Annotated in this window: 51 protein-coding genes and 1 pseudogene (1 of these 52 running past the window's edge); 38 read left to right on the plus strand and 14 right to left on the minus strand. The window is 42.3% G+C overall.

The genetic code is table 11. The features are described from left to right. Positions 1-3,059, minus strand: a 3,059-nt coding sequence (locus AC4IFT_RS18910; protein WP_490752264.1) for an inverse autotransporter beta domain-containing protein, incomplete at its 3' end; no start/stop codon positions are given. A 246-nt stretch (positions 3,060-3,305) separates the two neighbouring features. Between AC4IFT_RS18910 and rnz the strand changes: the two genes are divergently transcribed. Continuing rightward, positions 3,306-4,220: a ribonuclease Z gene (rnz, locus tag AC4IFT_RS18915; RefSeq protein WP_490752266.1), complete on the plus strand. Its 915-nt coding sequence runs from the start codon at positions 3,306-3,308 to the stop codon at positions 4,218-4,220. A gap of 123 nt (positions 4,221-4,343) precedes the next feature. On the opposite strand, the gene deoR is transcribed toward rnz, so the two are convergent. Beyond that, positions 4,344-5,123 (minus strand): DNA-binding transcriptional repressor DeoR, encoded by a 780-nt coding sequence (gene deoR / locus AC4IFT_RS18920; protein WP_219245562.1) that lies wholly within the window; start codon positions 5,121-5,123, stop codon positions 4,344-4,346. A 55-nt stretch (positions 5,124-5,178) separates the two neighbouring features. Next, on the minus strand, positions 5,179-5,847 hold the full coding sequence (deoC, locus tag AC4IFT_RS18925; protein ID WP_490737305.1) for a deoxyribose-phosphate aldolase: 669 nt from the start codon (positions 5,845-5,847) through the stop codon (positions 5,179-5,181). Between the two features lie 168 nt (positions 5,848-6,015). Between deoC and rbsK the strand changes: the two genes are divergently transcribed. The 3 genes and pseudogenes from rbsK (at position 6,016) to AC4IFT_RS18940 (ending at position 9,434) form a co-directional block, all read left to right on the plus strand. After that, entirely contained in the window at positions 6,016-6,945 is a 930-nt protein-coding gene (gene rbsK, locus AC4IFT_RS18930; protein ID WP_219245564.1) for a ribokinase, read from the plus strand. A 107-nt stretch (positions 6,946-7,052) separates the two neighbouring features. Further along, positions 7,053-8,360, plus strand: coding sequence for an L-fucose:H+ symporter permease (gene fucP, locus AC4IFT_RS18935; protein WP_490737308.1), 1,308 nt, complete (start codon positions 7,053-7,055; stop codon positions 8,358-8,360). A gap of 57 nt (positions 8,361-8,417) precedes the next feature. Further along, positions 8,418-9,434: pseudogene (locus tag AC4IFT_RS18940) on the plus strand (aldose 1-epimerase family protein). A gap of 34 nt (positions 9,435-9,468) precedes the next feature. Here AC4IFT_RS18940 and AC4IFT_RS18945 read toward each other — a convergent pair. Beyond that, the gene (locus tag AC4IFT_RS18945; RefSeq protein ID WP_490737312.1) at positions 9,469-9,876 is read right to left on the minus strand and encodes a DUF2750 domain-containing protein; all 408 of its coding nucleotides are present in this window, start codon (positions 9,874-9,876) and stop codon (positions 9,469-9,471) included. A 141-nt stretch (positions 9,877-10,017) separates the two neighbouring features. Between AC4IFT_RS18945 and AC4IFT_RS18950 the strand changes: the two genes are divergently transcribed. From AC4IFT_RS18950 to dusA, 7 genes are all read left to right on the plus strand, one after another. Then, a complete protein-coding gene (locus tag AC4IFT_RS18950) occupies positions 10,018-11,037 on the plus strand; it encodes a mechanosensitive ion channel family protein (RefSeq protein WP_490737314.1) in 1,020 nt (339 codons plus the stop codon). A 272-nt stretch (positions 11,038-11,309) separates the two neighbouring features. Further along, complete coding sequence (locus AC4IFT_RS18955; protein ID WP_490737316.1) at positions 11,310-13,469, plus strand: ornithine decarboxylase; 2,160 nt, start codon at positions 11,310-11,312, stop codon at positions 13,467-13,469. A 97-nt stretch (positions 13,470-13,566) separates the two neighbouring features. After that, positions 13,567-14,502 (plus strand): uridine-preferring nucleoside hydrolase UriH, encoded by a 936-nt coding sequence (gene uriH / locus AC4IFT_RS18960; RefSeq protein ID WP_490752268.1) that lies wholly within the window; start codon positions 13,567-13,569, stop codon positions 14,500-14,502. A gap of 3 nt (positions 14,503-14,505) precedes the next feature. Next, on the plus strand, positions 14,506-14,979 hold the full coding sequence (locus tag AC4IFT_RS18965) for a DUF6882 domain-containing protein (RefSeq protein ID WP_490737320.1): 474 nt from the start codon (positions 14,506-14,508) through the stop codon (positions 14,977-14,979). Between the two features lie 97 nt (positions 14,980-15,076). Further along, positions 15,077-15,871, plus strand: a complete 795-nt coding sequence (locus AC4IFT_RS18970; protein ID WP_490752270.1) for an inositol monophosphatase family protein — start codon at positions 15,077-15,079, stop codon at positions 15,869-15,871. Between the two features lie 226 nt (positions 15,872-16,097). Then, positions 16,098-16,307, plus strand: a complete 210-nt coding sequence (locus tag AC4IFT_RS18975; RefSeq protein ID WP_219245572.1) for a YdgH/BhsA/McbA-like domain containing protein — start codon at positions 16,098-16,100, stop codon at positions 16,305-16,307. Positions 16,308-16,591: 284 nt separating this feature from the next. Continuing rightward, complete coding sequence (gene dusA / locus AC4IFT_RS18980; RefSeq protein ID WP_490737325.1) at positions 16,592-17,593, plus strand: tRNA dihydrouridine(20/20a) synthase DusA; 1,002 nt, start codon at positions 16,592-16,594, stop codon at positions 17,591-17,593. Positions 17,594-17,654: 61 nt separating this feature from the next. Here dusA and AC4IFT_RS18985 read toward each other — a convergent pair whose 3' ends face one another. Next, positions 17,655-18,638 (minus strand): quinone oxidoreductase, encoded by a 984-nt coding sequence (locus tag AC4IFT_RS18985; RefSeq protein ID WP_490752272.1) that lies wholly within the window; start codon positions 18,636-18,638, stop codon positions 17,655-17,657. Between the two features lie 214 nt (positions 18,639-18,852). Between AC4IFT_RS18985 and dnaB the strand changes: the two genes are divergently transcribed. The 5 genes from dnaB to AC4IFT_RS19010 all read left to right on the plus strand — a co-directional run bounded on the left by dnaB (position 18,853) and on the right by AC4IFT_RS19010 (position 23,712). After that, complete coding sequence (gene dnaB, locus AC4IFT_RS18990) at positions 18,853-20,265, plus strand: replicative DNA helicase (protein ID WP_219245576.1); 1,413 nt, start codon at positions 18,853-18,855, stop codon at positions 20,263-20,265. Positions 20,266-20,532: 267 nt separating this feature from the next. Then, positions 20,533-21,615, plus strand: coding sequence for an alanine racemase (gene alr / locus AC4IFT_RS18995; RefSeq protein ID WP_490752273.1), 1,083 nt, complete (start codon positions 20,533-20,535; stop codon positions 21,613-21,615). A 100-nt stretch (positions 21,616-21,715) separates the two neighbouring features. Beyond that, positions 21,716-22,912 carry an amino acid aminotransferase gene (locus AC4IFT_RS19000; protein WP_490736749.1) on the plus strand — a complete coding sequence of 399 codons (1,197 nt, stop codon included), beginning with the start codon at positions 21,716-21,718 and terminating at the stop codon, positions 22,910-22,912. Between the two features lie 271 nt (positions 22,913-23,183). Further along, entirely contained in the window at positions 23,184-23,414 is a 231-nt protein-coding gene (locus tag AC4IFT_RS19005; protein ID WP_225820729.1) for a ParD-like family protein, read from the plus strand. Beyond that, the gene (locus AC4IFT_RS19010; protein WP_490752275.1) at positions 23,389-23,712 is read left to right on the plus strand and encodes a type II toxin-antitoxin system RelE/ParE family toxin; all 324 of its coding nucleotides are present in this window, start codon (positions 23,389-23,391) and stop codon (positions 23,710-23,712) included. The genes AC4IFT_RS19005 and AC4IFT_RS19010 overlap by 26 nt, the downstream gene beginning before the upstream one ends. 39 nt (positions 23,713-23,751) lie before the next feature. Here AC4IFT_RS19010 and uvrA read toward each other — a convergent pair whose 3' ends face one another. Next, positions 23,752-26,586, minus strand: coding sequence for an excinuclease ABC subunit UvrA (gene uvrA / locus AC4IFT_RS19015; protein ID WP_490736753.1), 2,835 nt, complete (start codon positions 26,584-26,586; stop codon positions 23,752-23,754). A 453-nt stretch (positions 26,587-27,039) separates the two neighbouring features. Between uvrA and AC4IFT_RS19020 the strand changes: the two genes are divergently transcribed. After that, positions 27,040-27,558: a single-stranded DNA-binding protein gene (locus AC4IFT_RS19020; protein WP_490736755.1), complete on the plus strand. Its 519-nt coding sequence runs from the start codon at positions 27,040-27,042 to the stop codon at positions 27,556-27,558. A 277-nt stretch (positions 27,559-27,835) separates the two neighbouring features. On the opposite strand, the gene AC4IFT_RS19025 is transcribed toward AC4IFT_RS19020, so the two are convergent. Together AC4IFT_RS19025 and AC4IFT_RS19030 are read right to left on the minus strand one after the other, a co-directional pair. Then, the gene (locus tag AC4IFT_RS19025) at positions 27,836-28,243 is read right to left on the minus strand and encodes a helix-turn-helix domain-containing protein (RefSeq protein ID WP_219245580.1); all 408 of its coding nucleotides are present in this window, start codon (positions 28,241-28,243) and stop codon (positions 27,836-27,838) included. A gap of 253 nt (positions 28,244-28,496) precedes the next feature. Then, positions 28,497-29,666, minus strand: a complete 1,170-nt coding sequence (locus AC4IFT_RS19030; RefSeq protein ID WP_490752277.1) for an MFS transporter — start codon at positions 29,664-29,666, stop codon at positions 28,497-28,499. 338 nt (positions 29,667-30,004) lie between these two features. Here AC4IFT_RS19030 and ivbL point away from each other — a divergent pair, with 338 nt between their 5' ends. From ivbL to AC4IFT_RS19050, 4 genes are all read left to right on the plus strand, one after another. Then, positions 30,005-30,094 (plus strand): ilvB operon leader peptide IvbL, encoded by a 90-nt coding sequence (gene ivbL / locus AC4IFT_RS19035; protein ID WP_219249565.1) that lies wholly within the window; start codon positions 30,005-30,007, stop codon positions 30,092-30,094. Between the two features lie 103 nt (positions 30,095-30,197). Next, entirely contained in the window at positions 30,198-31,895 is a 1,698-nt protein-coding gene (ilvB, locus tag AC4IFT_RS19040) for an acetolactate synthase large subunit (RefSeq protein WP_490752301.1), read from the plus strand. Positions 31,896-31,897: 2 nt separating this feature from the next. Beyond that, a complete protein-coding gene (gene ilvN, locus AC4IFT_RS19045) occupies positions 31,898-32,182 on the plus strand; it encodes an acetolactate synthase small subunit (protein WP_047756595.1) in 285 nt (94 codons plus the stop codon). 166 nt (positions 32,183-32,348) lie between these two features. After that, the gene (locus tag AC4IFT_RS19050; protein ID WP_490752279.1) at positions 32,349-33,011 is read left to right on the plus strand and encodes an alanyl-tRNA editing protein; all 663 of its coding nucleotides are present in this window, start codon (positions 32,349-32,351) and stop codon (positions 33,009-33,011) included. Here AC4IFT_RS19050 and AC4IFT_RS19055 read toward each other — a convergent pair. Continuing rightward, positions 33,008-33,568 carry a helix-turn-helix domain-containing protein gene (locus tag AC4IFT_RS19055; RefSeq protein WP_490736761.1) on the minus strand — a complete coding sequence of 187 codons (561 nt, stop codon included), beginning with the start codon at positions 33,566-33,568 and terminating at the stop codon, positions 33,008-33,010. The two genes, AC4IFT_RS19050 and AC4IFT_RS19055, sit on opposite strands and share 4 nt — an antisense overlap. Positions 33,569-33,779: 211 nt before the next feature. Between AC4IFT_RS19055 and AC4IFT_RS19060 the strand changes: the two genes are divergently transcribed. Together AC4IFT_RS19060 and AC4IFT_RS19065 are read left to right on the plus strand one after the other, a co-directional pair. Continuing rightward, positions 33,780-34,532, plus strand: a complete 753-nt coding sequence (locus AC4IFT_RS19060) for a sulfite exporter TauE/SafE family protein (protein ID WP_490752281.1) — start codon at positions 33,780-33,782, stop codon at positions 34,530-34,532. Between the two features lie 186 nt (positions 34,533-34,718). After that, positions 34,719-35,915, plus strand: coding sequence for an MFS transporter (locus AC4IFT_RS19065; RefSeq protein ID WP_490736765.1), 1,197 nt, complete (start codon positions 34,719-34,721; stop codon positions 35,913-35,915). Positions 35,916-35,947: 32 nt separating this feature from the next. On the opposite strand, the gene AC4IFT_RS19070 is transcribed toward AC4IFT_RS19065, so the two are convergent. Next, on the minus strand, positions 35,948-37,633 hold the full coding sequence (locus AC4IFT_RS19070) for an ArnT family glycosyltransferase (RefSeq protein WP_490752303.1): 1,686 nt from the start codon (positions 37,631-37,633) through the stop codon (positions 35,948-35,950). 638 nt (positions 37,634-38,271) lie between these two features. Between AC4IFT_RS19070 and AC4IFT_RS19075 the strand changes: the two genes are divergently transcribed. From AC4IFT_RS19075 to AC4IFT_RS19085, 3 genes are all read left to right on the plus strand, one after another. Continuing rightward, positions 38,272-39,618: an NCS2 family permease gene (locus AC4IFT_RS19075; protein WP_490736767.1), complete on the plus strand. Its 1,347-nt coding sequence runs from the start codon at positions 38,272-38,274 to the stop codon at positions 39,616-39,618. A gap of 257 nt (positions 39,619-39,875) precedes the next feature. Further along, positions 39,876-41,525 carry a Na+/H+ antiporter gene (locus AC4IFT_RS19080; RefSeq protein ID WP_490736769.1) on the plus strand — a complete coding sequence of 550 codons (1,650 nt, stop codon included), beginning with the start codon at positions 39,876-39,878 and terminating at the stop codon, positions 41,523-41,525. Between the two features lie 57 nt (positions 41,526-41,582). After that, complete coding sequence (locus AC4IFT_RS19085) at positions 41,583-42,482, plus strand: carboxylate/amino acid/amine transporter (RefSeq protein ID WP_490752283.1); 900 nt, start codon at positions 41,583-41,585, stop codon at positions 42,480-42,482. On the opposite strand, the gene metR is transcribed toward AC4IFT_RS19085, so the two are convergent. Then, complete coding sequence (gene metR / locus AC4IFT_RS19090; RefSeq protein WP_353244235.1) at positions 42,367-43,323, minus strand: HTH-type transcriptional regulator MetR; 957 nt, start codon at positions 43,321-43,323, stop codon at positions 42,367-42,369. The genes AC4IFT_RS19085 and metR overlap by 116 nt on opposite strands. A 108-nt stretch (positions 43,324-43,431) precedes the next feature. Between metR and metE the strand changes: the two genes are divergently transcribed. Then, positions 43,432-45,711, plus strand: coding sequence for a 5-methyltetrahydropteroyltriglutamate--homocysteine S-methyltransferase (metE, locus tag AC4IFT_RS19095; protein WP_490736775.1), 2,280 nt, complete (start codon positions 43,432-43,434; stop codon positions 45,709-45,711). A 42-nt stretch (positions 45,712-45,753) separates the two neighbouring features. Here the strand turns inward: metE and AC4IFT_RS19100 are convergent, their stop codons facing one another. After that, on the minus strand, positions 45,754-46,908 hold the full coding sequence (locus AC4IFT_RS19100; RefSeq protein ID WP_490752285.1) for an MFS transporter: 1,155 nt from the start codon (positions 46,906-46,908) through the stop codon (positions 45,754-45,756). A 266-nt stretch (positions 46,909-47,174) separates the two neighbouring features. On the opposite strand from AC4IFT_RS19100, the gene AC4IFT_RS19105 reads away from it, so the two are divergent. Continuing rightward, the gene (locus AC4IFT_RS19105; RefSeq protein WP_490752287.1) at positions 47,175-47,498 is read left to right on the plus strand and encodes an ArsR/SmtB family transcription factor; all 324 of its coding nucleotides are present in this window, start codon (positions 47,175-47,177) and stop codon (positions 47,496-47,498) included. Positions 47,499-47,560: 62 nt separating this feature from the next. Here the strand turns inward: AC4IFT_RS19105 and AC4IFT_RS19110 are convergent, their stop codons facing one another. After that, positions 47,561-47,950 (minus strand): YidB family protein, encoded by a 390-nt coding sequence (locus AC4IFT_RS19110; RefSeq protein ID WP_490736781.1) that lies wholly within the window; start codon positions 47,948-47,950, stop codon positions 47,561-47,563. Positions 47,951-48,398: 448 nt separating this feature from the next. Here AC4IFT_RS19110 and udp point away from each other — a divergent pair, with 448 nt between their 5' ends. From udp to tatC, 10 genes are all read left to right on the plus strand, one after another. Next, the gene (gene udp, locus AC4IFT_RS19115) at positions 48,399-49,157 is read left to right on the plus strand and encodes a uridine phosphorylase (protein ID WP_353244238.1); all 759 of its coding nucleotides are present in this window, start codon (positions 48,399-48,401) and stop codon (positions 49,155-49,157) included. Between the two features lie 275 nt (positions 49,158-49,432). Further along, positions 49,433-50,215 carry a tyrosine-protein phosphatase gene (locus tag AC4IFT_RS19120; protein WP_490736783.1) on the plus strand — a complete coding sequence of 261 codons (783 nt, stop codon included), beginning with the start codon at positions 49,433-49,435 and terminating at the stop codon, positions 50,213-50,215. 137 nt (positions 50,216-50,352) lie between these two features. Further along, the gene (locus tag AC4IFT_RS19125) at positions 50,353-50,883 is read left to right on the plus strand and encodes a DedA family protein (RefSeq protein WP_353244240.1); all 531 of its coding nucleotides are present in this window, start codon (positions 50,353-50,355) and stop codon (positions 50,881-50,883) included. Between the two features lie 107 nt (positions 50,884-50,990). Beyond that, positions 50,991-52,346, plus strand: coding sequence for a DNA recombination protein RmuC (gene rmuC / locus AC4IFT_RS19130; protein ID WP_490736785.1), 1,356 nt, complete (start codon positions 50,991-50,993; stop codon positions 52,344-52,346). A gap of 74 nt (positions 52,347-52,420) precedes the next feature. After that, entirely contained in the window at positions 52,421-53,176 is a 756-nt protein-coding gene (ubiE, locus tag AC4IFT_RS19135; protein WP_490736787.1) for a bifunctional demethylmenaquinone methyltransferase/2-methoxy-6-polyprenyl-1,4-benzoquinol methylase UbiE, read from the plus strand. A gap of 1 nt (position 53,177) precedes the next feature. After that, positions 53,178-53,831 (plus strand): ubiquinone biosynthesis accessory factor UbiJ, encoded by a 654-nt coding sequence (locus AC4IFT_RS19140; protein WP_490736789.1) that lies wholly within the window; start codon positions 53,178-53,180, stop codon positions 53,829-53,831. Continuing rightward, on the plus strand, positions 53,818-55,452 hold the full coding sequence (ubiB, locus tag AC4IFT_RS19145) for a ubiquinone biosynthesis regulatory protein kinase UbiB (RefSeq protein WP_490752289.1): 1,635 nt from the start codon (positions 53,818-53,820) through the stop codon (positions 55,450-55,452). The genes AC4IFT_RS19140 and ubiB overlap by 14 nt, the downstream gene beginning before the upstream one ends. A 113-nt stretch (positions 55,453-55,565) precedes the next feature. Then, entirely contained in the window at positions 55,566-55,847 is a 282-nt protein-coding gene (gene tatA, locus AC4IFT_RS19150; RefSeq protein ID WP_219245599.1) for a twin-arginine translocase TatA/TatE family subunit, read from the plus strand. 3 nt (positions 55,848-55,850) lie between these two features. Beyond that, positions 55,851-56,411, plus strand: coding sequence for a Sec-independent protein translocase protein TatB (gene tatB / locus AC4IFT_RS19155; RefSeq protein ID WP_490736793.1), 561 nt, complete (start codon positions 55,851-55,853; stop codon positions 56,409-56,411). A gap of 3 nt (positions 56,412-56,414) precedes the next feature. Further along, positions 56,415-57,185 carry a Sec-independent protein translocase subunit TatC gene (gene tatC, locus AC4IFT_RS19160; protein ID WP_219245601.1) on the plus strand — a complete coding sequence of 257 codons (771 nt, stop codon included), beginning with the start codon at positions 56,415-56,417 and terminating at the stop codon, positions 57,183-57,185. A gap of 77 nt (positions 57,186-57,262) precedes the next feature. Here tatC and rfaH read toward each other — a convergent pair whose 3' ends face one another. Then, positions 57,263-57,671: the 3' portion of a transcription/translation regulatory transformer protein RfaH gene (gene rfaH, locus AC4IFT_RS19165; RefSeq protein WP_490752291.1), read on the minus strand. 89 nt of this gene lie beyond the right edge of the window; the window shows 409 of its 498 coding nt (coding positions 90-498); its start codon lies beyond the right edge, outside the window — the gene reads right to left on this strand; the stop codon is at positions 57,263-57,265.

Raw genomic sequence — 57,671 nt, forward strand, 5'->3', positions numbered from 1 at the left:
AGTCCTGAGGTTGAGCCTGTTGTGATCTCGAGTGTCTTGACGACCCCTTTCTGATCTTGTTGCCCTTGGTTGTTTGGCGAAACAGGCGCAGGTGGCTGTACATTCAGGGTCTCTTTGTTGGAATCTTTGCCATTCACGGAAACATTAATTTGTTTGTCGCCACTTTGTTGCGCAGGCAGTTCGGCGGTGTAGCTACCGTCGGTATTTGGGGTCACCGGCAGGGTGTGTTTGTCGTTGCCAATGGTGACTTCGATATTTTGTACATCCTTGACAGGGTTGCCGTTTTTATCCGTTAGCTCTACTTTGATGGTCGGTTTGTCTCCCGCATTTGGGGTTTTTGTGTTTGGCGTAACAACGATATTTTCAACTGTGGAAATATCCGTATTATGGCTGACCGTTAAAACGGTTTTCGGGCTAAATATGCCATTCACATTTGCGGTGATATCAATATCACCAAGAGTTGTTAAGGAAAGATTAAGAGCATAGTCACTATGCCCATCATCACGCCAGTCAAGGTCTTTTCCTTTCATATTTCCTAGGTGAATATGATCAAAGTCGATATCTTCGATTGCATTACCAAAAATATCTTTTAGTGTGACCATGATCAGGGGGGTTTCACCTGATTTAAATGTCGTACGATCAGGGTTAATGTGTATCTCTATGCTATCAACGACACCTAAAGTTCCAATTGAACCTTTCCCGTCAGGGGTAACAGATTTAACAGAAGTTGCTACGCGAGTGGTAAAAGTACGCTCAAGGGAGATAATTTTGCCAATAGCAATTTGGATTTTATGCTCTCCTGCTTGTTGAGCTGAGATAGTCGTGGCATATATTCCTTTATCAACATCAACAGGCCAAATTTGGGTTGATTCTGTATTTTTATCAATAGTTACAGTGACATCATTATTAGCATTGATTATTGGGTTGTTTTGATTATCAAGTAATTGAAATAAAGCTCGGCTTTCCCTACCCGCATTGACTTTATCTACCTCTAGGATAGAAATCCGATGTGTCTTTCCACTCACGAACTCAACAGCTTGAGTTTCATTATGATGACTTACTGAAGCTGTAATTTCACTCACTCCTGCTTTGAAACTGGTTAATGTTACTTCAACAATTCCATCTTCATTGGTGATTGCTTTATCGACTACCTTGGCATGGGTTGCTGAAAAGAGAACCTCTTGGTCAGTGATGGGATTTCCATTATTATCAGTAACATAGACTTTTACTGAATTGGTCGTATTGCCATCAGCAACAGCTCCCGTCTGAGTCACAATAAAGTGACGGATATGTGCTTCAGTAATATCCGACTTGAAAACGACTTGAGCTTTTACTGGCTGATGACTGCCAGTGTAAGCACCCACTTCGTATGTCCCTGCAACCTGTGATGTAAACTGGACCTGTGTTTCACCTTTTGAATTGGTGGTTGCCGTGTATTCCCAGGGTTTAGCGACTTTCATCGCTTGCATTTTTTTGCGGAGTTCCCGATGAAATTCAGGTTGGGTTGCTGCACCAGTTTTTGTTTTTTGCGCGGCAAGTGTTAGCGCGTTTGGTAAAATAAAGACCACTTTTGCGCTAGGCACGACGTTTCCATGAGAGTCTTTGACAACGACATTGATGCTGTTGACATCATTACCATTGGCGAGGCCTTTTCCTTGGGATTTAATATCATTGGGGCTAATGCTAATGACCCCTGCATTGGTAATTTCAATTAACGTTTCTGCAACGGGGGATGCATTACCTTTGGTATCAAAGGCGGTTCCTTGTAAGCGGTAACGGTTAAGCTTTTGAGCAGCTTCCGCCGTATTGGCGGTTTTATAAGTTGGTAAAATGACGGCCGCGGTTTGATCGGTAGAACTGATTGAACCACCCGCAGCCAGTAGCTCAGGTGCTTGCCATTCAATTTGCTTAAGCGGGTATTTACTACTGAAAGATTTTACAAGCGAAATAGCTTGCCCAGTTTCACCCTGAATTTTGGCGGGTAATGACAGGTGCAATAAGGTTTTCTTTTGGTAATCGAGAATAATATTGTTATTACGCTCGACAAAATCATAGCGGTTCCCTGATAGGCGACGAGCATCAGCCACTTTAGTTGGATCTAAATGATGAGCTAAGCTTTTACCAAGCGTCCACGTAAATTGAATTTTAGCCTGAGTCTCTTTTTTGCCCTGACTCCCGATTTTATGGTTAGCATTAAGGGTTAGTAACGGGAATGGTGTCCAGTGAGCGCCGATAGTTGCTGCTTTCGGATTTTTTTGACGTTTTGTTTTTCCGAAGAGTGCAACGCTATCACCATAATATTGTTCATATTTAAGGTTTCCACCCAAGTGTGGATAATCAGGTAACCAACCTTCTGCTTGGATATCCCAACCATTGGCTGGCTTGGCATTGAAATCATGGTTTAATTCAGAAGTGCTTTTCCATGAGCTTAAAGCGAAGTAGGTATTGGCGTTAACTTTAAGATAATCTTGCCAGTATTCCACGCCAACGCCTGCTCGTGTATGGTACTGAGAAAGGTCGTGGTCGATAAACGCATTAATACCAAGCGTATTTTTTTCATAAAAACGGCGTAAGCCAATGCCATTATTTGTTTGCAGTCGGCCATCATTGCGATGAACACTATGCTGTGTAAATAGCAGAGTGTCGGGTTGATCATACCAAGGGATCAGCCAATCCAATTGGGAGTTTTTAACGGATAATTTCTTATCAAGATTAATGCTTAGTTTGGCATTACCGGCTTTAGATAACCAACCCTCAATCTCTTTTGTGGCTTCATTCGCAGCTTTATTCCGTGCGTAATTCTGCGCCATATCGGACAGATCTTTAGTCTTTTTCTTCTGTGAAAGAAAAGTTCCCAGTGTTTTACTGTACTCGGCGACTAAACGTTCCGTATTGTCTTCAGCAATAATATTGTCGCTGCCTAATGTTGGCAGGTCATTGTTATCCAACATTTTTGCATAGCTGGGGATAACGGGCATAATGGCGGATGACCAGATAGCCGTAAATATGACAAAGCCGTTAGCGATTTTTTGTTTAACGGTTAAAGAAGCGGGGCTCATTCAATGTATTCCTAATAGCGAAAATTAACGCGGCTATTTTGGAATGCACCTTAGGGTAAGAGCTTGTGAATTAATTTGACTTAAAAAGAAGCGAATTTTGCAAGTTGGAAAAGATAAGAATGTTAGGTCTTGTCGCGACGAAAATTACAAGAAGAAAAAGGCAATGCAAAAAACAACGTTAATCTAATTGGAAAACTTTGGAATCTTTTCTTCGCAATATAAAACAAAGAGATAGATAGAGGAATTATGGAACTGACTTTTTTGGGCACCAGTGCTGGCGTGCCAACAAAGGAACGGAATGTCACCAGTATGATATTAAATTTGGTCGGCATTCGAAAAAGTTATTGGCTGTTTGACTGTGGTGAGGGGACACAGCACCGCATCCTCAATAGCCCATTTAAAGCGCCAAAAATTGAGAAGATATTTATTACCCATTTGCACGGTGACCATATTTTTGGGTTGCCAGGGCTATTGTGCAGCCGCTCAATGGGAGGCTCGACAGACCCTTTAACACTTTATGGGCCTAAAGGGCTCAAGCAATATATTGAAACGGTGTTGTCCATCAGTGTGTCTTATATGACTTACCCGCTTGAAATTATTGAGATTGAAGCGGGTCAATTATTTGATGATGGTGAGTTGATTGTAACGGCTTACCCCCTTGATCACCGTGTAGAATGTTATGGCTATCGCATTGAAGAACACGCCAAAAGTGGGCCGCTAGAGGCGAGCAAATTGGCGAGTGATAACATTCCCCGTGGCCCATGGATGCAAGCACTCAAAGCGGGAGAAACCATTACTCTGGAAGATGGCCGTGTGGTGAATGGCGCAGATTACCTAGGTGAGCCTATCCCCGGTAAAGTTATTGCTATTTTTGGTGACACGCAACCAACCCCACTGGCGTTTGAGCTGGCTAGAAATGCGGATGTGATGGTGCATGAAACCACGTTAGAAGCGGCTTTTGCAGAAAAAGCTAACGAACGAGGGCATTCAACGACGGTACAAGCGGCACAATTAGCCCGTGAAGCTGGGGTAAAACGTTTTATTGCCACCCATTTGAGTGGGCGTTATATGAGCGAAGATATTCCAAGGCTACTCGCAGAATGCCAAGCTGAATTTGCAGCAACCCAAATCGCGGAAGATTATTTGACGGTGAAGATTTGACGCCATTTTTATAATGTGTCGAAAAATCAGTAAAAAACGTACACATTTTGGCGTTGTGTTGATTGAGTCGACACGTCGATAAAACGTGTCGAAAAATACGCTCTAAATAGACAAATAGCGTGTTTAGTAAATCACTTTGACAAACCCATTGCGACAGTATGTTTCATACTCATCAGAAAGCTGCCTGTTTGTGACTATCACATCAAATTGTGACAATTCCCCCATATTGGCTGTCGCTACTTCATCAAACAAGTTATAAGGCGCCAATAAAATTTTACGAATGGATTTTTCCATCGCTTTTTTCTTCATAGGTAAATCGTCGATATTATAACAAGTTACGCCATAAGTACCGTGGACACCTGCGGCAGAAATAAAGGCTTTTTTGGGGTTGATTGAGTCAAGCAAGGAAGGCAAAGAAGGGTTGTAAAATGAGTCACTTTTGGGACGATATTCACCGCCACACAATAAGGCAGTGGCATTTTTTTTCTGGCTAAGGGCGAGAAAAACGTTATGGGAATAACAAATTCCCGTAAAGCTGATTTCTTCAGGGATAAGAGAAATCAAGGTTGCCATTTCAATGCCATTATCAAAGAAAATAACGTCATCCTCTGTGACCATACTGGCTGCGAGGTTAGGAATGTAGAGTTCTTCGGTTTGATCTGGCGTGAAAACATCGGCTTGCTGCTCTTGGGCAACTAAGTTAGCAGGTTGGGTAACAGAAACAATATAGCCACCAAGCAGTGACATCGGAATAGGGCCTTCTGCATCTGCGCTGAGGTCTCGGCGAATGGTCATTTCAGAGACTTCGAGTATCCTAGCAGCTTCTTTTAGATGAATGCGTCCTGAACGTTTCAAACATTCACTTAAGCGGCGAAGGCGTTCTTTTTGTTTAGTTTCTATCACCCTACAATCCTTTTATGATATACAAAATTGGCGCGGTTAGACCGCGCCCCATCACTTAGTAGTCACTCGGCTTGGTTGCCGTTCCTGTGACAATTGCAACACTGGCACTTGCACCAACACGGTTTGCGCCTGCTTCAATCATTTTAATCGCCGTTTCACGGTCACGTACGCCACCGGATGCTTTTACGCCCACTTCGCTGCCAACCACTTTACGCATTAATGCAACATGGTGTTCGGTTGCACCCATTGTACTGAAACCTGTTGAAGTTTTCACAAAACCGACGTTAATTGTGCGGCAAATTTCACAAACTTGTGTAATTTCTTCATCCGTTAACAGACAATTTTCTAAAATTACTTTTAATGTGGCATTGCCGCAGGCGGCAAATACGGCTTCAATGTCTTTACGGACAAAGTCTAAATCGCCACTTTTTAACATGCCAACGTTAATCACCATATCCACTTCATCTGCACCACGGCGTACCGCTTCAGCCGCTTCAAACGCTTTTGCTTCGGTTAAGCAGGCACCTAATGGAAAGCCTACCACACAGCAAACTTTGACGTCGCTGTTTTTTAAAAGCTCACTAGCTAAAGGAACATACCCTGTATTCACACATACGGAAGCAAAGTGGTATTCAGCCGCTTCTGCACATAATTTTGTGATATCACTGACAGTCGCGTTAGCAGCAAGTAAAGTGTGATCAATATATTTTGCTAAGTCTTGCATTTTCAACTTTCCTATATAAATGTGGGATATACAACAAAGAATGAGGAAATGTGGTAGATGTAACACTTGATCATTCGTTATTCGAGATCCTAATCACAAATGATATTTTTGCAACATGATAATGTTACTATCATATCATTATGTGATTTATTTAACACGAGGGGCATCATGGATATAGCAGTTATTGGTTCAAACATGGTTGATTTGATCACTTACATCGATCAAATGCCAAAAGAAGGCGAAACGTTAGAAGCGCCCGCTTTCAAAATTGGTTGTGGTGGTAAAGGTGCGAATCAGGCGGTTGCCGCTGCTAAATTAAATTCGAAAGTGATTATGTTAACCAAAGTTGGGGATGACATTTTCGCGGATAACACCATCCGTAACCTTGAATCTTACGGTATTAACACCCGTTATGTTGAAAAAGTACCTTGCACATCAAGCGGTGTTGCGCCGATTTTCGTCAATCAAAACTCATCAAACAGTATTTTGATCGTTAAAGGAGCCAACAAATTCTTATCACCGGAAGATATCGACCGTGCAGCGGAAGATCTGAAAAAATGTAAGTTGATCGTCCTGCAATTAGAAGTGCAGTTAGAAACGGTTTACCACGCAATCTCATTTGGTAATAAAAATGGCATCCCTGTGCTGCTTAACCCAGCCCCTGCGCAGCGTTCGCTCGATCTGGATTTTGCTTGCCGGTGTGATTTCTTTGTCCCAAATGAAACGGAATTAGAAATTTTAACCAATATGCCAGTAGACACGATGGATAACGTCCGCCGTGCAGCACAATCTCTGCTGGATAAAGGGTTGAAAAACCTCATTGTGACCTTAGGGGAAAAAGGCGCTCTGTGGATGACCCGCGATAGCGAGTTACATATACCGGCAATCAAAGTGAATGCCATCGATACGAGTGGTGCGGGGGATGCCTTTATTGGCTGCTTCTCTCATTACTATGTACACACGGGGAATATTGAAGAAGCACTGAAAAAAGCAGTGATGTTTTCTGCATTTAGTGTGACAGGGAAAGGGACTCAATCTTCTTATCCAAGTGTTGAGCAATTCAATGAATTTGTGCAAATCAACACTTCAAACGCATAGCTAAATAATAAAACTCAACGTAGCTGAATACCCTTTGATGTATTAATCCGCCATTAGAGCTGAATAGGAACTCATAGGGTATAAATTATAAAAATATAAGGGTTACTATGAACATTAAGAACATCACTCAGTTACCTGATGGGTACCTGAGCCGGACTCCTCTATTCCAATTTATCCTACTATCGTGCTTATTCCCTCTGTGGGGATGCGCCGCAGCATTAAATGATATTTTAATTACCCAGTTTAAAAGTGTCTTTGAACTCAGTAACTTCGCCTCAGCTTTAGTACAAAGTGCGTTCTATGGCGGGTACTTTTTAATCGCTATTCCAGCCTCTTTAGTGATCAAAAAAACCAGTTATAAATATGCGATTATGGTGGGGTTAATTCTCTATATCGCCGGTTGCAGTATGTTCTTCCCTGCATCCCATATGGCGACTTATACCATGTTCTTGGCGGCAATCTTCGCCATTGCGATTGGTTTAAGCTTCCTTGAGACCGCGGCGAACACTTACAGCTCAATGATTGGCCCTAAGCAATACGCCACATTGCGCTTAAATATCAGCCAAACGTTCTACCCAATCGGAGCTGCGGGTGGGATCTTACTGGGCAAATATTTAGTGTTCTCTGAAGGGGATAGCTTACAAAGCCAGATGGCAGGCATGAATGCAGAGCAAATTCATGAATTCCGCTTAGCGATGTTGGAAAACACCCTCGAACCTTACCGCTACATGATTATGGTATTGGTCGTCGTGATGATCCTCTTCCTCATTACCAAGTTCCCGAAATGTAAAGTGGCAGAAACCCAAGATCATAAACGCCCAACCGCATTAGAAACCTTAAGATATTTAGCAAAAAATAGTCGCTTTAGAAAAGGGATCATCGCCCAGTTTTTATATGTAGGTATGCAAGTTGCGGTCTGGTCATTCACTATTCGTTTAGCGCTGGAAATGGGCGATATTAACGAACGTGATGCCTCGAATTTCATGGTGTACAGCTTTGCATGTTTCTTTATTGGTAAGTTTATCGCCAATATCTTAATGACTCGCTTTAATGCAGAAAAAGTCCTGATTATTTACTCGGTGATTGGTGCACTGTTCTTAATTTATGTTGCATTTATTCCGAGCTTCACCGCGGTCTATGCAGCGGTGATGGTGAGTATTCTGTTTGGGCCTTGCTGGGCAACCATTTATGCAGGCACATTGGATACGGTAGATAACGAACACACTGAAATGGCAGGTGCGGTGATTGTGATGGCAATTGTCGGCGCTGCTGTCGTACCCGCTATTCAGGGTTACGTGGCTGACGTACTGCACTCTTTGCAACTCTCTTTCTTAGTCTCCATGCTGTGCTTTGTGTATGTCGGTATTTACTTTGTGGGTGAACGCCGCTTTAAAGCCAAACAAGAGGCTAAATAACGTCTAGCTTGGGTGGTGAAAGCTGCCCAATTCTCTTAACTCACCGTGAGTATGAAAATGAATACACGAATTCCTCTTCACAAAAGCGTATTTACGGAAAACCCGACGCTTATTCTAAAAAATGACCAATTCACTGCCACCGCATTTCGTTATCACACTGGCGTGGAAGGTTTACGTATTGAAAACCAACAAGGCTACTTAACTATTTTGCCTTTTCTCGGGCAAATGATTTGGGATGCTGAATTTTGTGGCCAAAATCTGAAAATGGAAAATATGTTTTCAGCGCCTAAATCAGTTCCTACAGTTATTGAGACCTATGGCTGCTTTGCTTTTCACTCAGGTTTAATCAGTAATGGCTGCCCTTCACCAGAGGATAATCACCCATTGCATGGCGAAATGCCTTGCGCCCCAATGGACAGTGCTTGGCTAGAATTGACTGAAAATTGTTTAAAAATTTGTGGTGAATATGAGTATATCATGGGGTTTGGCCATCATTACCGCGCTGCGCCGTCCGTTTCATTAACGGCGAATAGCTCGCTGTTTGATATTCATATGTCTGTGACTAACTTGGCTTCAGTGCCAATGCCGCTTCAATATATGTGTCATATGAATTATGCCTACGTGGATAATGCAACATTGACGCAAAACATTCCTGAACACGCGATTAAACTGCGTGAATCGATACCAGGACATGTGCACCCAACGGAAAAATGGCTCGAATTTAACGAAGCATTGAAATCTGGCGCAGTAAAATTAAACTAGCTTAACCAGCCACAAATGTGCGACCCAGAAATTGTGTTCTTTATGGATAATCTGAACCAATACACAGAAAACTCTGAATTTAGAATGACATCGCTAGCGGGGAACACCTTTGTCACGCAATTTAAGTCCAGCGAACTGAACTCTGCAACACGGTGGATTTTATATAATGGCGACCAAAAAGTAGGGGCATTTGTATTGCCTGCAACGTGTCGACCAGAAGGTTTCTTGGCAGCGAAGAATAACCAAACCCTAATTTGGCTCGACGCAGGGCAAACCCGTGAATTTACGGTGACTACAGGTGTTGAACAGTAGTTTTTCACGACTAAAGGCAGCGAGATGCTGCCTTTTACTCATATTGCTGGCATTCATCTTTTAAATCGGCAAGTAACTGCGCGGCATCATTCACTGGTGTTTTTTTCCCATCAGGTTGCATCATTAGAGCGACCTTAATATTCGCTTCATGCATATCAGGTAAAATTTCTGTCATTAAGTGTTCAAGGGTAAATGGCATTGGCGTAAAATTTGTCCATTCGCCTGTTAAGCACAACTCCACATACGCTTTTGCAGGCCATAGGGGAAGAGAGAGGCACTTGCCATCATCCCATGTCGTGACGAGGTTCTGCCCATCGCCGATGCCCCAAACTTGCTGCCAATCGGCGATTTTTCCAACAAAGTAGCGGTACTTTTCGGGCGAACTTAACGCCGAAACATTTTGAATTTCTTTCTCATTAGGGGAAAATATTGGGCTATTCATTATTGGATGATCTAAAAAGTAATTGATAATTATTGGGATAATAATATTTATAATTGTTATCTTAATAACACGATAACGTCAAACAACACACAGTAAAACGATTAAAAAATATCTATCAGATGAATTTTAGGGCGGTTAGAGATGATAGAAGTATTGCTTGAAAAATATGCCATTGGCATGACCATTATTGCAGTGTGTCTCATGCTGTATGTTGGTTTCGAGATATTCCATAAGCGACGTAAACATAAGCACAAACATAAAAGCATTATTATTCATATTATTCAAACGGTTGTATTATGTGGTATCGTGGTGGTAGCTGCGCAATATGTAGACATGGCCGCGGCAGATTTTGATTTGAATTTTATTTCCACCCCATTGGTTAATTTTATCACGATCGCATTGATTGCTTTGATTTTAATGCGAAAATTATTCCAGCTTGCCAACCGATTAGAAAAAACACAAATTAAAAAAGGCAGTGACCCCACTTCGGCTCGTATCGTTGCTCGGGTGTTCAAAACCACCGTATTTGTCATTATGGTTCTGTTATTTGGTGAACATTTTGGCTTGAGTCTGTCAGGGTTGATGGCGTTTGGTGGCATCGGCGGTATTGCTATCGGCATGGCGGGTAAAGATATCTTGAGTAACTTTTTCTCAGGGTTGATGCTGTATTTTGACCGACCATTTAACATTGGGGATTGGGTCAGTTCGCCCGATCGAAACATTGAAGGCACGGTAGTGGAAATTGGTTGGCGGATCACCAAGATCATCACCTTTGACCATCGGCCATTGTATATCCCCAACTCGGTATTTTCGTCCATTAGTGTGGAAAACCCTGGGCGCATGACCAACCGGCGGATCAAAACGGAAATCGGCTTACGTTACGAAGATTCCGATAAAATTGGTGCGATCGTCGACGATATTCGCACGATGTTGCAGCAAGATGAAAATATCGATACCAGCCAAACGCTGCTGGTGTATTTTGATGCGTTTGCGGATTCGTCGTTAAATATTATGGTGTACTGCTTTACCAAAACCACGGTTTGGGCAGAGTGGTTAGCGGCGCAACAGGGTGTTTATTTAAAGATCATTGAGATTGTTAAGCGCCACGGTGCAGACTTCGCCTTCCCATCACAAACATTGTATGTGGAAAAAAACCACTAACGTCCCATACAGGATAAATTGACCGACTGATTTCATAGATTACGGTTATTAGTTGGTCATTTTATCTGTAAATTTAAACTTATTTGATTTTATATTTCGGTGGGGTTATTGAGAGGCATGAATATTTTTATGCTATTAACCAGTGGCTTATAAAAAATATTCGACTCCACGTGTTTTCCATTTTTTTACCACAGCGCAAATCATTCCAATTCCCTGATCTATCAAGTATATTGACCGCCTCTTTTCCTCAGCTAACTAAGAGCCAGACTGCTATGAACAAAATCAATGTGGCATGTAGCCAGGGGGTCGCAATCTATTTCACTAACCAATTTCAGTGGGTAGATATTCGCGATGCACAGTTAAACAATATTGCTGCGGTGGTGCTATCTGAACAAGATGCCAACCAAGGGCTGTGGGAAAGGATCGCACAGAGTAAACTGAGTATTCCGCTGTTTATCATCAGTGATAAACAGCTACCAACAGATGAAAATTTACCGCCTTATATCACTGCATTACTGCCACCAGCGCCCTCCGAGCGGGAAGAAAACAGTCGCCAATTGCTTGATGCTGCAAATCAGTATCTTGAGCAGTTATTACCGCCATTTTTTGCACGAATGATGGATTATGCTGCGGGTCATAACGTCACATTTGCCTGCCCGGGCCACCAAGGTGGGCAATTTTTCCGCCGCCACCCAACGGGTGAGCAATTTTACCAATTTTATGGTGAGAATTTATTCCGTACGGATTTATGCAATGCGGATGTGGCGATGGGGGATTTGCTCATCCACGAAGGTGCAGCAAAAGAAGCCCAAAAGTTTGCGGCAAAAGTGTTTAATGCAGACAAAACCTATTTTGTCCTCAATGGCACATCGTCTTCCAATAAAGTGGTGCTTAATGCGTTATTAACACCGGGTGATTTGGTGTTATTTGACCGCAATAACCATAAATCCAACCACCATGGTGCGCTAATTCAAGCGGGTGCAACCCCCGTTTATTTAGAAACCGCCCGCAACCCGTTTGGCTTTATTGGTGGCATAGATGCGCATTGTTTTGAAGAGCATTATTTACGTGAGTTAATTCAAGATGTGATGCCTGAAAAAGCGCAGCAAACGCGGCCTTTTCGCTTGGCGGTGATCCAGCTTGGTACATACGACGGCACGGTGTACAACGCAAGGCAAGTGGTCGATAAAATCGGTCACTTATGCGATTATATTTTGTTCGATTCGGCGTGGGTCGGCTATGAACAATTCATCCCAATGATGCGCCAGTGTTCACCATTGTTGCTTGAATTAAATGAAAACGACCCGGGTATTATGGTTACCCAGTCAGTACACAAGCAGCTAGCGGGTTTTTCACAAGCGTCACAAATTCACAAAAAAGATAACCATATCAAAGGGCAAGAACGTTTTGTTTCCCATAAGAAACTGAATAATGCCTTTATGATGCACGCCTCGACCAGCCCATTTTATCCCTTATTTGCTTCGTTAGATGTTAATGCGCGCATTCACCAAGGGGAAGCGGGTGAAATGATGTGGATGGATTGCGTGAAAACAGGTATTGAAGTGCGCAAATCAATTTTCCAGCATTGCCGCTACTTTAGGCCATTTGTACCTGAATTGATTGAGGGTAAAGCGTGGCATGAATACCCGACAGAGCAAATTGCTTCTGAGCAGCGTTTCTTTAATTTTATTCCAAAGGAACGTTGGCACGCCTTTGAGGGGTATGCCCAAGACCAATATTTCGTCGACCCATGCAAACTGATGCTAACAACACCGGGTATTGATGTGGAAAGTTGGGAATATGAGTCTTTTGGCGTTCCTGCGACTATTTTGGCGCATTTTTTACGTGAGCACGGTGTGATCCCCGAAAAATGCGACTTAAACTCGATTCTGTTTTTATTAACCCCGGCGGAAACGACGGAAAAACTCGCACTGTTAGTCTCCCATTTAGTGCGTTTCGAACAATTATTAGATGAAGATGCATTATTAGAAGATGTACTCCCATCGGTATATCAACGCTACCAAGCGCATTATCAAGGTTATACGTTACGCCGTTTATGCCAAGAAATGCACCAATTGAGCGTTAATGACAATATCAAGCAGCTGCAAAAAGAGATGTTCCGCAAGGCACATTTCCCTGAAGTAAAAATGAACCCACAACAAGCGCATTTGGAATTTATACGTGGTAACTGCGAATTATTGCCACTCGATGAACTTGAAGGGCGCATTGCGGTAGAAGGCGCATTGCCATACCCACCGGGCGTTTTGTGTGTTGTGCCGGGGGAAGTGTGGTCAGGCCCTGTGCTGCGTTATTTCAAAGCACTTGAAGCAGGCATCAATGCATTACCGGGCTTTGCTCCTGAATTGCAAGGCGTGTATATTTCGAAAAACGAAGGTGAGAAAAAACGTGTCTATGCGCATGTTTTAAAATAATTTCCTTCGTATTCAGACTTTAAGCGTAGATTTTGCCTTATAGGGTGGTTACATTGGAGTTAGGGCCATCTCTGACTCCAATTTTATAAGGTAAGGTATGAGCAAAAAAATCATCCTCGATTGTGACCCGGGCCATGATGATGCTATCGCATTATTACTGGCTTACGGTAATCCTGATATCGATTTATTGGCTGTAACGACCGTTGCAGGTAACCAAATCCTTGAAAAAGTCACTCGTAATGCACTGGCAATTGCCGAAATGGCCAAGATCACGGGCATTCCTTTTGCTGCGGGCTCTGTTCGTCCGTTAGTTCGAGATATTGAAGTTGCACCAGATATTCACGGTGATTCAGGGCTAGATGGACCCATTTTACCCACACCAACTTTGCAACTTGATGCAAGGCACGCCGTTTCATTGATTATCGATACCATCATGTCACATCCCCCTAAAACAGTGACATTAGTCCCAACAGGGGCACTGACAAATATTGCACTGGCTGCACGCCTTGAACCGCGTATTGTTGAGCGGGTGAAAGAGGTGGTTTTGATGGGGGGCGGCTACCATGTGGGTAATTGGAGCGCCGTGGCGGAGTTCAATATCAAAATTGACCCTGAAGCGGCGCATATCGTCTTTAATGAAAAATGGCCATTGACGATGGTCGGGTTAGATTTGACCCACCAAGCACTGGCAACGCCTGATATCGTGAAAGAAATTGCGGCGATTGGTAGTGATTGTTCGCAGTTTGTCGTCGAACTGCTGGATTTTTTCGGCAAAATGTACAAACAAGCTCAAGGCTTTGATGCCCCACCTGTTCATGACCCTTGTGCGGTCGCCTATGTGATTGACCCTTCTGTGATGACCACGCAAAAAGTACCTGTGGATGTCGAACTTACGGGTTCGTTAACGCTTGGTATGACGGTTGCTGATTTCCGCCATCCAGCGCCAGCGGATTGCCATACTCAGGTTGCCGTCAAACTGGATCATCAGAAGTTTTGGCAGTTAATTGTGAATGCTTTAAAAAATATTGGATAATCAATGAGTAATGAATTAGAACAATTGCCCTACGAGGCGTTGATTGAACGTAGCATGAATAGCTTGCAAGTGAAAAACCAATTTCATTGTGAGACATGGAAGCTGGATGAGGCTGATTGGTCGGTTGATCAAGACGAAGGCACGATTATCTTTCATGCCCCTGATAACATTATGGCGACAGCGCCTGTGCAGATTATTGGCACTTACGACCAAAGCCAAGGAAGTTGGATGTGGAGCTGGGCAAATACGTCAATTGATAGTGCGCTAGCTCAAGACGCGATTGCGGTAAAAGCTTATGGAGAGCGTAAAGATAATGCGTTACTGACAGCGCGGGTGAGCCAAATCGAAGAATATGATGCGTGGCAATTAACAGCACTCGCGTGCGAGCTAAACCAGCAGCAAGGTGTTTACCGTGGCATTGCTGGGCATACCTTGATTTTTATGACATTTGGTGATGTTTCCCTCCAACAAAACTAGTTTTTTGGTGCCTTGTTGCTACTCAATAAGGCACTTTCGCATCCTCACTAATTAGCTCTATTTTTTATACTTATTTTTTCTAAACGGGAGCTGCCTTATGCTAACAATTGCACTCGACGCTGCAAATTCAGTCAAAAACCTCGCGCTTGATGCTTTCCAAAGCGCAGGGAAATTCGATTACAAACCAGACCGCTCGGTGGTCACTGAAACGGATTTACGTGTTGAAGAACAAATCCGCGAACTATTTGCCAAGCGTACGCCAAACATACCCGTTTTAGGTGAAGAGTTCGGTTTTACTGGGGAGCAAAAATTTACCTCAGGCTGGGTGATTGACCCAATTGATGGGACTCGTGCATTTATCTATGGCGTACCACTGTTTAGTACTTTGATTGCGTATGTGGAAAACGGTGAACCATTACTCAGCGTGATCAGCTTCCCTGCGATTTCGACTATGGTATATGCATCCCAAGGAGAAGGGTGCTGGATAGATACCAGCGGGCAGCCGTTACGGCAGTTAACATTAGGGCAAGATTCGCCAAAATCACTTTCAAACTCTGTGATTAGTGCATCGGGTATCCATAGTAGCAGCTACAACCGCCGTGAGGGCACGCATGCGTATAACCTCGATGCGGTGGTGGGGAAAGCTCGTGATTTTATTTTCGCTAACGATGCGTACCAGCATGCAATGGTTGCAGCAGGGCGTATTCATGGCGCGATTGATACCATTATGAAGCCATGGGACAGTGCCGCGTTAATTCCCTGTATTCGTGAAGCGGGCGGTGAAGTTTGTGCACTTAATGGCGAACGAGATCAAGCCATGTTTGCGGGGAGCCTTTTGTCTGCCGCTAGCCCTGAGCTCGCAGACCAACTCATTGAATTGCTCAATAGCTAATCATCAATGGCGGGGTTGGTTTACCTCGCCATATCGTTGTCCATGATTCTGACCCTTCTATTTTCCTTCATCATTAAATTAAAACTAAGTGATTTTACTTGTTCAATTTATTTGAGAAAGATAAGCGATTTTATTAGCTTTAACTCAAATAACCTTTGGGGCTATGATACATCCATCGAAGGCAACACGGGTTGCCTCCCCAAATAAACACTGAAGGAATTATATTATGAACATGTTTAAAACTCTGATGGCAGCTTCTGTATTATCTATGATGGCATTTGGTGCTTCAGCAGCAACCTTAACTGCAACAAGCGATACGCTAGACTCAGCCGAAGCGATTATTGCCGCTAAAGCAAAAGCAGCAGGTGCAGATAGCTACACAATTACCAGTGCTCGTATGGGTAATGTCGTCACGATGAGTGCAGAAACCAAATAATTTGGTGAATAGATGGACTCGTTGAAATATTTTATCTGAGTTTCGAGGTGAGTGTTGTCCTATTAGTGCAATCTAAATAAGGTGACTAAAAACTCAGTTAAAAACGTTCTATGCCCCCTGATAGCGGAGAGATCCCTATCGGGGTATTTTTTTATATAAATCAATACGTAAATTGATCTGCTTGAGTGTGCATCACATCTAAGAATGTCTATGTTATAATGCTGCACTTTCTCGGCTCCTTGTTATATAGAGCTACCTAATCGCTTTTAACACACAAGAACACCATGCAGCAAAATACACCAAAACAAGGTTATCAAAATTTAAACCGCTTTTCCGTTGCGCCTATGCTCGATTGGACAGACCGCCATTGCCGCTATTTCCATCGCTTATTAAGCAAAAATACCTTGTTGTACACCGAAATGGTGACAACGGGGGCTATCATCTATGGAAAGGGAAATTACCTTGCGTTTAGTGAAGAAGAGCACCCTGTTTCATTGCAACTGGGTGGTAGCGACCCTGCGGCGTTAGCCCAATGCGCTAAGCTTGCTGAAGAACGCGGTTACGATGAAATTAATTTAAATGTAGGTTGCCCATCTGACCGTGTGCAAAATGGCCGTTTTGGTGCGTGCTTGATGGGGGATGCGCAGTTAGTAGCGGATTGCATAAAAGCAATGCAAGACGTGGTATCCATTCCTGTAACGGTTAAAACTCGTATTGGTATTGATGAGCAAGATAGCTACGAATTTTTGTGTGATTTTATCGAGACTGTTTCTAGCAAGGGCGGCTGTGAAATGTTTATTATCCATGCACGCAAAGCATGGTTATCTGGCCTAAGCCCAAAAGAAAACCGCGAAATCCCTCCTTTAGATTACCCCCGTGTTTACCAATTAAAGCGTGATTTTCCGCATTTAACCATGGCGATTAACGGTGGCATTAAAACGCTGGAAGAAGCAAAAGAACACCTTCAATATTTAGATGGCGTGATGGTGGGGCGCGAAGCGTATCAAAACCCGTCTATTTTAACAGCGGTTGATAACCAATTGTTTGGTGAGCACTTTCCTGTGACAAATGGCATTGATGCTGTGCGGGCGATGTACCCGTATATTGAAAGTGAATTGGCTAAGGGCGCTTATTTAGGCCATATGACACGCCATATGTTAGGTATTTTCCAAGGTATCCCAGGGGCTCGCCAATGGCGTCGCCATCTAAGTGAAAACGCTCACAAAAAAGGCGCTGACTTAGCAGTGGTTGAGCAGGCTTTGGAGTTTGTAACTCGCGGTGAATAGCAGGTTGGCTACAAAGAAAAAGCGCCTAAATAGGCGCTTTTTTTGAATGACGAGAAAGCCATTACGGGATCAACAAGCTTGATCCTTGGGTTTTTCTCGACTCAATAGTGGTGTGGGCTGTTTGCGCGTCTTTCAGGGCAAAAATTTGCGATTGCGGTACATCCACATTCACATTGCCACTTAAAATCATATCAAACAACGCATTACTGGCTTGGTCTAGCTCAGCACGGTTAGTGACATACACCCCCAAAGATGGGCGAGTGACGTATAAGCCGCCTTTTTGGTTGAGAATACCCAAATTCACCCCTGTCACAGGGCCCGAGGCATTACCAAAACTCACCATCAACCCGCGACGTTTCAGTGAATCTAAAGAGGCAAGCCATGTAGATTGACCTACAGAATCGTATGCCACACTGACTTTTTCGCCTTGTGTGATCTCTTTAACGCGCGCCGCAATGTCCTCGGTTTGGTAGTTAATCACATCCCATGCGCCCGCTTCTTTTGCACGTAATGCTTTATCCGCAGAACCCACAGTACCAATCATTTTTGCGCCAAGTGCTTTTGCCCATTGGCAGGCAATTAAGCCCACACCACCTGCGGCAGCGTGGAACAAAAACACTTCATCACGTTGGAGTTGATATGTTTGATGGAATAAATAGTAGACTGTCATTCCTTTGAGTGAGCTCGCCGCGGCTTGTTCAAAGGTAATACCATCGGGTAAGTGGGCAACAGCGTGCTCCGGTACATTGTGCACTTCGCTGTATGCACCCAGTGGACCTTGGGCGTACACCACGCGGTCACCGGGTTTGAAACCTGTGACGTGGGCACCTGTTTTGACGACCACACCAGCCGCTTCAGTGCCGAGGCCACTGGGTAATTTGGCCACAGGGTAGAGGCCGCTACGAACGTAGGTGTCGATAAAATTGATGCCGATTGCGCGGTTTTCGATTTGAATTTCGTTATCGGCAGGTGCGGTTGGGGAATAATCTACAAAGTTTAGAACGTCAGCGCCACCATGCTGCGCGAACTCGATACGTTTTGCCATGACAATCTCCAATAAGGACCATTCAGTTTCGTTTACAATATCAATCGTTTTACTATAACGCCATGTTTCAATCAGAAGAATTATTGGTTTGTGCTTTTTGTTGAAAACGTTAGCAGGCAATTCTCTCGCCTGAAAGCGCAAAGAAAGCCACAACAAAAATCAGATTGGCGTATACTAGAAGCTGTTCGTTAATTATAGACTTGGAAGCAAATGTATGGCTAAAAAACCCTCATCGAATTTTAAAACAGATGCCCCACGGGACCACCAAATGGAAGGTTTGAAACTTCCCCCGCACTCTCTTGAGGCGGAGCAATCTGTTTTAGGCGGTTTGATGTTGGATAACGAACGCTGGGATACCGTCTCTGAACGGGTCACACACGCTGACTTTTTTAGCCGTCCTCACCGCACGATTTTCTCGCAGATGCAAATATTGCTAGAGCGGGGCAAGCCTATCGACTTAATTACCTTGTCAGAATCGTTAGAGCAAGAAGGTGAGCTTGATAGCGTCGGGGGCTTTGCCTACCTAGCTGAGTTATCAAAAAACACGCCAAGTGCGGCGAACATCAATGCTTATGCGGATATCGTTCGCGAACGTGCTGTTGTGCGTGACATGATTTCTGTTGCTAATGAAATTGCAGATGCGGGTTACGACCCACAAGGGCGTAGCAGTGAAGACTTGCTGGATTTAGCGGAAAGCAAAGTTTTCCAAATCGCGGAATCGCGCGCGAACAAAGATGAAGGGCCAAAAGGTATTGAAGCCATTTTGTCCGAAACGGTTGAAAAAATTGAGCAGCTCTACCAGCAACCTCATGATGGGGTGACAGGGGTTTCTACAGGTTATCAAGACCTTGATAAAAAAACCGCAGGGTTACAAGGCTCAGATTTAATTATCGTGGCAGCACGTCCATCTATGGGTAAAACCACCTTTGCGATGAACTTGTGTGAAAATGCGGCAATGACAGAAGAAAAGCCGGTGTTAATTTTCAGTTTAGAGATGCCCGGTAACCAGATCATGATGCGTATGCTCGCGTCACTTTCGCGCGTTGACCAAACGCGTATTCGTACTGGCCAATTAGACGATGAAGATTGGGCGCGTATTTCCAGTACCATGGGTATTTTGATGGAAAAGCGCAACATGTACATTGATGACTCATCCGGTCTGACACCTACAGAGGTGCGTTCCCGTGCGAGGCGTATTTACCGTGAACACGGTGGCTTAAGCCTGATCATGATTGACTACCTTCAGTTAATGCGTGTTCCTTCGCTCTCCGATAACCGTACCCTTGAAATTGCCGAGATCTCGCGCTCGCTCAAAGCCTTAGCGAAAGAGCTTAATGTGCCTGTGGTGGCGTTATCACAGCTTAACCGTAGCCTTGAGCAACGTGCGGATAAACGCCCAGTTAACTCCGACTTGCGTGAATCAGGGTCTATCGAGCAGGATGCGGACTTAATCATGTTTATCTACCGTGATGAGGTTTACCACGATAACAGCGAGCTCAAAGGGGTTGCGGAGATTATTTTAGGTAAGCAACGTAACGGGCCGATTGGTACGGTAAGGTTGACGTTTAACGGGCAGTGGTCGCGCTTTGATAACTACGCGGGGCCTGCGTATAACGATGAAGACTAAATACTCGTCATATTTTGCGCTGTCGCGGTGTTGGCTACACTCAGCTACGCGGGTCACATACTTGTGTATGCTCCCCGCGATATCTTCGTTTGCCGCCTAGCGACAACTCAAACTATTTAGAGTATTAAAATTAAATGATCCATAAAAATAAAAAAACTATCGAATGGAAATTGATATTTTTTAGCGTATAACAAAGAGAGAATATATTGAGCTGCCAACGTGCAGCTTAATTTTTGGCCAAATTAGAGAGAAACACACGAGGGGATCATGAAAGCGGCAACCGCATTGATAAACCGCCGCGCTCTGCGACACAACTTGCTACGGGTGAAAGAAATTGCCCCAAATAGCCAACTGATTGCAGTTGTTAAAGCAAACGCTTATGGTCATGGGTTAGTTGGAGTGGGAAGTGCAGTGGAAGCGTTGGTGGATGGCTTTGGCGTGGCAAGGTTGAATGAGGCTTTGCTACTGCGCCAACATGGCATCACAAAACCCGTTGTCTTGCTGGAAGGTTTTTTTGAGCAAGCAGACCTCGAGTTGATGGCTGAGCACAAAATTGACACTGTTATCCATTGTGTTGAACAGCTTGAAATGCTTGAAGCGGCTAAGTTACCGCATTCCCTCAAAGTTTGGATGAAATTGGATACTGGGATGCACCGCCTTGGTGTATTGCCAAAAGACGCTGAGGATTTTTATCAACGCCTACAACGCTGCCAAAACGTTGAATTACCTATCAATATAGTGAGCCACTTCTGCCAAGCAGATGCACCACACTTACCAACCACTCAGCATCAAATCGACTGTTTTAAACAGTTTATTGCAGGCAAAGAGGGTGAAAAGTCCATTGCGGCATCCGCTGGTATCCTATTATGGCCTGAAGCTCACTATGACTGGGTTCGTCCCGGCATCATGATGTATGGCGCTTCTCCTCAAGAAGGAAAAAGTGCAGCAGATTTCGGCTTACAGCCAGTCATGACTTTAAAATCCACCTTAATCGCAGTGAGAGAACATTCAGCAGGCCAATGTGTTGGCTATGGTGAAACGTGGTGTAGTGAGAAAGATACTCACCTTGGGGTTGTTGCCATTGGTTATGGGGATGGCTATCCACGTAATGTGCCCTCTGGGACGCCAGTATTAATTAATGGGCGAAAAGTGCCGATTATTGGCCGTATTTCGATGGATATGACTGTCGTGGATTTAGGGCTAAACGCCACCGATAAAGTGGGTGATGACGTAGTTTTATGGGGGAATGGACTGCCAGTTGAAGAAATTGCCGCACAAACGGGCATTATCAACTATGAGTTACTCACCAAATTGACCTCACGTGTTGCGATGGAATATGTAGACGAATAGTCAACAAAGGGTTATTTTCAAGTAACAACGTAATAACCACGCTGAATAACGTAATGAGCGCTGACATCATAAGCGCCAAATAATGATTAGGAGATGTCCTGTGTTTGAACATGTTGATGCTTATCCGGGCGACCCAATTTTGTCGTTAATGGATGAATTTAATAAAGACACTCGCAATAACAAAATTAATTTGAGTATTGGTCTTTACTACGATGGCGAAGGTAAAACGCCTGAGCTGGCAACGGTGGGTACCGCTAAAGCGTCACTTAACAAGTTACCAGCAAGTGCCTCTTTGTATTTGCCAATGGAAGGTTTAAAAGATTACCGTCTTGAACTGCAAAAACTGGTATTTGGTGAAGATTGCCCGCTGATTGCACAAGAGCGTATTGCAACAGTGCAAACCATTGGCGGCTCAGGTGCATTAAAAATCGGCGCAGATTTCTTACATCAATATTATCCTGACTCAGAAGTTTGGTGCAGTGACCCAACGTGGGAAAACCATGCCTCTATTTTCTCAGGTGCGGGCACAAAAGTTCATTATTACCCATACTTTGATGAAAAAACTAAAGGCGTTAAATTCGATGAAATGCTCGCAACGTTCAAGAAATTGCCAGCAAATAGTATCATTTTAATGCACCCATGCTGCCATAACCCAACCGGTTCTGACTTAACGCCAGCGCAGTGGGATGAAGTCACGAAAGTGGCGATTGAACACAAACTGATCCCATTCTTAGACATTGCTTACCAAGGTTTTGCTGAAGGTATCAATGAAGATGCTTATGCGATTAGAGCGATGGTCAAAGCGGGCTTAACCGTATTTGTCAGCAATTCATTCTCTAAAATCTTTGGTATCTACGGCGAGCGTGCGGGTGGGTTATCGGTTATTTGTGAAAATACCGATGAGCGCGACCGCGTATTAGGCCAGCTTAAAGCGGGTGTACGCCGTTTATATTCTAGCCCGCCATCTAATGGGGCAAAAATTGTGGCTGCGGTGCTGACCAACAGTGCAGAAAAAGCAAAATGGTTAGCAGAAGTAGAAGAAATGCGTTTACGTATTTTAGACATGCGTACTGTGCTGGTGGATGAGCTGAAAAAAGCGTTACCAACCAAAAACTTCGACCATTTATTGAAACAGCGCGGAATGTTCAGTTATACCGGTTTCACTAAAGAACAGGTGGCTCGCCTAAAAGATGAGTTTGCAGTGTATTTAGTGGGCACAGGCCGTGTATGTATGGCAGGCGTCAACCGTCATAATGTAAAACGTATCGTTGAGGCATTTGCTGCGGTTAGCCAGTAATTATCTGCTAATTGAATATGTTGTTGATTATCGAAACGCAGGTTAAGGCCTGCGTTTTTTTATGTCTAAGATCGCATGTTGCGACAAAATGTTGCATTTTGGTTTGGGTGATGTATGATTGACCTACCTGCAAGCGACACGATCTGTTGTCTGATATTGTTCAGAATATGAAAAGGTTGCAATATCATCATGACGTGAAACCCATTATGTTCAGTATTTAGTAACATAATGATATTTATAAAATAAACCTTTTGTGAGTAGGTGAAAAATTATGGCGATTTCAGTTCGATTAGATGATGATTTCGTATCTGAAGCTAAAATTCATGCAGAAGCGAAAAGCAGAAGTGTTCCAAAACAAATTGAACATTGGGCAAAAATAGGCCGGATAGCTGAAGATAACCCTGATTTGTCTTACCGCTTTATTGAAGAGATGTTATTGGCTCAGGTTGAGGTCGAGAACAACAAGGTATCTCGATATGTTCGAAAAACAAAACGAGATTGAAGTTTATCAATCAGCTCGGTTCGAAAAAGTACTCAAGAAAATGCCAGAGAACGATTTAAAAGTCGTTGAGGATGAAATCGATCGTATTATTGACAATCCATTGATTGGCGAGCTAAAAAAAGGTGACCTTGATTATTTACGTGTTCACAAATTTAGGCTCAATGAATTGGTGGTATTATTAGGATATTCGTGGGTTTCATCGCGGTTGGCGCTATACCTTTTGAGTATTGGCTCACATGAAAATTATGATGAAAAACAAAAGAAGCAGACAAAAAGTGATTTAAAATTAATCAAGTAAAAAGGAAGCCACTAATGACTTCCTTTTTGTTATTTTGTTTTAATAGCCGCGTTCTAAAATGGTTTTTAAGAACCTTGAAGTATGGGATTTCTCACATTCAGCCACTTCTTCTGGTGTACCTGCAATGAGAATTTCACCACCGCCACTGCCCCCTTCTGGACCTAAATCAACAATCCAGTCTGCTGTTTTAATCACATCAAGGTTATGTTCAATGACCACAATGGTGTTGCCTTGGTCACGTAACTGATGCAGTACGACTAAAAGCTGTTGGATATCCGCAAAGTGTAGGCCTGTCGTTGGCTCATCTAGAATATAAATAGTTTGCCCAGTACCGCGTTTGGAAAGCTCCTTCGCCAGCTTAACACGCTGTGCTTCACCACCTGATAACGTGGTCGCTGATTGGCCAAGGCGAATATAGGATAAACCCACATCCATCAAGGTTTGCAGCTTACGAGCAAGAGCAGGAACCGCATCAAAGAATTCACGAGATTCTTCGATAGTCATATCGAGAACTTCATGAATGCTCTTACCTTTGTATTTGATTTCTAAGGTTTCGCGGTTATAACGCTTGCCTTTACATTGGTCACACGGTACGTAGACATCGGGTAAGAAGTGCATCTCAACCTTGATAACGCCATCACCCTGACAGGCCTCACAGCGCCCACCTTTCACGTTGAAGCTAAAACGACCCGGGTTATAACCACGAGTACGGGACTCTGGTACCCCTGCAAATAATTCACGAACTGGCGTAAACACACCGGTATAAGTCGCAGGGTTAGAACGCGGTGTTCGCCCGATTGGGCTTTGGTCAATATCGATGACTTTATCGAAATGTTCCAAGCCTTCAACATCTAAATAAGGTGCAGGGGTAATGGTGGTTGCCCCATTGAGTTGGCGCTGGGCAATTGGGAATAATGTGTCGTTAATCAGTGTCGATTTCCCTGAGCCAGATACGCCCGTAATACAGGTAAATAACCCGACTGGCACTTTTAATGTCACATTTTTCAGGTTGTTACCTTTTGCGCCAAATACCGTCAGCATTTTGTCCTTATTGACAGGAACACGCTGCTTCGGAATTTCAATTCGTCGCTCGCCACTTAAGAACTTACCTGTTAAGGAATCTGGGTTAGCCACGATATCTTCTAATGTACCTTGGGCAACAATTTGACCACCATGCACACCGGCACCTGGGCCGATATCAATCACATGATCGGCAGCGCGAATGGCGTCTTCATCGTGCTCTACGACGATCACGGTATTGCCTAAATCACGCAAGTGGATCAAGGTTTCTAGCAGGCGATCGTTATCCCGTTGATGCAGACCAATAGAAGGCTCATCAAGCACATACATCACACCGACTAAACCTGCACCAATTTGGCTGGCAAGGCGAATACGCTGCGCTTCACCACCCGACAAGGTATCGGCAGAGCGTGACAAACTTAAGTAGTTTAAGCCAACGTTAACTAAGAATTTAAGGCGGTCACCAATTTCTTTCAGCACTTTTTCGGCGATTTGTGCGCGTTGCCCACTGAGTTTTAAGTTTTGGAAAAACTCCATGGCATGGCCGATGCTGTAATCCGCGATTTCTGGTAACGTGGTGTTTTCAACAAACACAAAGCGCGCTTCTTTACGTAAACGCGTTCCATTACAGGAAACACAAGGGCGGTTACTGATGTATTTCGCCAGTTCTTCACGAACTGCGGTGGATTCCGTTTCTTTATAACGGCGCTCCATATTATTGAGAACACCTTCGAATGGATGGCGGCGAACGGTAATATCACCGCGATCATTACGATATTTAAACTCAATGGTTTCTTTGCCTGAGCCGTACAAAATAATTTTTTGCACTGCTGGGCCGAGTGAATCATAAGGGGCTTCAACATCAAACTTATAGTGTTCAGCCAATGACATCAGCATCTGGAAATAATAAAAGTTACGGCGATCCCAACCGCGAATAGCGCCGCCAGCTAAAGAAATTTCGGTATTTTGCAGTACGCGTTCAGGGTCAAAAAATTGCTGAACCCCTAAGCCATCACAGCTTGGGCAAGCACCTGCGGGGTTATTAAAGGAAAACAGGCGCGGTTCTAATTCCACCATGCTATAGCCACAAACGGAGCACGCGAAATTAGCAGAGAAGACCAGTTCTTCTGCTTGTGGGTCGTCCATATCGGCAACAACGGCGGTACCACCAGAAAGCTCTAGCGCAGTTTCAAATGACTCAGCTAAACGTTGGGCAATGTCATCACGAATTTTGAAACGATCCACCACGACTTCAATGGTGTGCTTTTTCTGTAATTCAAGTTTAGGGGGATCAGAAAGATCGCAAACTTCCCCGTCAATTCTTGCACGGATATAGCCTTGGCTCGCTAAGTTATCGAGTAATTTAACGTGTTCCCCTTTACGCTCTTTAACGACAGGCGCAAGCAGCATCATGCGGCGATCCGTTGGCTGCGCTAAAACATTATCAACCATTTGGCTGACGGTTTGTGCCGCTAATGGAATGTCATGATCAGGGCAACGAGGCTCACCTACCCGCGCAAACAATAACCGCAAGTAGTCATGAATTTCAGTGATTGTTCCCACTGTAGAACGTGGGTTATGAGAAGTGGATTTTTGCTCAATCGAAATCGCAGGAGATAGCCCTTCAATATGGTCTACGTCAGGCTTTTCCATTAAGGAGAGGAACTGCCGAGCGTAGGCTGATAGGGACTCAACATACCGGCGCTGACCCTCAGCATATAGGGTGTCAAAGGCTAAAGATGATTTTCCTGAGCCAGACAAACCCGTGATAACAATCAGCTTGTCACGAGGGATAACGAGATTGATGTTCTTCAGATTATGCGTGCGTGCGCCGCGGACTTCGATATTATCCATTTACCACTTCCCGGATGATTTGATATTGAACAATCGCAAGCGATCATTATCACATAATTTTCCCTGAATGGATATACAGTGGTCGTTATATTTTCCTACTCGTCAGATTTCAACCCACAGCGGTGTTGGCTGCGCTCAGCTACGCAGGTCACATACTTATGTATGCTCCCTGCGATATCTTTGCTTGCCGCCTAGCTGTGAATTGAACTATTTAGAGTAGGACGTTTTAATGATGAAATTGGAAAACAAAAGCCAGAATTTATCGAAAAGATAGATGCGGTGTGTATTATTTTTTGTCTATACTGGCAAAAGCACTCTAGAATTTCACTTAACTCTGGAAAGCGTTTCGCAAGTTTAGAGACGCAATTTCAATTGTTGGTGCAAATCGGCTCGGTCGTTGGTAAACTTCAGGGCTAATCCAGAGATTAAAATTCAATGCATCAGGAGTAATAAATGGCCAGCAGAGGCGTAAATAAAGTAATTCTTATCGGTAACCTAGGGCAAGATCCTGAAATCCGTTATATGCCTAACGGCGGAGCGGTGGCAAACCTGACTCTGGCAACTTCTGAAAGCTGGCGCGACAAGCAAACTAACGAGATGCGCGAAAAAACAGAATGGCATCGCGTGGTAATTTTCGGCAAATTAGCTGAAGTTGCAGGTGAATACCTGAAAAAAGGTTCACAAGTCTATATCGAAGGTTCTTTGCAAACGCGTAAATGGCAAGATCAAAGCGGTCAAGATCGCTACACAACTGAAGTGGTTGTGAACATTGGCGGCTCAATGCAAATGTTAGGTGGTCGTGGCGGTGATGCACCATCACAAGGTCAAGGTGGTCAAGGTGGTTGGGGCCAACCTCAGCAGCCACAAGCGGCACAACAATTCAGTGGCGGCGGGGCACCAGCACGCTCACAAGCACCAGCTCCACAAACTAATGAACCACCAATGGATTTCGATGACGATATTCCATTCTAATTCGTTACTGTAATAAGCTAACAATATTAAAGGCTTCCTAGAGAGGCCTTTATTTTATCTAAAAATCACATTTAAAATATTAGCTGATAATAAAGTTTTTTATTAGAATATTAAAATAAAAAAAATTTAAAACCTTAAGGAATTATTAATTTTAAATTAAGAAATTTTTAATTGGTAATTTAAATAATAAAAAAGCCCCAGTAATTAACTTACGTGGGGCTTTGTATTGAAGGTGGAATAAAAAGGGTAAGTGCAAATTGTATTTTCATATTGCGTATCAGGCTACTTTGGGTTCCAGTAGTAAAGGGTCATTTTGACTTTCACCGGAAATTCGGTAGATTGACGGCGATGTGCCTAAATAAGCACGGAATCGCTTTGCAAAAGATTGTTGGGAGTCAAATTGGTATTTTAATGCAATATCAATTACTTGTAGTTCTGTGGTGCAGAGGTCTTTTGCTGCCTCACAAATCCGTCTTCGGCGAATATATTCACCTAAGGGCATACCAACAACCTTACGAAATACTCTTTGTAAATGCCATTTTGTATATCCAGATTTTAGTGCGATGTCATCCAGTAATAGGCGACTAGTTAAGTTCATTTCAATCCAAACGATTATTTCATTAACAACTGTAGATTGAAACTCTGTGTATTTCCCATTATAGGGAACAGGGATTTCTTTATACATAATGTTTTTCCTACGAGTTACTTTTTAATCATATCCCTCATTAAGTAAACCGCCAATAAATAAATACTAAACAAGTGCAAATACAGGCTGTTAATTTGTTAAATGGCATTAATAGCGAATTTAAATTAATCTTTAACCAGTAGTGTTTGCCTTAAGATAATATATTTATCAATAAACGCGTAAATGAGTAATAATTGAGCTTCTATCCTACGGTAAACAAGATAATGATAAGGATCGAAGCTGTTTATGTTGATCAGTGTGTTGGGATATATTTTTTGAGGCCCCAAAAACTGATAAAGATAGCGAGTGAAACCACGATGGATAACATATTCATTGCTTGCCATCCGAAGGTGAAAAAGAGTACGCCAGCCGCTAAACTACCGACACCACCAAAAAAGTAGATTAGAAAATCGGTCATTCCTTGCACTTTTGCTCTTTCATGCGCTTCATAGCTGTGTGGCAGTAAATTAGTCGTACTGATTAAAATTAAATTCCAAGCCACGCCAACAAAAATACCAGATAACAAATAGTGATAAAAATCATTACCCAATAAGTTCATCACCGCAGATAAAATTAATAAAATGATGCCACATAAAATAATGCGTTTTGCTCCTAAATGGTGAATTAATGTCCCTGTAAAAAATGAGGGAGCAAACATACCCAATACGTGAAACTGAAACACAATTGCGATTGATGAAAAAGGAAAACCATGTTGCTTCATCGATAGCGGAATAGAGGCAAAAGTAAAGACAACAATGGCATAGCCAATGGCACTGACAATTGCGATTAATTTCAGTATTGGCTGTGAATACAATGCTTTATAACTTCGTTTTATTACGTTTTCATCGTGTGGTGCTTTCACCACTTTTTTCAGGGGCACGATGAGCAATAAAATAAATGCGATAACATAAATACCCGCTAATGTGATGAAAGGGCCTGCAAACGGATACTTTGCAAAAAATCCTTGGGTCGTAATAGCCAGTGTTGGGCCAATTAAGGCAGCGGCAATACCGCCACTCATCACAAGGCCAATCGCTTTCGCCCGTAAGGAAACAGGGGCTTCTTCTATAGCGGCAAAACGAAATTGTTGTGCAGTTCCAATCGCAATGCCGGTGAAAAATAAGCCGACAGAGAAATAGAATAAATTACTTTCTAAAACACCAATAATGGACAGGCCTGCACCAATTAGCCCGCCAATATTCCCGATAATAAACCCAATTCTTCTCGAATATTTTTGCATCAAAAAGGCAATGGGAATTGTTGCCAGTATTAAGCCAACATACTGACTTAATAGGGGAATGGTTGCATGTTTTGGGTCGATTGCGAGGTTTTCACCAATGACCACGGCAACGGAAAGAACAATGGCATTCCCTGTTATAAATAATGCAAGTGTGATGGCTAACCACCAGACAGACCTTGGCATAGAAACCTCTTTCTTATAAAAAATAATAAAATCAATTTATTAGGTATGATTTTTGTTTGAGTACTGATGCTCTGAGCTTCTATGCTACAACTTCAAGTTGACTTGAAGTCAAGTGATAAAGTAAGCCTTAATGCAATAGTCGATAAAACTTAATTTTGGCTAAAATTGAGTTAATAGTGTTGATTTTATTGAGTGTGATGATGCTCTCATTTAAGAGGGATGAGGGCTGGAAAACGAAAAAATGATTGTCAGGATAAAAAAATTATGTTTTCTTAAAGGGAGTTAAGAAAACAACGAACAATTAAACAGACAGACTAAAACAGGAAAAACCCGTGAACATGACTTTTAATCACTCAAACCTACTACTAACCGCGCCACGTGCTGCGGTGGTCGTGCGTGTGGTGGTGGTCGTGGGCTTAGCGCCGTAACGGGTACAAATCAACGCAGATTTAGAAACCCCGCCGGCGCAAACCGAGCGGGGTTTTTTATTCACTCTCGCTCAAATCCGCAGGCTAGCAAAGGATAATTATGATGAGCGAATCGGGCAACACATCACCACAGAAAACCCGTTTTACGGGCGCAGAATTAATAGTATATTTACTGGAAAAACATGGCATTACCACTGTTTCGGGTATTCCTGGCGGGGCAGCTTTGCCTTTTTACGACGCACTAGGAAAAAGTAAAAAAATTCGCCATATTCTTGCTCGTCATGAGCAAGGGGCTGGGTTTATTGCTCAAGGCATTGCTCGTACAACGGGTAAAGCTGCGGTGTGTATTTCGTCAAGTGGCCCTGGGGCAACCAATTTAGTGACCGCTATTGCTGACGCAAAATTGGATTCTATCCCGTTGGTTTGTATTACGGCACAGGTACCCTCTTCGATGATAGGAACTGACGCGTTCCAAGAAGTTGATACTTATGGTATTTCTATTCCAGTTACCAAACATAACTACTTGGTTCGCAGCATAAATGATTTGCCGCAGGTGATTTGTGATGCTTTTCGTATTGCTGAATCAGGTCGTCCGGGGCCAGTTTGGATTGATATACCGAAAGATGTTCAAACCGCGACCATAGAATTAACTGAGATACCTGAAGTTTTACCGAAAGACAAAGCGCCAACATTTGATATGGAAAAAGTGATCCAAGCGGCACAGATGATCAACGAAGCCAAACGTCCAGTGTTGTATTTTGGTGGTGGTGTAATCAGCTCTGCATCGACAGAAACGGCGATTGCATTTGCGGAAAAAGCCTCTTTGCCTACAACCATGACCTTGATGGCATTGGGGACTGTCCCTATGCGACATCCATTGTACTTAGGGATGCTTGGGATGCATGCCGCAGCAAGTACCAATATGGTGATGGAAGAATCGGATTTACTGATTGTTATTGGGGCTCGTTTTGACGATAGAGCCATCGGAAAAGCCGAAAAATTTTGCCCTAATGCCAAAATTATTCACGTTGATATCGATAAAGCGGAAATCAGTAAAATTAAGCGCCCAGACATTGCTATCCATGCAGACGCAGGGCAAATTTTAGAATTATTGCTGCCATTGGTTGAGCGAAATACGCGAAGTGAATGGATCAAACGAGTTGATGAGCTAAAAGAAAAATACCCATTAAACTTGAGTGAAGCAGATAACCCATTAAACCACTATGGGCTGGTGTTAGCAGCCGCCCGCGCTGCGGGTGAGGATGCCATTGTCACGACAGATGTTGGCCAGCATCAAATGTGGGCTGCGCAGGTATATCCGTTATCTCGTCCCCGCCAATGGCTGACTTCAGGTGGCTTAGGGACGATGGGCTTTGGTTTACCTGCTGCGATTGGTGCTGCCTTGGCTGAGCCTGAAAAAACCATCGTTTGTTTTTCTGGTGATGGTAGCCTAATGATGAATATTCAGGAATTAGCGACAGCAGCTGAGCACCAATTAAATATCAAAATTGTTTTGATGAATAACCAAGCGCTGGGCATGGTTCATCAACAACAAGATTTATTTTTTGAAAATCGCATATTTGCTGCAGCTTATCCGTACCAAACTGACTTTATTAAGATAGCGGCAGGGTTTGGTTTACAAACCTGTGATTTGAATAATGAGGCAGACCCTGCAATGGCGCTGGAAGCAGTAATGAATACCAAAGGCCCTTGTTTAATTCATGCCCTGATCGATGTGAATCAGAAGGTATATCCAATGGTTCCACCGGGTGCCGCTAATATTGATATGATTGGAGCGTAATTATGGTACTTGAACATCACCCAATTGCTTTAGAGTTAATTGTTCGTAACCATCCAGGGGTTATGTCACATATTTGTGGCCTGTTTGCGCGCCGAGCATTTAACGTAGATGGTATTCTTTGTATGCCAATTAAGGATAAAGACGAGAGTCGTATTTGGTTATTAGTCCAAAAAGACGAACGCTTATCGCAAATGATTAACCAAGTTGAAAAGCTTGAAGATGTTAGGGAAGTTCGCTTTAGCGATAACCTACAGCTGTTTGAAACAATGCAAAATTATTTGCAGTAATTCTTAAGCTTAGATTTTCAAATAAGCTCATACTTTGGTATGGGCTTATTTTTTAGCCAAATAATATCTAATTCGGGGTTTCTTAAAACGAACGTCGGTGATATAACATCGAAAGATAAATAAAAAGTTTCTCAGTTTACGTTGAAGAATAAAAGGAACAAAAAAGATGCAAAACAATATCTATCTTTCTAATACCTATCTATATGAAATAGAGACAAAGCTAGTTAACCAAGGGATTGACGAAGAAGGGCACTGGGTTGCACTTGAAGAAAATATTTTCCATCCTCAAGGTGGTGGTCAACCTGCGGATACGGCTTGGGTTAATGAGTTTCCCGTTCGGATTAGGAAACAACCGAGTGGGCTAATCGTTGCTTATTTACCTGAAAGTGTCGCTTTCAATACTGAATACAGGGTCATTGCGAAAGTGGATAGTGAGAAACGCCAACGTTATGCTGCACTTCATACCGCAGGGCATTTGCTGAATTGGGAATTACGCCGTTTTGGCTGGATGGCACAAAAAGGGCACCACTTCCCAGATGAATCCAGAGTGGAATTTACCATGATGGAAAATCAGGTAACGCCTTTTGAAGAGCTTGATAGCGCGCAAATTGAAGGCATCATTAATGAAAGCTTACAGAGTGCTCGCAAGGTTGATATAAAGCAAAATGGTGAAATGCGAATAAGTTATATCGACCAAACGGAAGAGATGCCATGCGGGGGAACACATGTTTCTTCATTAGATAGTATTTGCCATTTTTCTATTAAGTCGATGAAATTTAAAAAAGGCACTTTGCGTATCAGCTATGATGCACAGCATGTAACTGCTTAAACACCGTCACTGATATGAGAGTATGTCATTACGACAGTTGCTTGAAGTTCACCATCCATACATAAGTAGGTATGGGGAAAATCGCCGCTAAATGCATAAAAATCCCCTGCTTCTAAGACAACATTTTGCTCGTTGTTTAAGCGTAACATGAGCGAACCTGAGTTAACCATAATATGTTCATGGGTTCCCGTCATGTGAGCAGGGCTGTTAATAATTGCCCCCCGTTTCATTGTTAATTGCCAGATTTCTGAGATATTACCCATGCTGATGCGGAATTTAAATTGTTGAGAATATTCATCTTCATCACTTGGCATTGATTTTACTAAATAAGGGTAGGTCTCATGTTGTCGTGTGAATAAATCACTTAAGGGAAATCGCAGTGCAATCGCGATAGCTTCTAGTGTATCAATGCGTGGGTTTGAGTCACCAGATTCGAGTTTCGATAGTGCTGCTTTCGATATACCGGAAAGACGAGAAAGTTCGTTAAGCGAAAGGTTTCTCGCTTGTCGGAGTAAACGAACTTTTTGGCCGATTTTTATATTAATTTTTTTTTCCATGTTGCGCCTTTCCCTGAACAGTGGTTTATCGTGTTAATTCTACATCACTCAGAGAATCAAATCACATATTCTTGGTTATCCATGTTATTTCAATACGCTATCTGATTTTTTGATAGAGATTTGAATTTTAAAAAATTAAAAAAATAAAACTATTTAATAAATACGATAAAAACTATAGTTTGAGTGTTAAAAACTTTCGGAGTTCAGTACTATGCCGTTTGAATTATTCTCACCAGAAATGGCGATTTGTTTTGCGACATTGTTGTTTGCTTATATTGTTTTTGGAATGGCGGGGTTTGGTTCAGCACTCATTGCTACGCCTGTATTAGCAATGTATTTGCCATTGAATATGATTGTTCCAATTTTGGCTTTAATTGACTTAACAGCTGCTGTGTTAAATTTATTTAAAGATGGAAAAAACGCGGATTATCAGGAAATAAAATGGATAATTCCACTCATGGTAGTGGGAAGTTTAATAGGTGCTGCCATTTTATTAAAAACACGACCCGATATTTTAGTTTTATTATTAGGGATTTTTGTTATTGGTTACGTATTAAATGCTTTTTTTTCAAAAAAAGCCCAAAAACCCTTTTCAAAAGCACTGGTTGTGCCCTTTAGCCTGATTGGGGGCGTTTTTAGCGCATTATTTGGAAGCGGTGGTTTTATTTATGCAATGTATTTATCAAGCCGTATTGAAGATAAACAGCGTTTTCGTATTACCCAAATGACGTTAATTGGCTTTAGTACACTAACCCGCGTGGTGATTTTCCTCGTTATGGGGGTGTATCTTAATCTTGATATTTTATTGATTGCATTAGCATTTTGCCCTGCTATGTTGATTGGAACTTGGGTAGGAAGGCATATTACATTAAAAATCTCTCGTGAAGCCTTTTTGAAAATTATTAATCTCGTTATTTTAGTTTCAGGTATTGCCTTGTTATATCGATATTTCTTTGTTCTTTAATTATAAATTTCGCCTAATAACACAAGTTTATTTTTAAAGATAAATAGCGGAATATAAGCAACATGCTACAATCACCGCTGGCATTATTGGGTTCATACGTAATGCGGCGGTTTTTTATATTATTAATAATTAATTTTATGGAGTTAAAATCTAATTCGTTAATTAAGGATTTAGATTAATACCAAAATGAGCTCTGATAATCAGTGTTTGCAAAATTTTCGACATTCCCCTTCATTTGCTATTTTTACCATTACTACCAGTATTGCCGTTATCGGTATCGTCATTGGGCTAAGTATTCCAATGGTGGCATTGAGATTAAACAATTATGGCGTTAACGAACTCACGATAGGCATTATTTCAGCGGCGCCAGCTTTAGGAATGTTTCTAATAGCTCCTGTTGTACAACGCATTGTGCAATGGTCAGGCAAGCGCAAGGCAATGTTAATTGCCACTATTATTTCAGGTATTAGTTTATTGCCGTTATTAAGCACATTGCCTCTTTGGTTATTATTTCCTTTAAGGTTAATCACAGGGTTAGCAAGTGGTGTCATGATTTGTTTAGGTGAAACATGGATTAATGAGTTATCACCTGAAAATAAGCGGGGCCGAATTTTAGCGATTTACACCACGGTATTCACTGTGAGCCAGCTACTCGGGCCTTCTTTTATTGCTTATTATGGTGTGGAAGATAAATCCCCTTTACTTATTTGTACCCTGATCCACCTTATTTCCGTTGTGTTATTTATCTTAATGGATCAAAAAGTGGGTGATCGTATTGCTGCCTCAGCAGAAAAATCAAATTTTTCCATTATTCAATTTGTGAGAGTTGCTCCGGGAATTTGTGGTGGAATTTTATTTTTCGCTTTTTTTGATGGCACAATTTTGTCCATGTTCCCTATCTATGGAATGGGAATGGGGCACACGGAAGCGGTAGCTGCCTTAATGATTAGTGCGATTTTAGCGGGTGATGCAATTATGCAACTGCCTTTTGGCTGGTTGGCCGACCATATGAATCGAGAGAAACTCTATCGAATTTGTGGTGTTGTGACATTGGCTGCCAGTATTTTACTGCCTTTCACCATCACTCAGCCTTATTTAATTTGGGTATTATTATTTGTGTTGGGTGCAACGGCAGGTGCAATTTATACCATTGCATTGGTGCAAATTGGCCAATATTTTAAAGGGAATGAGCTGATTATTGCGAATGCAGCAGCAGCGATGTTGTGGGGGATTGGCAACTTATCTGGGCCTCTGCTCGCAGGGGTGGCGACATCAATTTCGCCGTCAGGCTTACCTATTTTACTGATTTTGTCTGCCGCTATTTTCTTGTGGTTTACCCGTGAGAAATATAGTGCCCAAGTTACTGAACAAACGACATATTAGTTTTTAGCGGGTGTTTTTGCACCCGCTTCAATTTATTCTGTGACTTTATAAACCACTAAATTTTCACGGTATTCATCTGGCCTATGGTTGTGCCAAAATAATCTCATGCCTTGTGGCGCTGGTTTTACCTCTTTTGATAACACGATTAGCCAGCGGCACTGTTCGGGTTTTTCGAACCTATCTTGCCTTTGATGCAAAACTTTTGTGTAGTAGTACAACATTGGAGCTTCAGATTCGCCAATGTTATCGGAAGCCATGCAATCATTAGCAGTATATTGCCCTGCTAAATGTTGTTTTAAATCGACAAAGACCCCTTCGAAACCTTTTGTGTAATCAATCCAACCCAAAAATAACGTTAAGATCACGCCCCAAACAGTGCAGAGACCAAGCACCCAGTTTTTCATCATTTGAAACGCAGGGGAAAGGTTTGGGATGATCCGGTTACGCAAGAACCAAACAAGTGTAATAAATACCCCGCAGAAGAAAGCGATAGTGGAGAAGGGCATTTCGTAGCTCATGGGAAGCCAGCGGCTAAACAATGTTAAGTATTCTTGATGGTGCCCTGTTAGTACAATGAAATAACTGACCCACAAAAACACGACCACTAATGACCAAAATACCGCACAGAAACGCGAAAGCCCATTTAAGACTTTTTCAGGAATCGCTAACAGCACAGGGGTGCCAATAATGGCCATCGGTGCGATAAAAGGGAGAAGGTACAATGCCCGACCGGATGCTGAGATTTGCAAAAAAACGATACCTAAGAGTGGGAATAGCGTCAGTAAGTAGGCGTTGGAATTAGTTAAGCGTTGAATTGGGTGGCGTAAGAAGTAAGCCACAGCCAGTAAACCGGATGGAAGGGCAAACAATGAAACGGCCGCAGGAATACGTGTTAAATTCGCTTTTGCACCTAGTTTTTCAACAGAAAACCCAAAAAAGCGCCCGATATTATTTTCCCAAAACCATACCATAAATAAATCAGGGTGTTGCAAGTAAAGTAAAATAGGCCAAGGGAGAATAGCAAGAAGGGCGAGCAACCCAGCAGCAAAACTGTAGAGCCAAAATTGTTTTGTTCGGCATTGGGCTAAAAATACAGGGGCTAATAACAGACAGATCCACAGAACACCGGGAATAAAGACGCCCTTTGAGAGCATCGTTACAACGGTGCCTAGGCAAAGCCAAATGGCAGACATGCCCATTTTTTGTTGTTGGATCAAGCCTAATAACCCATAAAGCCCGATTGTTGCACCTGCTATTAGGGCGACGTCAGTAAACATATCATGGCTATGGCGGAGGATCCCCGGCGCACAAGCATACAGTGCAAATGCAATCCAAATACGGGTATCGGTAAAGTCTTTTGCAATAAAAAAGCGGCGAGCCAATAGAATAAAAAATGAAAAATTAACCACCGAGAAAAACAAACTGGCGGTTCGTGCCGCATCATAAAGTGGCATAACCCCTGAAAATAAATGGGAGGTTAGGGTCGCGACCCAATAATAAAGCGGGGGTTTTTCCATAAAGGGCTCGCCCGCGTTGGTTGGAACGAGCCACTGCCCTGTTTCATACATGGTTTGAATAATACCAAAACTGTAATTTTCATCTTGTTTCCATGGGCTATGGCTATAAATACCAGGGAGTAAATATAGAGCAAGAAAACAGATAAAAAGCAGCAAAACACCCTGTTGCAACGTGATTGATGGTGTATTTTTATTTGACATATTCATTTAAGACTTTAATTCGTTGTGATAAAAATAAAACAATAACCATGGTAAATAATAATTTAGTTTATATATTTAAAAATAATATTTACTGAGTAACGGATATATTTACTTTGTTAAAAAATATTATTTTATAACGCATGTTTAAACTATTTTACCATGAAATAATAATGAGTTAGCTAAACGTTTTGTAAGCAAATATTCGGTGATTATACCAAAGAAAATAATCGTGCTATCTAAACAAAGTCTATATGAAACTGAATTAGTTATTTCCACTTATTTTATTATTAATAAAAGGTGAGTAAAAATCGGTATTATTCACAAAACTGAATTTTTCTTTGGCGGGTATTCTATTTTTCTAGGTTGAAAATGGAATGAGATGCATGCAAAAAACTAAAAACACTTGATCATTTGCCCGTTTTCGAACGATAATTGCTCTCCTCACAATACGCCTTACTCTTATTTTTAAGCCAAACGATTGCGCAATTGTTTTTATTGAGGTTTTTTCCCTTAATTCATTTGGTTTTTATAAAAACGTAATCGTTTACGTCAGCGAATGTGTGATAAGTCAGCAAGATGGGCATACAAACTTACTGGCTTTTAAAATGTTCGATTACCATTAACAGCAGAGGTATACCATGTCAGGCCAACAGGCTTCATCCAACTGCAAATTGGATTCATTTTTTAAGATCACCGCGCGCGGCTCTTCCGTTCGTCGTGAAATCATCGCAGGGTTAACGACATTCTTAGCGATGGTTTATTCTGTTATCGTTGTGCCTGGTATGTTGGGGCAGGCCGGTTTCCCGCCTACTGCCGTGTTTATTGCAACGTGTTTAGTGGCGGGTTTTGGTTCATTACTCATGGGGTTATGGGCAAACTTGCCGATGGCCATTGGTTGTGCCATTTCACTTACCGCCTTTACCGCTTTCAGCTTAGTTTTAGGTCAGCAAATTAGTATTCCTGTTGCGTTAGGTGCGGTGTTCCTAATGGGGTGTCTGTTTACGATTATTTCTGTCACAGGCATTCGTAGCTGGATTTTACGCAACATGCCAATGGGGATTGCTCATGGGACGGGAATTGGTATTGGCCTGTTTCTATTACTGATCGCGGCAAATGGTGTCGGTTTAGTGATTAAAAACCCAAATGCAGGTTTACCTGTCGCGTTAGGTGAATTTACCTCTTTCCCTGTTTTAATGTCACTCGCGGGTCTCGCTGTTATTTTCGGATTGGAAAAACGCCGTGTGCCAGGTGGCGTGTTATTAGTGATTATTGCGATTTCAATCATTGGTTTGATTTTCGACCCTTCGGTGAAATATCAAGGCCTATTTAAATTACCATCACTGGGTGATGATGGCCTTTCGTTGGTGTTCAACATGGATATCATGGGGGCATTACAGCCAATGGTATTACCAAGTTTATTGGCATTGGTAATGACGGCAGTATTTGATGCGACGGGCACTATCCGCGCAGTAGCTGGGCAAGCTAACTTATTAGATAAAGACGGGCAAATCATTGACGGCGGAAAGGCATTAACCGCTGACTCTGTAAGCAGCATTTTTGCAGGTGCAATTGGTGCTTCACCCGCGGCGGTTTATATTGAGTCCGCTGCTGGTACCGCCGCAGGTGGTCGTACTGGTTTAACCGCCGTTGTTGTCGGTGTTTTATTCTTGTTAATCCTATTCTTATCTCCATTGTCATACCTCGTACCGGCTTATGCGACAGCACCTGCACTGATGTACGTTGGTTTGTTAATGTTAAGCAACGTTTCAAAATTAGATTTTGATGACTTTGTTGATTCAATGTCTGGCCTGTTGTGTGCAGTGTTTATTGTCCTGACGTGCAATATCGTAACGGGTATTATGCTTGGCTTCGCCGCGTTAGTGATTGGTCGTATTTGTGCAGGTGAATGGCGTAAACTGAATATCGGAACTGTTGTGATTGCGGTCCTTTTGGTGGCATTTTATGCTGCTGACTTAGCAATCTAAAGTTAATTCTAGTTACAAGGCGGGGGTTGTTACCGTCTTGTAACGCATTATTTTGATTAATCGCAATGTATAAATTTTTTTCCCATAGAACGGTGGCTAGCGATAGAATAGACATAGAGCGGTGAATTAAGTGGATGTGCTGTTTTCCACTCGTAGCCGCTTGATTGTCATAATCGAGGTCTGGACGGTGCTATCTCTTACTATGCGGCGGCAGGCAATTTTGAGTTCTGGTCGTCTGGTTAATCAGTAAGGGCAACATGGAAATTTTCTTTACTATTCTTATTTTGATTTTAGCCGTCTCTGTTTCAGGGGTTGCCGCTAAAATTCTTCCTATCCGTATTCCGCTTCCACTTATTCAAATCGCGATTGGTGCATTGTTGGCTTGGCCGCAATTTGGCTTGCATGTCACCTTTGATCCTGAATTGTTTATGGTTCTATTGATCCCACCTTTGCTGTTTGTTGATGGTTGGAAAACACCCACTCGCGAATTTTTCCAAAATGGCCGAGAAATTTTTATTCTCGTACTGGTTTTGGTCTTAGTTACTGTTGTGGGAATGGGGTTCCTCATTCACTGGTTACTACCTAGCATTCCATTGATTCCTGCCTTTGCACTTGCTGCGGTACTTTCGCCAACAGATGCGGTTGCGTTGTCTTCTATCGTTGGAAAAGGGCGAATTCCGAAGCGCATGATGAGTGTCCTTGAAGGTGAAGCATTGATGAACGATGCTTCCGGTCTGGTGGCATTGAAATTTGCTGTTGCTATTGCGATGGGAACTATGGTGTTTAGCGCTTCAGGGGTGACTATTGAGTTCTTCAAAGTTGCTGTAGGGGGCTTATTAGCAGGGATTATTGTAACGTGGTTGTACAGTAAATCCTTACGGTTAATGAGCCGCTGGAGTGGGGATGACCCTGCGACGCAAATTGTCTTTATGTTATTGCTGCCATTTGCCTCATACATGATTGCTGAACATATTGGTTTTTCTGGTATTTTAGCTGCCGTTGCGGCAGGGATGACAATCACTAAATCTGGCGTGATCCGCAATGCACCTCTCGCGATGCGTTTGCGGGCGGATAGCGTTTGGTCGATGTTAGAGTTTGTATTTAACGGTTTAGTTTTCATCATGTTAGGGCTACAGTTGCCTGGTATATGGGAAACATCGGTTATTCAAGCAGATCTCGACCCAAGTGTTGAGACATGGATGTTATTTACCGCGGTTGCTGCGATTTATTTTGCCTTGTTATTACTGCGTTTTTGTTGGCTGTGGCTGATGAAAAGGTTTAGCCGTTTGTTCTTAAAGAAAAAACCGCTGCAATTTGCGAATTATACTGTGCGTGAACTGTGGTTGGCGTCATTTGCGGGTGTGCGCGGGGCAATTACCTTAGCGGGTGTGCTCTCTATACCGCTATTTTTAACGGATGGGTCACCGTTCCCTGCCCGCTATCAGCTTGTGTTTATCGCTGCGGGAGTTATTTTGTTTTCCATTTTTGCAGGGGTGATAGCACTGCCATTATTACTGCGAAACTTTAAAGTGGGCGACAAAGAAGCGGATGCCAGCGAAATTCGGATGGCGAAGGCTAAAATGGCTGAAGTGGCGATTGTCAGTTTGAATAAAATGGAGGAGCGTTTATCTGCGGACGTGGATGAAAAGCTCGACTCAGAAGATATCAGTGAAGTCGCTTCTCGTGTAACGGGTTATTTGAGACGCCGTACGGCGGGGCAAGATGAAATTGAACATAATTTGCAAATTGAAGACCTTGAACGACGTTTTCGCCTGACGGCATTGCGTGCTGAACGTGGTGAACTTTATCACTTACGTGCGACGAAAAAAATCAGCAATGAAACCCTGCAATCTTTATTGGTCGACTTGGATTTATTAGAAGCCGTGCTGATCGAAAAAGAGCATTAAAACGAAAAACCGAGTATTCTACTCAACATTCTTTAGTTTGAGACAGAATACAGCATTATGTGGTTACTCGTTATCACGACGCTGCTTTGGGCAGCGTCTTTTAGTTTGATTGGTGAATATTTAGCAGGCCAAGTCGACAGCTGGTTTTCAGTGTTAGTGCGTGTTGGCCTTGCTTCACTGGTATTCCTACCTTTCCTACGTTGGCGTCAATTTAGCGCTAAAGTGATTTCACTCTATATGTTAGTGGGCGCTTGCCAGCTTGGGATCATGTACCTATTTGTTTTCCATGCCTATCAATACCTAACTGTGGCGGAATTTTTGCTATTCACAGTATTAACGCCACTGTATGTCACACTAATTTATGATTTATTAGAGCGTCAGCCACTGCGTAAAGGGTATTTATTTAGCTCTTTGTTGGCGGTGATTGGGGCGGCAATTATCCGCTATGACCATTTGAGTGAATCGTTCTGGCTAGGGCTTTTGTTCGTGCAATTAGCCAATATCTTTTTTGCTATCGGGCAGGTAGGGTATAAGCGTTTGATGGAGGTACATCCCATTCCTCAACATCAGGCTTTCTCGTGGTTCTATCTGGGCGCAACCTTAGTGGCACTCATTGGCTGGTTACTGTTTGGTAATAAATCCATGATGCCAACCACAAACCTCCAATGGGGAGTGCTACTGTGGCTTGGTGTTGCTGCATCCGGTATTGGTTATTTTATGTGGAACTATGGGGCGACAAAAGTAGATGCTGGAACCCTAGCTATCATGAATAACATGATGGTCCCAGCCGGTTTATTAGTGAATTTCGCCATTTGGCAGCAACATCCTAATTGGTTGAGTTTTACCATTGGATCGAGCCTAATAATTGCGTCTCTTTGGGTGCATAAGCGCTGGATACTTTCGCGGGCTTCACATACGAAAGGTTCTCCACAGCGTGATCCGTCGCGGTCTCAGTAAATGCCTCAATAGCTGGCTGGCGCTGTTCTCCTTCACGGCATGCAGCGTACAGTCGGCTCCACAACCCACTTCCCAACGTTTTAGTCTTAATCAATCCTTGTTTTTCAAAGGAATCAACTGCCCAATGGGGTAATGCAGCGATACCCATTTTGGCCGCGACCATTTGAATTAGAATCAGCGTATTATCTACATTTTTTACGTTCGGTGAAACGCCCGCAGGTTGCAGAAAATGACGCCAAACATCAAAGCGTTCCCGTTGCACAGGGTAGAGCAATAAGGTTTCATCCGCTAAATCGTGGGGCGCTATTTGCGGTTTTTTCGCGAGCGGGTGGTCACTTGCCACAATCAGTTTCACTTCATAATCGAACATTGGCGTGTAATGAATACCTTGGTCAGGCAGGATATCGGATGTCATCACAAGGTCGAGCTCTCTTGAAAGCAATTCAGGTTGTGGGTCGAAAGTTACACCTGATTTGAAATCGACACTCACTTGCGGCCAAGTCTGCCTAAACTGCTGCAACGCAGGTGTTAGCCATTGGATGCAGCTGTGGCATTCGATAGCAATACGCAGCGCACAAACCCCCGGCTCATTACAGACACGAATGGCATCTTTTACCAATGGCAGTACTTGCTGTGCCAATTGCAGTAACACTTCCCCTTGTGGCGTAAAACGTAATGGCTGGCTTTTTCGCACAAATAAGCGAAAGCCTAACCGGTGCTCTAAATCACTAAACTGATGTGACAGAGCCGATTGTGTTTGGTGCAAGTGTGTTGCTGTTGCCGCTAATGAACCGTATTGGCTGAGCGCTTGCAATGTTTTTAAATGTTTTAATTCGATCATGAGAAACCTTCACGGTGACAATGAAATATTTGCGCTTGTGCTTTATACAGTACCTGTTGATTATGGATGTGTAAACATCTAGACGGCTAAATATTTTAAGGGGTCAATATGTCTGTTATAAATCATACACTTGGTTTTCCACGCGTCGGTCTGAAAAGAGAGCTAAAACGAGCACAAGAAGATTATTGGGCAGGCAAGATTGACCAATCTGCGCTTTTAGCTGTGGGTCATGAGTTGCGTGTTCGTCATTGGGAACAGCAAAAAAATGCGGGTGTTGAACTGTTACCCGTTGGTGATTTTGCTTGGTATGACCAAATTCTGACAACCAGTTTATTATTAGGCAATGTGCCACCACGCCATCAAAATAAAGATGGTTCTATTGATTTAGATACCTTATTCAGAGTTGCCCGTGGTCGTGCGCCAACAGGAACTCCCGCACCAGCAGGTGAAATGACAAAGTGGTTTAACACGAACTACCACTACATTGTGCCTGAGTTCCAAAAAGGGCAAAAATTCGCCCTATCTTGGAATCAATTGTTTGATGAAGTTGATGAGGCACTTGCATTAGGGCACAAAATTAAGCCAGTTATTGTAGGGCCAATCACCTACCTATGGTTAGGAAAGGTCAAAGGTGAATCATTCGATCGTTTATCTCTGCTAAATGAATTATTGCCAGTTTACCAACAAATATTGGCGCGTTTAGCTGAAAAAGGCATTGATTGGGTGCAAATTGACGAACCTGCATTAGTGCTGGATTTACCCGTTGAATGGCAACAGGCTTACCAATCAACCTATCAAGCGCTATCTGGTCAAGTAAAACTACTACTTACCACGTATTTTGATGGCATTAGTCATCATTTAGATATCATCAAACAATTACCTGTGCAGGGCTTGCATGTAGATGTTGTGGCGGGGTCAGATGATATTAAAAAGCTGCACCAAGCGCTGCCTGCTGACTGGGTTTTATCACTAGGCGTGATTAATGGTCGTAATGTCTGGAAAGCGGATCTGGGTGAAAAATTTGCCCAAGTAAAACCGCTGCTAGGCCAGCGCTCAGTGTGGGTGGGAACCTCTTGTTCACTGTTGCACAGCCCCATTGATTTGAATGATGAAACGCGTTTAGATGCGGAAGTGAAAAGCTGGTTTGCGTTTGCATTGCAAAAATGTGAAGAGCTTGCCCTACTGAGTAAAGCACTCAATCAACCCACAGAGACAAACATCGCATCGTTAGAAACATACAGCGCACCAATCCGTGCCCGCAAAACATCAACGCGAGTGAATAATGCCACCGTCGCGCAACGTTTAGCGGCAATTCGTGAGGGGGATGCAGAACGTACTAGCCCATATCCTCAACGTGCGCAGCTTCAGCGTGAGCGTTTCAACTTACCGTTATGGCCAACGACCACGATCGGCTCTTTCCCTCAAACCAGTGAAATTAGAACATTACGGTTAGATTTCAAAAAAGGTAATGTGGATAAAAACAATTACCGGACAAATATTAGCGAGCACATCAAACAGGCGATTAAAGAACAAGAAATTTTGGACATCGACGTGCTGGTACACGGCGAAGCTGAACGTAACGACATGGTCGAGTATTTCGGCGAACATTTTGATGGTTATGTATTTACACAAAATGGTTGGGTACAAAGCTATGGCTCACGTTGTGTGAAGCCTCCAGTGATTATCGGCGATATTAGCCGCCCAGAGGCCATTACCGTTGAATGGGCCAAATATGCGCAATCACTGACGGAAAAACCCGTCAAAGGCATGTTGACGGGGCCTGTCACTATCTTGTGCTGGTCATTCCCACGTGAAGATGTCAGCCGTGAAACCATCGCAAAACAAATCGCACTTGCGCTGCGTGATGAGGTGGATGATTTACAAAAAGCGGGTATTGGTATCATTCAAATTGATGAACCTGCGTTACGTGAAGGCTTACCACTGCGTAGGAATGAGTGGGCGGCATACTTAACATGGGCTGTCGATGCTTTTAAACTGAGCGCCGCGATTGCTGAAGATGACACGCAAATTCATACGCATATGTGTTATTGCGAGTTCAATGACATCATGGATTCGATTGCCGCGCTAGATGCAGACGTGATTACCATTGAAACCTCACGCTCAGATATGGATTTATTGGATGCATTTGAAGATTTTGACTATCCAAATGAAATTGGGCCGGGTGTGTACGACATTCACTCGCCAAATGTACCTAACGTAGAGTGGATTGTTGCACTGCTCCGAAAAGCGGCAAAACGTGTTCCTGTTGAGCGTTTATGGGTCAACCCAGATTGTGGATTAAAAACCCGTGGTTGGACGGAAACTCGCCAAGCTTTAGCCAACATGGTTGAAGCTGCGAAATTGCTAAGAAATGAGCATACATCTTAAGTTAATGATAAAAGGTAGGGCTTCCTACCTTTTATCTTTTAGTTAGTTGGCAACTAATTGTTTTCTATCTTTCATTTTCATCACAAAAAACAGTAATGAGAGCGAGATTAAAACGTTTACTGCTGCCAAAATAGGTAAAATATGAATTGCATTAAGGTCAATGACAAGACCTCCAGCAATTGCACCAAATGCCATGCCAAACTGAATAAATGCGGTGTACAAGCTAAAAATAATATTTGTTGATTCAGGGGCTAAACTGATTAATTTATATTGTAATGCAGGTCCAGAAGACCACGCCGCCATTGACCAGACAAACAGGAGTAGGTAAATCGTACTAATACTAAAGCCAAGTAAAGCTAAGAAAATCAATGCACCCGCATGAAGTAAAAATCCACCAATAATCGCAGTACTATAACTAAATTTATCGGTTGCCCATCCCCCCATCTTGGAGCCAATTAAACTGGCTAAGCCGCATACCAGCAATATTTGGCTAATCTCATCAGCATTAACATGGGAAACCATCAGCAAGTAGGGTGAAATGTAAGAGTAAATAATGGAAAATGCGCTAATCCACAAGAAAGTGATTGCAAATAAAATCGCAATGTTTTTGTTTTTTAAAACCGCAAACTGCTGGGTAAGTGGAACGGGTTTGTCACCATGAACTGCGGGGATGGCATACAGAATTGCTAGCAAAAACAAAATAGCTAAGACACCAATGCCAAGGAAAATAAAGCGCCAATTAACAACGCTAGAAATTAAGCGACCGAGTGGAACACCAACCACTAATGCCATGCTAAAGCCAATGATAATCATAGCTATCGCACTGCCTTTTTTCTCTGGTGCAGCTAACTTGGCGGCAATAACTAATGCGATGACTTCAATGACACCTGCACTGACGCCTGAAATAGCGCGTGCAATGTTGATTGCCAAAAAGCTTTCCATCCATAAAGTAACAACATTGGCTAATGCAAAGATAATTAATGCGATGATAAGTAGCTGCTTTCTATCCCATTTACCTGTAATTGCAATAATCGCAGGTGTACCAACGGCAAAAGCAATAGAAAAAATGGTGATCATTTGCCCGACCATTGAAACGGATAAATGTAAATCCACAGAAATTTGGTCTAAAATTCCCGCAATTATATATTCTGCGGTTCCGACCAAAAAACTGATTGCTGCAAGTAAATATATTTTCATAATAGACTGAATAATCAAATTGATAATACCAAGATGCACCTTGAATTAACCTCTGTTTTTTTGAGTGATAAAAAGGGCACTTGAACGTGTTATCGATAACAATTAGATTATTAGCTAATTGTATTAACGAGTCAAGCCTCTGGCGAATGGAAAAGGTTTGAATTAAAGTAACTAATTCATATTTTAGAAAATTATTGATTTTTATTAATTGGTATTGAAGTGATGAGCAATCAACTGCTTATTTAGAGAGATGAATAGGTTCCATGATGAAACAGGTCGAAAATACACCACATTTAGAATCCGTGCTGATCAAATCAACGGCACTCGCTAATGATAAACGTCTTCAAATCCTTGCGTTACTGAAGGAACCTTCATTGTATTTTTCTGATGAGCAATGGGATCAAAATGAAGGTGTGTGCGGGTTGTACATTGCTGAAAAATTATTGATTTCGAAGCCGACGGCGTCATCACACCTCAAAATATTAGGACAGGCAGGCTTTTTAATACCGACAAGAATAGGTAAATACACCTATTTCAAGAGAAATGAGTTAGCATTAAATGCATTTTCCGAACTTATTCAAGAATTGTAACCAGATCACAATGAAATAAAAGGTAGAGTTACCTACCTTTTACTGTGTATTTGGCTATTGAATTAACCAAATAATTTTGACTTCAACAGATTCATGCCAATAGAAGCAAGGTCAAGGCTCTCTGGAAGTTCACCATTTGGTGTTGCACTATCAACCAGTTGAGGGAGATATTTAGCAACTAAATCTGACGTTGATTGTGTATCTAAACCCACTGATTGCGCGAGCTCTTGAATATTAACGTTACCAAAAATTTGCATTAATTGGCTTCCATCAATCGGTAAATTTGCCCCTTCGCTAATCCACGAAGTAATAATGCCACCTAAGCCTTGCTCGTTAAATTTATCAACGACACCAGACAGACCACCTTGGTTTTCAATCCACTTAATAACGGATTGAAACTGTTGCATTTTATCGCCTGCAACCATGCCTAACATTTGATCTAATAGCCCCATTTTTGACTCCTAGGTAACATACCAATTGATGCTCTCATTCATAGTATGGAGCATTATTCGAAAAATTGTAGGTCGCTATTTTGATCAATTTATTTTTCAGGTCAATGAAAATGAGGCATTGTCGATAACTAAATGTATAAAAACATAATTTAAATGTTTTGAATGGAAGCTATTAGTCCAAAATTATCAGGTAACTTATCAGTAAGAGGGCAGATTAAGTTCTCTTTAATACATTTTCGATAATCGCCTACATTCATCTATACTGATTGCATCTTAGCCCGAGTTTGGCTGTAAGGTGTATTTAGTGTGATCAAAATCACGTTTTATTGAAAATAAAATGATGATGTTTTCATTAAAAGAGATACTCATCACTAAATTGACCTGTGCTTATCGCTATATTAATAGCAGCTAATTAATTCAATGATGCCATTGTGTAAAGGAGTTTGATATGTCTGACGTTTTCCACTTAGGTTTAAAGAAAAGTGACTTACAGGGTGCAACCGTAGCGATTGTTCCTGGGGATCCTAACCGTGTTGAAAAAATTGCACGTCTGATGGATAACCCTGTGCATCTTGCGTCATTGCGTGAATATACCTCTTGGCGTGGTGAGCTCGACGGTAAAGCCGTCATTATTTGCTCAACGGGTATTGGTGGTCCATCTACCTCTATTGCAGTTGAAGAGTTAGCACAATTAGGGATCCGTACTTTCCTACGTATTGGTACAACAGGTGCAATCCAAGAAGATATTAATGTGGGTGATGTATTAGTCACTACAGGTGCAGTACGTTTAGATGGTGCGAGCCAGCACTTTGCACCACTTGAATACCCAGCTGTGGCTGATTTTGACTGTACTAATGCATTATTTGCTGCGGCAAAAGATGCGGGTGCAACGGTTCATGTGGGTGTGACAGCATCTTCAGATACCTTCTACCCAGGTCAAGAGCGCTATGATACCTATACTGGCCGTGTTATGCGCCATTTCAGAGGCTCAATGAAAGAGTGGCAAGATATGGGCGTCATGAACTATGAAATGGAATCAGCAACGTTACTGACCATGTGCTCAAGCAGTAAAGGTCTACGTGCAGGCATGGTTGCAGGAGTTATTGTTAACCGTACACAACAAGAAATTCCAAATGAAACATTACTGAAGAAAACAGAAGGTAATGTGCTAAGTATTGTTGTTGAAGCAGCACGTCGCTTATCGTAGTCAATGATTTACTGGCTCGCCTATTTAAAAATTCACTCGGTTGTGGAAAGACAATAGGCGGGCTTAGTCTCGCTTCTAAGTTATTCACTCTAGATATAACCCCGTCAAATTTTTAACAATTTGTAATGAATTTCCAGAAAATATCCTGATCCTCTTATGCGTTAGATCTGTTATTGTCATAAAAACAATTATCAATATTATGTGCCCTTTAATCGTTTGGGTTGCATCTTTTTTATTCGCAACTTGAACGTGTGCTGTGGGCAAAAGGAATGATTATGTCAACAACACCTTATCTTCACCCCTCCGTCCTTCCACTCAAAGGTGGCATTAACTTTCGTGATTTAGGCGGGAAAAAGCTATCAAATGGCAATAAAATCAAGCCAGGTGTGCTGTTTCGCTCTGGGGCATTAGACCGCTTAACGCAAGATGATGAAACTGTTTTACAATCACAAAATCTTTTTCAAATCATTGATTATCGCGATGAAGTTGAAATTATTGCTAAGCCGGATGTGGTGTGGCAAGGGGCGCATTATGTCCATGCTCCAGCAAATCCATTAGCAAAAGAAGTTACCGCAAACTTAGATAAACTCACGCCAGAGATATTAGAACAGTTTGACCCACAAGCCTTTATGTTCCGTTTGTATGAATTATTACCACTGAACAACCCTGCATACCATCAGCTGGTGAGTATGCTACAACAACCAGAAAAAGGCGGGATTGTTCAGCACTGTGCAGTCGGGAAAGACCGTACTGGTGTCGGTTCGGCGCTGGTTTTATTTGCGTTAGGTGCTGACCTAGACACAGTAATGGAAGACTATTTACTCACTAACGAAACATTAGCGCCTTATCGTAAGCACCTACTTGAAGAACACGCAAAAACCATGAGTGAAAGTGTGGTGAAAAAGTTTGAGTATGTGTATTCAGTTCGTGAAGAGTTCTTACAAACAGCTCTAAAAAGTATTGAAAAACAATATGGTAATGTGGATAAGTGGTTGGAAGCTGATTTTGGCCTAGGCTTAAAACAGCGTGAAGAATTACAGCAACACTTCCTCGAATAATATGCACTAATTTTGCTGAGGCTGTGTAACTAAGGATTTTGTCACATAGCCAAGCTGAATTTATTGTTTTGTTTAATCTTGATTTATCAGTTTTTCGCTACTGTAATACATCAAACCATTGATGAAAGGAATGTGCTGTGACGCTCAATGAAATAGTGACCGTTGTGACGGACTTTACTCGCGAACATGAAGTATGGGCGCTACCAATTATTTTCTTTCTTGCATTTGGTGAATCTCTCGCTTTTCTATCACTCCTTTTACCTGCAACGGTGATTTTGCTCGCGCTTGGGGCTTTAATTGGCGAGAGTAATATCGTCTTCTGGCCTATTTGGCTAGCCGCTGCATTAGGCGCCTTCTTTGGTGACTGGCTTTCTTATTGGTTTGGTTTCCATTACAAAGAAAATGTTCGCAAGATGTGGCCAATTTCCCGTAACCCGCAGATGATTGATAAAGGGCAACGGTTTTTTGATCGTTGGGGTATTTGGGGAATTTTCTTTGGACGTTTTTTTGGGCCATTAAGAGCTGTTGTGCCTTTGGTCGCAGGGATTTGTGCGATGCCACAACGGCATTTCCAGCTTGCCAACATTGCTTCTGCGATGATCTGGGCATTTGGCATCCTTGCGCCGGGTGCGCTAGGCCTTAAATGGTTTGCGAGCTGGATAGGCTAAGCTTGCGAAGCGGCTCGCAAATAAACGGCTGTAAACGAAATTACCTCTGGACACTTATACAGTATCCCATTACCTTACACTAGATTTTGTAAAGTAAGGATTTAATCGTGGATACCTCTCTTTTATATGCTGTTATTGGTGCGTTGAGTGGCATTTTGGTCGGTGGTTTAGTGACGTGGTTTTCTATTGCCCAAAAAATTACGCATAAAGATCAAGAACTGCAACAGGCTTACCGTCAACTTGCAGCCAGCGATGAAAAAAATGTGCATCTTGCTCAGTGGAAAGAGGAGTATGACAGGCTTGATCAAGAGCTTCGTACACAACGTGATATTAATCGAGAGCAAGAGGCTGAATTACGTGAAGTCATCACTCGATTAGAGCAAAATCAACTCGCTAATGAAGAAAAACAGCGCATTTTACAGAACAGCGAGCAGCGCTTAACGACTCAGTTTGAAAACTTAGCGAATCGTATTTTTGAGCAAAATGAACGTCGAGCCTCAGAACAGCAGCAAAAAAGCTTATTAGCCATGTTATCGCCATTTCGTGAACAATTAGACGGCTTTCGCCAACAAGTTCAACAAAGCTTTGGTGAAGAAGCAAAAGAAAGGCATACACTAGCTTATGAAATTAGGCAGTTGCAGCAACTCAACAATCAGATGACCAAAGAGGCCGTTAACCTAACGCGTGCGCTAAAAGGGGATAACAAAATACAGGGTAATTGGGGGGAAACTATCCTAACCCGTATCTTAGAAGTTTCTGGTTTGCGCGAAGGCAGTGAATTTGAAACCCAAGTTAGCATCAATACGGGGTATAATAGCCGCTATCAACCTGATGTCATTATCCATCTTCCAGAAGGCAAAGATGTGGTAGTTGATGCGAAAATGTCTTTGGTGTCTTACGAGCACTATTTCAATAGTGAAGATCCACATGAGCAACAACAAGCATTAAAAAACCATGTCGCTTCCATTCGTAATCATATGCGAATGCTGAGCCGAAAGGATTATCATCAGTTACCGGGAATCCGTTCGTTAGATTACGTTTTAATGTTTATTCCTATTGAACCAGCCTATTTGCTAGCGTTGAAAGAAGCACCTGAGTTACTTGATGAGGGGATAAGGCAAAATATCATGTTAGTTTGCCCATCCACCTTGCTAGTGGCGGTTCGAACAATTAATAATATATGGCGCTATGAGCGGCAAGGGCAAAATGCCCAAGAAATTGCGGATAAAGCAGCAAAAATGTACGACAAGCTGCGTTTATTTGTGGATGATATGCAAGTTTTAGGCTCCAGCCTTGATAAAGCGAATAATACTTACCATTCGGCGATGAAACGTCTTGCTCAAGGGCGAGGCAATTTAATTAGCCAAGCGGAAAGTTTTAAGGAGCTAGGGGTAGAGATAAAACAACCTATTGAGCCTCAACTTGTTGAGCGGTCGGATTCGCCTAATTGTGCGGAATCGTAGACTTCTGATAGGGTTTTACCTCAAAGGCTGTTACACTTCCTACAAAGTTTGAATTATAAGCAGGCATAAGAGAAATGACTGAACCAACTAAAGAAACCATCGATTTTGGTTTCCGCACTGTCGGCAAAGAGGATAAAGCTGGCTTAGTAGCGAATGTATTTCACTCTGTAGCATCAAAATATGACTTAATGAATGACCTGATGTCATTCGGTATTCATCGTATCTGGAAACGTTTCACGATTGAAGCAAGTGGTGTACGCCGTAATCAGCGTGTATTGGACCTTGCTGGTGGAACCGGTGACTTAACCGCGAAATTTTCACGTTTAGTCGGTGAAAAAGGGGAAGTCGTTCTGGCAGATATTAACGATTCTATGCTAAAAATGGGACGCGAAAAATTACGTGACCTAGGCATTGTCGGTAACGTTAATTATGTTCAGGCCAATGCGGAAGAACTCCCATTCCCAGACAACTATTTTGATTGCATTACCATTTCTTTTGGCCTGCGTAACGTGACGGATAAAGATAAAGCATTGCGTTCAATGTTCCGTGTGTTAAAGCCAGGTGGCCGTTTGTTGGTATTAGAATTTTCAAAACCTGTCATTGAACCACTGAATAAAGCCTATGATGCTTATTCTTTCCATATTTTACCGCGTATTGGTCAAGCTATCGTCAACGACCCAGATAGCTACCGCTATTTAGCTGAGTCAATCCGCATGCACCCTAATCAAGAAACCTTGAAAGGGATGATGGAAAATGCAGGGTTTGAACAGGTATCTTATACCAATATGACTGGTGGTATTGTTGCATTGCATAAAGGATTTAAATTCTAAGATGGAAGCACCATCAGCACATAGCGAAACTCAACATACTGTTTTGTATTCTTTAATAACAGCAATGATGGAAACCTCTCTTAATCATATGCTGTTTAAAGAAAAAGTGTTGCAGCCTGCAAGAATGCGTTTGGCAGGCAAAGTGATGTCCATTGAACTAAAAGAGCTCAATAAAACACTGACTCTGATTTTTGCTGAAAATCATGTTGATGTACTGAGTGAATGGACTGAAGCGGCAGATTGCACCATTAAAACGTCATTGTTTACGTTAGTGAAGCTTAAAGATAAGCAGCAGCTATCTCAACTCATCAATCGTGGTGATATCGTGATTGAAGGGGATATGCAGATTGTCCAACATTGGTCCTCTTTGTTAGATTTGGCGATTTGGAACCCTGCTCATTATCTATCCCCTTATATTGGTGATGTTGCCGCTGAAGGGCTAAGTAAGCTGCTGAATAAAGGTGTTTGCCTTGCATCTCATTTGGTCAAGCGCCAAAAGACTTATGTAAAAGACGCACTGATTGAAGAGTGGAAAATGGCACCGAGCCAACTCGAACTTGCCCACTTTAGTGATGAAGTTGAGCAAATTGATAGCGCGATGAGTATGCTGGAACAACGCCTAAGCCAGCTGGAGGAGAAGAATGACACCCGGTGAATTAAAACGACTTTACTTCATTGTTCGGGTTTTTCTCTCTTACGGATTAGATGAGTTAATCCCCAAAATTAAACTTACGCTACCGCTTCGAATTGGCCGCTTAGGTTTTTTTTGGATCAGAAATAAACATAAAGACAAAAGTTTAGGTGAAAGGCTGCGCCTTGCATTGCAAGAATTAGGTCCTGTCTGGATCAAATTTGGGCAAATGTTATCGACGCGTCGAGATCTCTTCCCTCCTGCAATCGCAGACCAACTTTCTCTATTACAAGACAAAGTTGCTAGTTTTGATGGTAAATTAGCGCGTGGTTATATTGAAGAGTCTTTAGGTGGGCCGCTTGAGCAATGGTTTGATGATTTTGATGAGCAATCACTTGCCTCAGCCTCTATTGCTCAAGTTCATACGGCTACATTAAAAGAAAACGGCAAAGACATTGTTATCAAAGTTATTCGCCCAGATATTCTACCCATAATCAAAGCTGACATTAAATTAATGTACCGTATCGCGAACTGGGTACCATTGCTACCAGATGGGCGTCGTTTGCGACCAAAAGAAGTTGTTCGTGAATATGAAAAAACATTGATTGATGAACTGAATCTTTTACGCGAATCGGCGAATGCTATTCAGCTGCGCCGTAACTTTGAAAATAGCTCTATGCTGTATATCCCAGAAGTCTACCCTGATTATTGCCGTGAAAACGTCATGGTAATGGAACGTATTTATGGGATCCCAGTTTCAGATATTACTGCACTAAAAGCGCAGGGAACTAATATGAAACTGTTAGCTGAGCGTGGCGTTAAAGTCTTCTTCACTCAAGTATTTCGCGACAGCTTCTTCCATGCGGATATGCACCCGGGGAATATTTTTGTTAGTTATGAACACCCTGAAGATCCGCTGTACATCGGTATTGACTGCGGCATCGTCGGTTCATTAAATAAAGAAGACAAGCGTTATTTGGCTGAAAACTTTATCGCATTTTTCAATCGAGATTATCGTAAAGTCGCTGAGCTTCATGTGGATTCTGGTTGGGTTCCACAAGATACGAATGTGGAAGATTTTGAATTTGCCATTCGAACTGTGTGTGAGCCTATCTTTGAAAAACCACTGGCAGAAATTTCTTTTGGTCATGTACTACTGAATTTATTTAACACAGCACGCCGTTTTAATATGGAAGTACAGCCTCAGTTAGTACTATTGCAAAAAACACTACTGTATGTAGAAGGCCTAGGCCGGCAGCTCTATCCTCAACTGGATTTATGGAAAACAGCAAAACCATTTTTAGAGGATTGGGTGCATAGCCAAGTTGGCTTACCTGCAATTACACAGGCACTAAAAGAAAAAGCACCTTATTGGGCAGAAAAAATGCCTGAGCTACCCGATTTAATTTATGGTGCGTTGAAACAACACAAATACTTGCAGTCAAATATTGAACAACTAGCACAGCAATTGAAAGATCAGCGAAGCAAACAACGCAAGTCGCAATATCTATTAGGAATAGGGGCTACATTTATCCTTTGTGGTAGTTTATTCTTTATTTCTGATTTAACACGCCTTTCTGCAGTATTTATGGCTGCGGGCGCTTTATCTTGGTTGTTTGGTTGGTGTAAAGCAGGCGAAAATTAAGTAAACTTTGTTTTGCGACAAGTTTATGAGGCTGTGAACATTTCCGTATTTTGTGTTGGTTGTATATAATAGACCTAATAACACTTGATCCCAAAACTATAGAGGTATTAACAATGGAATCAACTATTGCAATGGCTGCTTTTGGTAGTCCTTGGCAACTAATTATTATTGCTTTGCTTATTATTTTAATTTTCGGCACCAAAAAATTACGTTCTTTAGGTTCTGATTTAGGTGAATCACTCAAAGGCTTTAAAAAAGCGATGAGCGATGACGAAAAAGCGAAAGCAGAACAAGAAAAGCAAGATGCTGATTTTGCTACCAAAAATATTACTGAACAACAGGCTGCTGAGAAAAAAGAAAGCCCAGTTGAGAGCAAAAACAAAGAGCAGGGTTAAACCGTGTTTGACATAGGTTTTAGTGAACTGTTGCTTGTTGCTGTAATTGGTCTTGTTGTTTTAGGCCCCGAGCGCTTACCTGTGGCAGTGAGAACTGTCGCTGGGTGGATCCGTGCCATGCGCTCGATGGCTGCTAATGTACAAAATGAGTTATCGCAAGAGCTGAAATTGCAGGAACTGCAAGAGACGCTGAAAAAGGTTGAGGAGAAAGCTAATTTAGAAGCGCTTTCACCGGAACTAAAGCAGTCTATGGAAGAACTGCGCACAGCGGCTCAGTCGTTAAAAAGCGGTTATCAAGCAACAACAAATGATATTGAAACAGAGTTAAACAAAGCTAAAGAAATCACTGATAGCTATGATACAGCTGTCAAAGATGCGAAAAACAGCCCTGAACAGGCGCAGGAATCGGATCCAGATCCAGAATATGCGGCTAAAATGGCTGCTGTTGTTGAGGAAGTAAAAACTGAGGAATCAGCAAAAACTGAAGAGCCAGTCGTTTTAGAAACAACAGATCCGCAAGATACTAAAGCAAAAAACTCCAATCAAACCGAAAGTGAAAAATAACACATGGCTGTAAATGATACACAACCACTTATTAGCCACCTCATTGAACTTCGCAAACGGCTATTAAACTGTTTAATTACAGTTTTAATTGTCTTTGCAGCACTCGCTTATTTTTCAAATGATATTTATCGGCTCGTTGCGGCCCCTTTGATTGATAAGCTGCCTGTGGGTTCGCAAATGAGTGCGACTGATGTGGCATCAACATTTTTTACCCCGATTAAATTAACAATGATGGTTTCGGTTTTTGTATCGATTCCTGTTATTCTTTATCAAATCTGGGCATTTATTGCACCTGCACTATATAAGCACGAGCGTAAGTTGATGTTACCTCTGCTGGTTTCAAGTAGCTTCTTGTTTTATCTTGGAATGGCATTTGCTTATTTTGTCGTCTTCCCATTAGCATTTGGCTTCTTTGTTAAAACAACGCCAGATAGCGTTAACTTTATTCCTGACATCAGTAAGTATCTCAGCTTCGTTATGACCTTATTTATGGCTTTTGGTGCTGCTTTTGAAGTACCTATCGCCATTATTTTACTGTGTTGGACTGGGGTCACGACTCCTGAGTCACTTAAACGTAAGCGCCCATATATTCTTGTAGGGGCATTTATCGTCGGGATGTTCTTAACGCCTCCAGATGTTTTATCTCAAACGCTACTCGCGGTTCCGATGTACTTACTCTTTGAGTTAGGTGTTTTACTGTCTAATTTCTATGTAGGTAAAGGAAGGAAACGACAGGAAGAAGGCGAAGAGGACGAAGAAAAAGAAGAGTCTTAAGCTTAATAAAAGTATTGAGGTTCTGATTTTACTGACAATAAAAAGCCCATTATATATGGGCTTTTTATTGTCTCGAACTACAGCTCTGATGATTTCTTGAATTGCGTATTTTCAACCACTTTTGGAACGCTTTTGTTGAGAATATTCAACAGCAGAATTGAACGATACTCTCCATTAGGTTCATCAAAAATTGCTTGAACCCCTGCAAAAATACCTTCAGTAATTGTGACTATATCACCTGATTTTGGGAGATCTGGTGCGGCAACATGGCCAATAGGTGCTTGCTGCAATAATTCAATAACTTCTTCTGGTACTTCAGTTGGTAATTGACCAAAACGAATGAAATGACTAACACCACGAGTAGACTGAATCGTTGTGGTATGAATTTCGTTATGATCAAACTTCACAAACAGATAGTTAGGGAATAATGCTTCCTGCACGGTTATTCTTTTGCCCTTAACAATTTTTTCCATCTCAGTCATGGGT

The sequence above is a fragment of the Providencia sp. UF-183 genome (assembly GCF_058246155.1).

Excerpts from the sequence above, each read along its gene's own strand:
- deoC (WP_490737305.1), bottom strand. The coding sequence starts at position 5,847 with ATGCAAGACTTAGCAAAATATATTGATCACACTTTACTTGCTGCTAAC.
- AC4IFT_RS19025 (WP_219245580.1), bottom strand. The coding sequence starts at position 28,243 with ATGTATAAAGAAATCCCTGTTCCCTATAATGGGAAATACACAGAGTTT.
- AC4IFT_RS19140 (WP_490736789.1), top strand. The coding sequence starts at position 53,178 with ATGGAAGCACCATCAGCACATAGCGAAACTCAACATACTGTTTTGTAT.
- uvrA (WP_490736753.1), bottom strand. The coding sequence starts at position 26,586 with ATGGATAATATCGAAGTCCGCGGCGCACGCACGCATAATCTGAAGAAC.
- ivbL (WP_219249565.1), top strand. The coding sequence starts at position 30,005 with ATGACTTTTAATCACTCAAACCTACTACTAACCGCGCCACGTGCTGCG.
- AC4IFT_RS18955 (WP_490737316.1), top strand. The coding sequence starts at position 11,310 with ATGAACAAAATCAATGTGGCATGTAGCCAGGGGGTCGCAATCTATTTC.
- AC4IFT_RS19055 (WP_490736761.1), bottom strand. The coding sequence starts at position 33,568 with ATGGAAAAAAAAATTAATATAAAAATCGGCCAAAAAGTTCGTTTACTC.
- ubiB (WP_490752289.1), top strand. The coding sequence starts at position 53,818 with ATGACACCCGGTGAATTAAAACGACTTTACTTCATTGTTCGGGTTTTT.
- AC4IFT_RS19030 (WP_490752277.1), bottom strand. The coding sequence starts at position 29,666 with ATGCCAAGGTCTGTCTGGTGGTTAGCCATCACACTTGCATTATTTATA.
- tatC (WP_219245601.1), top strand. The coding sequence starts at position 56,415 with ATGGCTGTAAATGATACACAACCACTTATTAGCCACCTCATTGAACTT.
- AC4IFT_RS18965 (WP_490737320.1), top strand. The coding sequence starts at position 14,506 with ATGAGTAATGAATTAGAACAATTGCCCTACGAGGCGTTGATTGAACGT.
- AC4IFT_RS18970 (WP_490752270.1), top strand. The coding sequence starts at position 15,077 with ATGCTAACAATTGCACTCGACGCTGCAAATTCAGTCAAAAACCTCGCG.
- fucP (WP_490737308.1), top strand. The coding sequence starts at position 7,053 with ATGAACATTAAGAACATCACTCAGTTACCTGATGGGTACCTGAGCCGG.
- rbsK (WP_219245564.1), top strand. The coding sequence starts at position 6,016 with ATGGATATAGCAGTTATTGGTTCAAACATGGTTGATTTGATCACTTAC.
- AC4IFT_RS19085 (WP_490752283.1), top strand. The coding sequence starts at position 41,583 with ATGTGGTTACTCGTTATCACGACGCTGCTTTGGGCAGCGTCTTTTAGT.
- ilvN (WP_047756595.1), top strand. The coding sequence starts at position 31,898 with ATGGTACTTGAACATCACCCAATTGCTTTAGAGTTAATTGTTCGTAAC.
- AC4IFT_RS19070 (WP_490752303.1), bottom strand. The coding sequence starts at position 37,633 with ATGTCAAATAAAAATACACCATCAATCACGTTGCAACAGGGTGTTTTG.
- AC4IFT_RS18985 (WP_490752272.1), bottom strand. The coding sequence starts at position 18,638 with ATGGCAAAACGTATCGAGTTCGCGCAGCATGGTGGCGCTGACGTTCTA.
- AC4IFT_RS19005 (WP_225820729.1), top strand. The coding sequence starts at position 23,184 with ATGGCGATTTCAGTTCGATTAGATGATGATTTCGTATCTGAAGCTAAA.
- ubiE (WP_490736787.1), top strand. The coding sequence starts at position 52,421 with ATGACTGAACCAACTAAAGAAACCATCGATTTTGGTTTCCGCACTGTC.
- AC4IFT_RS18950 (WP_490737314.1), top strand. The coding sequence starts at position 10,018 with ATGATAGAAGTATTGCTTGAAAAATATGCCATTGGCATGACCATTATT.
- AC4IFT_RS18975 (WP_219245572.1), top strand. The coding sequence starts at position 16,098 with ATGAACATGTTTAAAACTCTGATGGCAGCTTCTGTATTATCTATGATG.
- AC4IFT_RS19065 (WP_490736765.1), top strand. The coding sequence starts at position 34,719 with ATGAGCTCTGATAATCAGTGTTTGCAAAATTTTCGACATTCCCCTTCA.
- AC4IFT_RS19080 (WP_490736769.1), top strand. The coding sequence starts at position 39,876 with ATGGAAATTTTCTTTACTATTCTTATTTTGATTTTAGCCGTCTCTGTT.
- ilvB (WP_490752301.1), top strand. The coding sequence starts at position 30,198 with ATGAGCGAATCGGGCAACACATCACCACAGAAAACCCGTTTTACGGGC.
- metR (WP_353244235.1), bottom strand. The coding sequence starts at position 43,323 with ATGATCGAATTAAAACATTTAAAAACATTGCAAGCGCTCAGCCAATAC.
- AC4IFT_RS19120 (WP_490736783.1), top strand. The coding sequence starts at position 49,433 with ATGTCAACAACACCTTATCTTCACCCCTCCGTCCTTCCACTCAAAGGT.
- AC4IFT_RS19075 (WP_490736767.1), top strand. The coding sequence starts at position 38,272 with ATGTCAGGCCAACAGGCTTCATCCAACTGCAAATTGGATTCATTTTTT.
- AC4IFT_RS18945 (WP_490737312.1), bottom strand. The coding sequence starts at position 9,876 with ATGAATAGCCCAATATTTTCCCCTAATGAGAAAGAAATTCAAAATGTT.
- AC4IFT_RS19105 (WP_490752287.1), top strand. The coding sequence starts at position 47,175 with ATGAAACAGGTCGAAAATACACCACATTTAGAATCCGTGCTGATCAAA.
- AC4IFT_RS19010 (WP_490752275.1), top strand. The coding sequence starts at position 23,389 with ATGTTCGAAAAACAAAACGAGATTGAAGTTTATCAATCAGCTCGGTTC.
- rnz (WP_490752266.1), top strand. The coding sequence starts at position 3,306 with ATGGAACTGACTTTTTTGGGCACCAGTGCTGGCGTGCCAACAAAGGAA.
- uriH (WP_490752268.1), top strand. The coding sequence starts at position 13,567 with ATGAGCAAAAAAATCATCCTCGATTGTGACCCGGGCCATGATGATGCT.
- AC4IFT_RS19060 (WP_490752281.1), top strand. The coding sequence starts at position 33,780 with ATGCCGTTTGAATTATTCTCACCAGAAATGGCGATTTGTTTTGCGACA.
- udp (WP_353244238.1), top strand. The coding sequence starts at position 48,399 with ATGTCTGACGTTTTCCACTTAGGTTTAAAGAAAAGTGACTTACAGGGT.
- alr (WP_490752273.1), top strand. The coding sequence starts at position 20,533 with ATGAAAGCGGCAACCGCATTGATAAACCGCCGCGCTCTGCGACACAAC.
- dnaB (WP_219245576.1), top strand. The coding sequence starts at position 18,853 with ATGGCTAAAAAACCCTCATCGAATTTTAAAACAGATGCCCCACGGGAC.
- metE (WP_490736775.1), top strand. The coding sequence starts at position 43,432 with ATGTCTGTTATAAATCATACACTTGGTTTTCCACGCGTCGGTCTGAAA.
- AC4IFT_RS19100 (WP_490752285.1), bottom strand. The coding sequence starts at position 46,908 with ATGAAAATATATTTACTTGCAGCAATCAGTTTTTTGGTCGGAACCGCA.
- AC4IFT_RS19110 (WP_490736781.1), bottom strand. The coding sequence starts at position 47,950 with ATGGGGCTATTAGATCAAATGTTAGGCATGGTTGCAGGCGATAAAATG.
- dusA (WP_490737325.1), top strand. The coding sequence starts at position 16,592 with ATGCAGCAAAATACACCAAAACAAGGTTATCAAAATTTAAACCGCTTT.
- tatA (WP_219245599.1), top strand. The coding sequence starts at position 55,566 with ATGGAATCAACTATTGCAATGGCTGCTTTTGGTAGTCCTTGGCAACTA.
- AC4IFT_RS19050 (WP_490752279.1), top strand. The coding sequence starts at position 32,349 with ATGCAAAACAATATCTATCTTTCTAATACCTATCTATATGAAATAGAG.
- AC4IFT_RS19020 (WP_490736755.1), top strand. The coding sequence starts at position 27,040 with ATGGCCAGCAGAGGCGTAAATAAAGTAATTCTTATCGGTAACCTAGGG.